58 protein-coding genes, 2 tRNA genes and 1 pseudogene (2 of these 61 cut by a window edge) are annotated in these 56,887 nt (G+C 54.3%); 33 read left to right on the top strand and 28 right to left on the bottom strand.

Annotated elements, in window-relative coordinates:
- The 3 genes in view from SE86_RS06375 to hmgA are tightly spaced (at most 1 nt apart) and all read left to right on the top strand, a layout consistent with a single transcriptional unit that may run on beyond the window.
- Window positions 1-148, top strand: the end of a protein-coding gene (locus SE86_RS06375) for a thiolase family protein (protein WP_117354761.1). It extends 998 nt beyond the left edge of the window; only the last 148 of its 1,146 coding nucleotides appear in the window; its start codon lies beyond the left edge, outside the window; the stop codon is at window positions 146-148.
- 1 nt (window position 149) lies between these two features.
- Window positions 150-569 (top strand): Zn-ribbon domain-containing OB-fold protein, encoded by a 420-nt coding sequence (locus tag SE86_RS06380; protein ID WP_117354762.1) that lies wholly within the window; start codon window positions 150-152, stop codon window positions 567-569.
- Entirely contained in the window at window positions 562-1,812 is a 1,251-nt protein-coding gene (gene hmgA / locus SE86_RS06385; RefSeq protein ID WP_174221347.1) for a hydroxymethylglutaryl-CoA reductase (NADPH), read from the top strand. The genes SE86_RS06380 and hmgA overlap by 8 nt, the downstream gene beginning before the upstream one ends.
- Here hmgA and SE86_RS06390 read toward each other — a convergent pair.
- On the bottom strand, window positions 1,809-2,681 hold the full coding sequence (locus tag SE86_RS06390; RefSeq protein WP_211096537.1) for an NAD(P)-dependent oxidoreductase: 873 nt from the start codon (window positions 2,679-2,681) through the stop codon (window positions 1,809-1,811). The two genes, hmgA and SE86_RS06390, sit on opposite strands and share 4 nt — an antisense overlap.
- Window positions 2,682-2,804: 123 nt before the next feature.
- Window positions 2,805-3,314, bottom strand: a complete 510-nt coding sequence (locus SE86_RS06395; RefSeq protein ID WP_117354764.1) for a hypothetical protein — start codon at window positions 3,312-3,314, stop codon at window positions 2,805-2,807.
- A gap of 64 nt (window positions 3,315-3,378) precedes the next feature.
- Between SE86_RS06395 and SE86_RS06400 the strand changes: the two genes are divergently transcribed.
- Together SE86_RS06400 and SE86_RS06405 are read left to right on the top strand one after the other, a co-directional pair.
- A complete protein-coding gene (locus SE86_RS06400) occupies window positions 3,379-3,765 on the top strand; it encodes a hypothetical protein (protein ID WP_148666797.1) in 387 nt (128 codons plus the stop codon).
- 38 nt (window positions 3,766-3,803) lie between these two features.
- The gene (locus tag SE86_RS06405; protein ID WP_117354766.1) at window positions 3,804-5,030 is read left to right on the top strand and encodes an acyl-CoA dehydrogenase family protein; all 1,227 of its coding nucleotides are present in this window, start codon (window positions 3,804-3,806) and stop codon (window positions 5,028-5,030) included.
- Here the strand turns inward: SE86_RS06405 and SE86_RS06410 are convergent.
- A complete protein-coding gene (locus SE86_RS06410) occupies window positions 5,027-6,184 on the bottom strand; it encodes an iron-containing alcohol dehydrogenase (RefSeq protein ID WP_117354767.1) in 1,158 nt (385 codons plus the stop codon). The genes SE86_RS06405 and SE86_RS06410 overlap by 4 nt on opposite strands.
- A gap of 66 nt (window positions 6,185-6,250) precedes the next feature.
- Here SE86_RS06410 and SE86_RS06415 point away from each other — a divergent pair.
- The 3 genes from SE86_RS06415 to SE86_RS06425 all read left to right on the top strand — a co-directional run bounded on the left by SE86_RS06415 (window position 6,251) and on the right by SE86_RS06425 (window position 7,663).
- A tRNA-Gly gene (locus SE86_RS06415) sits at window positions 6,251-6,329 on the top strand.
- Between the two features lie 81 nt (window positions 6,330-6,410).
- Window positions 6,411-6,740 carry a hypothetical protein gene (locus tag SE86_RS06420; protein ID WP_117354768.1) on the top strand — a complete coding sequence of 110 codons (330 nt, stop codon included), beginning with the start codon at window positions 6,411-6,413 and terminating at the stop codon, window positions 6,738-6,740.
- A 182-nt stretch (window positions 6,741-6,922) separates the two neighbouring features.
- Window positions 6,923-7,663 carry a geranylgeranylglyceryl/heptaprenylglyceryl phosphate synthase gene (locus SE86_RS06425; RefSeq protein WP_174221365.1) on the top strand — a complete coding sequence of 247 codons (741 nt, stop codon included), beginning with the start codon at window positions 6,923-6,925 and terminating at the stop codon, window positions 7,661-7,663.
- 446 nt (window positions 7,664-8,109) lie between these two features.
- Here SE86_RS06425 and SE86_RS06430 read toward each other — a convergent pair whose 3' ends face one another.
- Entirely contained in the window at window positions 8,110-8,394 is a 285-nt protein-coding gene (locus tag SE86_RS06430) for a MazG nucleotide pyrophosphohydrolase domain-containing protein (RefSeq protein ID WP_117354770.1), read from the bottom strand.
- 57 nt (window positions 8,395-8,451) lie between these two features.
- On the opposite strand from SE86_RS06430, the gene SE86_RS06435 reads away from it, so the two are divergent.
- Entirely contained in the window at window positions 8,452-8,637 is a 186-nt protein-coding gene (locus SE86_RS06435; protein ID WP_117355173.1) for a preprotein translocase subunit Sec61beta, read from the top strand.
- On the opposite strand, the gene SE86_RS08155 is transcribed toward SE86_RS06435, so the two are convergent.
- On the bottom strand, window positions 8,624-9,115 hold the full coding sequence (locus SE86_RS08155; RefSeq protein ID WP_148666798.1) for a hypothetical protein: 492 nt from the start codon (window positions 9,113-9,115) through the stop codon (window positions 8,624-8,626). The genes SE86_RS06435 and SE86_RS08155 overlap by 14 nt on opposite strands.
- Window positions 9,069-9,788, bottom strand: a complete 720-nt coding sequence (rpiA, locus tag SE86_RS06445; protein WP_117354772.1) for a ribose 5-phosphate isomerase A — start codon at window positions 9,786-9,788, stop codon at window positions 9,069-9,071. The genes SE86_RS08155 and rpiA overlap by 47 nt, the downstream gene beginning before the upstream one ends.
- Before the next feature lie 269 nt (window positions 9,789-10,057).
- On the opposite strand from rpiA, the gene SE86_RS06450 reads away from it, so the two are divergent.
- Together SE86_RS06450 and SE86_RS06455 are read left to right on the top strand one after the other, a co-directional pair.
- Complete coding sequence (locus tag SE86_RS06450; RefSeq protein WP_211096538.1) at window positions 10,058-11,209, top strand: AAA family ATPase; 1,152 nt, start codon at window positions 10,058-10,060, stop codon at window positions 11,207-11,209.
- 114 nt (window positions 11,210-11,323) lie between these two features.
- Window positions 11,324-12,580 carry a VWA domain-containing protein gene (locus SE86_RS06455; protein WP_211096539.1) on the top strand — a complete coding sequence of 419 codons (1,257 nt, stop codon included), beginning with the start codon at window positions 11,324-11,326 and terminating at the stop codon, window positions 12,578-12,580.
- 45 nt (window positions 12,581-12,625) lie between these two features.
- Here SE86_RS06455 and SE86_RS06460 read toward each other — a convergent pair whose 3' ends face one another.
- The gene (locus tag SE86_RS06460; protein ID WP_117354774.1) at window positions 12,626-13,486 is read right to left on the bottom strand and encodes a TatD family hydrolase; all 861 of its coding nucleotides are present in this window, start codon (window positions 13,484-13,486) and stop codon (window positions 12,626-12,628) included.
- A 109-nt stretch (window positions 13,487-13,595) separates the two neighbouring features.
- Between SE86_RS06460 and SE86_RS06465 the strand changes: the two are divergent.
- A pseudogene (locus tag SE86_RS06465) lies at window positions 13,596-13,941 on the top strand (zinc ribbon domain-containing protein); the annotation flags it as partial.
- Window positions 13,942-13,995: 54 nt separating this feature from the next.
- On the opposite strand, the gene SE86_RS06470 reads toward SE86_RS06465, so the two are convergent.
- From SE86_RS06470 to SE86_RS06490, 5 genes are all read right to left on the bottom strand, one after another.
- A complete protein-coding gene (locus tag SE86_RS06470) occupies window positions 13,996-14,916 on the bottom strand; it encodes a 3-methyl-2-oxobutanoate dehydrogenase subunit beta (protein ID WP_117354775.1) in 921 nt (306 codons plus the stop codon).
- Entirely contained in the window at window positions 14,916-16,118 is a 1,203-nt protein-coding gene (locus SE86_RS06475) for a transketolase C-terminal domain-containing protein (protein ID WP_117354776.1), read from the bottom strand. Before SE86_RS06475 ends, SE86_RS06470 begins: the two co-directional genes overlap by 1 nt.
- A complete protein-coding gene (locus SE86_RS06480) occupies window positions 16,115-16,378 on the bottom strand; it encodes a 4Fe-4S binding protein (protein ID WP_117355175.1) in 264 nt (87 codons plus the stop codon). Before SE86_RS06480 ends, SE86_RS06475 begins: the two co-directional genes overlap by 4 nt.
- A gap of 163 nt (window positions 16,379-16,541) precedes the next feature.
- Window positions 16,542-17,093: a 2-oxoacid:acceptor oxidoreductase family protein gene (locus SE86_RS06485; protein WP_117354777.1), complete on the bottom strand. Its 552-nt coding sequence runs from the start codon at window positions 17,091-17,093 to the stop codon at window positions 16,542-16,544.
- A 407-nt stretch (window positions 17,094-17,500) separates the two neighbouring features.
- Window positions 17,501-18,817, bottom strand: a complete 1,317-nt coding sequence (locus SE86_RS06490; RefSeq protein WP_117354778.1) for a tRNA(Ile)(2)-agmatinylcytidine synthase — start codon at window positions 18,815-18,817, stop codon at window positions 17,501-17,503.
- Window positions 18,818-19,062: 245 nt separating this feature from the next.
- Between SE86_RS06490 and SE86_RS06495 the strand changes: the two genes are divergently transcribed.
- From SE86_RS06495 to SE86_RS06505, 3 genes are all read left to right on the top strand, one after another.
- A complete protein-coding gene (locus tag SE86_RS06495; RefSeq protein ID WP_211096542.1) occupies window positions 19,063-20,418 on the top strand; it encodes an MFS transporter in 1,356 nt (451 codons plus the stop codon).
- Window positions 20,419-20,515: 97 nt separating this feature from the next.
- Entirely contained in the window at window positions 20,516-20,950 is a 435-nt protein-coding gene (locus SE86_RS06500) for a hypothetical protein (RefSeq protein WP_117354779.1), read from the top strand.
- A complete protein-coding gene (locus SE86_RS06505) occupies window positions 20,901-23,162 on the top strand; it encodes a DEAD/DEAH box helicase (RefSeq protein WP_117354780.1) in 2,262 nt (753 codons plus the stop codon). The genes SE86_RS06500 and SE86_RS06505 overlap by 50 nt, the downstream gene beginning before the upstream one ends.
- 1 nt (window position 23,163) lies before the next feature.
- On the opposite strand, the gene SE86_RS06510 is transcribed toward SE86_RS06505, so the two are convergent.
- Window positions 23,164-24,600 carry an MFS transporter gene (locus tag SE86_RS06510; protein ID WP_236747369.1) on the bottom strand — a complete coding sequence of 479 codons (1,437 nt, stop codon included), beginning with the start codon at window positions 24,598-24,600 and terminating at the stop codon, window positions 23,164-23,166.
- Window positions 24,601-24,711: 111 nt separating this feature from the next.
- Here SE86_RS06510 and cdd point away from each other — a divergent pair, with 111 nt between their 5' ends.
- Window positions 24,712-25,155 carry a cytidine deaminase gene (gene cdd / locus SE86_RS06515; RefSeq protein ID WP_236747370.1) on the top strand — a complete coding sequence of 148 codons (444 nt, stop codon included), beginning with the start codon at window positions 24,712-24,714 and terminating at the stop codon, window positions 25,153-25,155.
- On the opposite strand, the gene SE86_RS06520 is transcribed toward cdd, so the two are convergent.
- The 4 genes from SE86_RS06520 to SE86_RS06535 form a co-directional block, all read right to left on the bottom strand.
- Window positions 25,146-26,534 carry a dihydrolipoyl dehydrogenase gene (locus tag SE86_RS06520; RefSeq protein WP_117355179.1) on the bottom strand — a complete coding sequence of 463 codons (1,389 nt, stop codon included), beginning with the start codon at window positions 26,532-26,534 and terminating at the stop codon, window positions 25,146-25,148. The genes cdd and SE86_RS06520 overlap by 10 nt on opposite strands.
- Before the next feature lie 614 nt (window positions 26,535-27,148).
- Window positions 27,149-27,222 (bottom strand) — tRNA-Ile (locus SE86_RS06525).
- 308 nt (window positions 27,223-27,530) lie between these two features.
- Complete coding sequence (locus SE86_RS06530) at window positions 27,531-28,616, bottom strand: NAD(P)/FAD-dependent oxidoreductase (RefSeq protein WP_117354781.1); 1,086 nt, start codon at window positions 28,614-28,616, stop codon at window positions 27,531-27,533.
- A gap of 347 nt (window positions 28,617-28,963) precedes the next feature.
- Window positions 28,964-29,212: an Lrp/AsnC ligand binding domain-containing protein gene (locus SE86_RS06535; RefSeq protein WP_117354782.1), complete on the bottom strand. Its 249-nt coding sequence runs from the start codon at window positions 29,210-29,212 to the stop codon at window positions 28,964-28,966.
- A gap of 194 nt (window positions 29,213-29,406) precedes the next feature.
- Between SE86_RS06535 and prs the strand changes: the two genes are divergently transcribed.
- A complete protein-coding gene (prs, locus tag SE86_RS06540) occupies window positions 29,407-30,315 on the top strand; it encodes a ribose-phosphate diphosphokinase (RefSeq protein WP_174221367.1) in 909 nt (302 codons plus the stop codon).
- 8 nt (window positions 30,316-30,323) lie between these two features.
- Here prs and SE86_RS06545 read toward each other — a convergent pair whose 3' ends face one another.
- A complete protein-coding gene (locus tag SE86_RS06545) occupies window positions 30,324-31,019 on the bottom strand; it encodes a phosphoribosyltransferase family protein (protein WP_117354783.1) in 696 nt (231 codons plus the stop codon).
- A gap of 620 nt (window positions 31,020-31,639) precedes the next feature.
- On the opposite strand from SE86_RS06545, the gene SE86_RS06550 reads away from it, so the two are divergent.
- From SE86_RS06550 to SE86_RS06565, 4 genes are all read left to right on the top strand, one after another.
- Window positions 31,640-32,215 (top strand): DNA-directed RNA polymerase, encoded by a 576-nt coding sequence (locus tag SE86_RS06550; protein ID WP_117354784.1) that lies wholly within the window; start codon window positions 31,640-31,642, stop codon window positions 32,213-32,215.
- Window positions 32,212-32,571, top strand: coding sequence for a methionine--tRNA ligase subunit beta (gene metG, locus SE86_RS06555; protein WP_174221348.1), 360 nt, complete (start codon window positions 32,212-32,214; stop codon window positions 32,569-32,571). The genes SE86_RS06550 and metG overlap by 4 nt, the downstream gene beginning before the upstream one ends.
- A 70-nt stretch (window positions 32,572-32,641) precedes the next feature.
- Window positions 32,642-33,070: a hypothetical protein gene (locus tag SE86_RS06560; RefSeq protein ID WP_117354785.1), complete on the top strand. Its 429-nt coding sequence runs from the start codon at window positions 32,642-32,644 to the stop codon at window positions 33,068-33,070.
- The gene (locus tag SE86_RS06565) at window positions 33,045-34,670 is read left to right on the top strand and encodes a DEAD/DEAH box helicase family protein (RefSeq protein WP_117354786.1); all 1,626 of its coding nucleotides are present in this window, start codon (window positions 33,045-33,047) and stop codon (window positions 34,668-34,670) included. Before SE86_RS06560 ends, SE86_RS06565 begins: the two co-directional genes overlap by 26 nt.
- A gap of 25 nt (window positions 34,671-34,695) precedes the next feature.
- On the opposite strand, the gene sucD is transcribed toward SE86_RS06565, so the two are convergent.
- Complete coding sequence (gene sucD, locus SE86_RS06570) at window positions 34,696-35,577, bottom strand: succinate--CoA ligase subunit alpha (RefSeq protein ID WP_117354787.1); 882 nt, start codon at window positions 35,575-35,577, stop codon at window positions 34,696-34,698.
- A gap of 10 nt (window positions 35,578-35,587) precedes the next feature.
- Window positions 35,588-36,724 carry an ADP-forming succinate--CoA ligase subunit beta gene (sucC, locus tag SE86_RS06575; RefSeq protein WP_117354788.1) on the bottom strand — a complete coding sequence of 379 codons (1,137 nt, stop codon included), beginning with the start codon at window positions 36,722-36,724 and terminating at the stop codon, window positions 35,588-35,590.
- A gap of 145 nt (window positions 36,725-36,869) precedes the next feature.
- Between sucC and SE86_RS06580 the strand changes: the two genes are divergently transcribed.
- Both SE86_RS06580 and SE86_RS06585 read left to right on the top strand, forming a co-directional pair.
- Window positions 36,870-38,909, top strand: coding sequence for a glycoside hydrolase family 13 protein (locus SE86_RS06580; protein WP_117354789.1), 2,040 nt, complete (start codon window positions 36,870-36,872; stop codon window positions 38,907-38,909).
- An 81-nt stretch (window positions 38,910-38,990) separates the two neighbouring features.
- A complete protein-coding gene (locus SE86_RS06585; RefSeq protein WP_117354790.1) occupies window positions 38,991-40,568 on the top strand; it encodes a glycogen/starch/alpha-glucan phosphorylase in 1,578 nt (525 codons plus the stop codon).
- 2 nt (window positions 40,569-40,570) lie between these two features.
- On the opposite strand, the gene SE86_RS06590 is transcribed toward SE86_RS06585, so the two are convergent.
- Window positions 40,571-41,404, bottom strand: coding sequence for an ABC transporter substrate-binding protein (locus tag SE86_RS06590; RefSeq protein ID WP_117354791.1), 834 nt, complete (start codon window positions 41,402-41,404; stop codon window positions 40,571-40,573).
- 540 nt (window positions 41,405-41,944) lie between these two features.
- Between SE86_RS06590 and SE86_RS06595 the strand changes: the two genes are divergently transcribed.
- From SE86_RS06595 to SE86_RS06620, 6 genes are all read left to right on the top strand, one after another.
- Complete coding sequence (locus SE86_RS06595; RefSeq protein WP_342755378.1) at window positions 41,945-43,636, top strand: methylmalonyl-CoA mutase family protein; 1,692 nt, start codon at window positions 41,945-41,947, stop codon at window positions 43,634-43,636.
- Window positions 43,614-44,057: a cobalamin B12-binding domain-containing protein gene (locus tag SE86_RS06600; RefSeq protein WP_117354793.1), complete on the top strand. Its 444-nt coding sequence runs from the start codon at window positions 43,614-43,616 to the stop codon at window positions 44,055-44,057. The genes SE86_RS06595 and SE86_RS06600 overlap by 23 nt, the downstream gene beginning before the upstream one ends.
- A gap of 7 nt (window positions 44,058-44,064) precedes the next feature.
- Window positions 44,065-45,048: a methylmalonyl Co-A mutase-associated GTPase MeaB gene (gene meaB / locus SE86_RS06605; RefSeq protein ID WP_211096547.1), complete on the top strand. Its 984-nt coding sequence runs from the start codon at window positions 44,065-44,067 to the stop codon at window positions 45,046-45,048.
- A gap of 805 nt (window positions 45,049-45,853) precedes the next feature.
- Complete coding sequence (locus SE86_RS06610) at window positions 45,854-46,231, top strand: hypothetical protein (protein ID WP_148666799.1); 378 nt, start codon at window positions 45,854-45,856, stop codon at window positions 46,229-46,231.
- 209 nt (window positions 46,232-46,440) lie between these two features.
- On the top strand, window positions 46,441-46,689 hold the full coding sequence (locus SE86_RS06615; protein ID WP_117354795.1) for a 30S ribosomal protein S28e: 249 nt from the start codon (window positions 46,441-46,443) through the stop codon (window positions 46,687-46,689).
- A 111-nt stretch (window positions 46,690-46,800) separates the two neighbouring features.
- The gene (locus SE86_RS06620) at window positions 46,801-47,154 is read left to right on the top strand and encodes an Rpp14/Pop5 family protein (protein WP_158543149.1); all 354 of its coding nucleotides are present in this window, start codon (window positions 46,801-46,803) and stop codon (window positions 47,152-47,154) included.
- 11 nt (window positions 47,155-47,165) lie between these two features.
- Here SE86_RS06620 and SE86_RS06625 read toward each other — a convergent pair whose 3' ends face one another.
- Window positions 47,166-48,389, bottom strand: a complete 1,224-nt coding sequence (locus SE86_RS06625; RefSeq protein ID WP_117354797.1) for a redox-regulated ATPase YchF — start codon at window positions 48,387-48,389, stop codon at window positions 47,166-47,168.
- A gap of 95 nt (window positions 48,390-48,484) precedes the next feature.
- On the bottom strand, window positions 48,485-48,949 hold the full coding sequence (locus tag SE86_RS06630; protein ID WP_117354798.1) for a hypothetical protein: 465 nt from the start codon (window positions 48,947-48,949) through the stop codon (window positions 48,485-48,487).
- Between the two features lie 166 nt (window positions 48,950-49,115).
- On the opposite strand from SE86_RS06630, the gene SE86_RS06635 reads away from it, so the two are divergent.
- The 3 genes from SE86_RS06635 (at window position 49,116) to SE86_RS06650 (ending at window position 51,908) form a co-directional block, all read left to right on the top strand.
- Window positions 49,116-50,297: a glycosyltransferase family 39 protein gene (locus SE86_RS06635; protein ID WP_117354799.1), complete on the top strand. Its 1,182-nt coding sequence runs from the start codon at window positions 49,116-49,118 to the stop codon at window positions 50,295-50,297.
- A gap of 74 nt (window positions 50,298-50,371) precedes the next feature.
- Complete coding sequence (locus SE86_RS06640) at window positions 50,372-50,788, top strand: hypothetical protein (protein WP_211096548.1); 417 nt, start codon at window positions 50,372-50,374, stop codon at window positions 50,786-50,788.
- A 550-nt stretch (window positions 50,789-51,338) separates the two neighbouring features.
- Window positions 51,339-51,908, top strand: a complete 570-nt coding sequence (locus tag SE86_RS06650) for a hypothetical protein (RefSeq protein WP_117354800.1) — start codon at window positions 51,339-51,341, stop codon at window positions 51,906-51,908.
- Window positions 51,909-52,014: 106 nt separating this feature from the next.
- Here SE86_RS06650 and SE86_RS06655 read toward each other — a convergent pair whose 3' ends face one another.
- From SE86_RS06655 to SE86_RS06670, 4 genes are all read right to left on the bottom strand, one after another.
- Window positions 52,015-52,338 carry a hypothetical protein gene (locus SE86_RS06655; protein WP_148666800.1) on the bottom strand — a complete coding sequence of 108 codons (324 nt, stop codon included), beginning with the start codon at window positions 52,336-52,338 and terminating at the stop codon, window positions 52,015-52,017.
- Complete coding sequence (locus SE86_RS06660) at window positions 52,307-52,528, bottom strand: hypothetical protein (RefSeq protein ID WP_117354802.1); 222 nt, start codon at window positions 52,526-52,528, stop codon at window positions 52,307-52,309. The genes SE86_RS06655 and SE86_RS06660 overlap by 32 nt, the downstream gene beginning before the upstream one ends.
- 217 nt (window positions 52,529-52,745) lie before the next feature.
- Window positions 52,746-53,987, bottom strand: a complete 1,242-nt coding sequence (gene glmU / locus SE86_RS06665) for a bifunctional sugar-1-phosphate nucleotidylyltransferase/acetyltransferase (protein ID WP_117354803.1) — start codon at window positions 53,985-53,987, stop codon at window positions 52,746-52,748.
- A 2-nt stretch (window positions 53,988-53,989) separates the two neighbouring features.
- Entirely contained in the window at window positions 53,990-54,889 is a 900-nt protein-coding gene (locus tag SE86_RS06670; protein WP_211096549.1) for an MBL fold metallo-hydrolase, read from the bottom strand.
- 205 nt (window positions 54,890-55,094) lie between these two features.
- Here SE86_RS06670 and ndk point away from each other — a divergent pair, with 205 nt between their 5' ends.
- A complete protein-coding gene (gene ndk, locus SE86_RS06675) occupies window positions 55,095-55,517 on the top strand; it encodes a nucleoside-diphosphate kinase (RefSeq protein WP_117354805.1) in 423 nt (140 codons plus the stop codon).
- 153 nt (window positions 55,518-55,670) lie between these two features.
- Here the strand turns inward: ndk and infB are convergent, their stop codons facing one another.
- A protein-coding gene (gene infB / locus SE86_RS06680; RefSeq protein ID WP_117354806.1) for a translation initiation factor IF-2 crosses the window boundary here: on the bottom strand, window positions 55,671-56,887 show its 3' portion. The gene runs 619 nt beyond the window's last position; the window shows 1,217 of its 1,836 coding nt (coding positions 620-1,836); its start codon lies off the right edge, out of view — the gene reads right to left on this strand; it ends in the stop codon at window positions 55,671-55,673.

The following is a 56,887-nucleotide window of genomic DNA, read 5'->3' on the forward strand; positions in this document are numbered from 1 at the left end:
AGGAGTGTATCAGGCCGCCGAGGTGGCGCTCCAGGTCGCAGGCAGGTTCCCAGGTCTCCAGGTCAGAGGCGCCAAGAGAGGCCTCGCCATATCAATGAACGGCCTCGGATCTAACTCTTATGTTGCGCTTGTGGAGGGGGTGGAGTGAGATGTCAATGGACCTCTCAATTTCGAGGCACTGGAGGCTAAGGAGCCCCCTATACAGGCTGGAGGGGGCCAGGTGCAAGGCCTGCGGCCGCGTTCACTTCCCTCCTAAGAAGGCCTGCCCATACTGCGGCAGCCGCGAGGTGGAGACCGTCGAGCTGCCAAAGAGGGGAAGGCTGATATCATATACGATCGTCTACGCGGTCCCGGAGGGCGCCAGAGAGTACTCACCGGTTTACGTCGGCCTCGTAGACCTTGGAGTCACGAAGGTTGTCGCTGAGCTGACCGACGTAACTGACACCTCCAAGCTGAAGAGAGGCCTTGAGGTCGAGGCTGTGCTCAGGAGGACCAGGGTTGACGGGGAGGCAGGCCTCATATACTATGCTCTGAAGTTCAGACCATCCATGGGTGTGCCTGATGTCTAATGAAGAGCTGGGCCTGAAGGTCGAGGAGGCCCTCTCCAAGCTGGAGTCAGGGGAGCTGAGCATAAGCAAACTTGACCAGTTTTTGGGTAACCCGAACCTGGCGGCACTTGCAAGGAGGCTTTTTCTGGAGCGAAAGTACAACGTTAAGCTTACCTCCATAGCGTCAACGGTCATAGACTTCGTAGGTGTTGTAGGTCATAACATAGAGAACCCCATAGGTGCAGTCCAGGTACCACTTGGTGTTGTGGGCCCTCTCAGGGTTCAGGGGGACTACGCCAAAGGCGACTTCTACGTCCCTATTGCCACGACTGAGGGTGCGCTCGTGGCCGGCGTCAACAGGGGCGTCAAGGCCATCACGGCCAGCGGCGGCGCTAGGTCTAAGGTTATCTATGATGGGATGACTAGAGCGCCCATAATTTGGACCCCAAGTGTCTCCGAGGCGTACTCCCTAGCTGCGTGGATAAAGGGCAACATAGATAAGCTCAAGGAGGAGGTTAGGTCAGTGACGCGGCACGGCGAGCTCATTGACGTTCAGACCTACGTAGTCGGCAACATCATTTGGCCCAGGTTCGTGTTTAGGACGGGCGACGCCATGGGCATGAACATAGCCACCATAGCATCTGACAGGATCTGCAGACACATAGACGAGAACTACAAGGGGGAGCACAGGTGCGTCAGCGTCAGTGGCAACGTGTGCAGTGACAAGAAGCCAAGCCAGATAAATAAGCTCCTGGGCAGGGGAAAATACGTAGTGGCGGAGGCCATAGTTAAACGTGATGTGCTTAGGGACGTCATGAGGACCACGCCCGAGGACGTCGACTTCATAAATAAGTCGAAGAACCTCCTGGGCAACGCTGTAGCCGGCAGTCCCAGCTTCAGCGGCCACGTCGCTAACATAATAGCTGCCATCTTTATAGCCACTGGCCAGGACGTGGCACAGGTCGTTGAGAGCAGCATGGCGTTCACATGGACGGAGGTCAGGGATGAGGACCTCTACATATCAGTCACGCTTCCAAGTCTTGAGGTCGGCACCGTTGGCGGGGGCACGTGGCTTCCAACCCAGAGGGAGGCTCTTGAGTTGCTCGGCGTGGCTGGCGGCGGCAACCCGCCCGGGACCAACGCGCTTAAGTTCGCCGAGATAGTCGCCGCCACGGCGCTCGCCGGGGAGCTCAACCTGCTGGCGTCCCAGGTGACGGGTGAGCTAGCCAAGGCCCACGAGAGGCTTGGGAGGGGGCGCGGCTAGCCCTGCGACGTCCTTCTGTAAAGTTCTATCACCGCCGAGAGGTCAAGGTCCCCAAGGCCAAGGCCCTCAGCCATCCTGTAGAGGCTTGATGCCAACGACGTGAGCGGCAGCGGCACCCTAAGCTTCTGCGCCTCCCTAATCATGATCTCCGTGTCCTTCCTCATGTGTTTCAGCGCGAACTGCACGTTGTAGTCAGAGCTGAGCATCTTCGGAACCTTGAGGGAGCTGCTGGGAGACCTGGTTCCACTTATGTTAAGGAACAGGTCCATGACCTGCTCCGGTGAAAGCCCTGCCCTCTGGGCGAAGTTTATGGCCTCGGCGAGGCCGTTTATAAAGACAGCAAATATCATGTTGCCGGCCAGCTTCATGTAAAGGCCTGAGCCATTAGGGCCTACGTAGACGACCCTTCCTGCTGTGGCACTTAATATGCGCTCTATCTCGGGGTAGCGCTCGCGGGGGCCGCCCACCAGCACCGTTATCCTCTTCTGCTCAACGTCGACCGAGGTCCCCATTATAGGCGCGTCAAACATAGCTCCTCCGGCCTCTGAGACCTTGGCGGCCAGCGAGACGCTTGTAGTAGGTGATATGGTCGACATCTCAATTAACACCTTGCCCTTAATATGAGGGAGCAGGGCCTCTACGACTGAGCTGACAGCTGCGTCATCAGAAAGCACTGTGATTATATAGTCTACGCCAGCTGCTAGCTCGGCTGGCGATGAATACACCTTCACATCAGGGTGCCTTGAATGGAAGCCATCGGCCTTGGCCTTAGACCTGTTGTAAACACCTGTCAAGATCTGCGCTCTGTAGAGGTTTTCTGCTATCCTCGAGCCCATGACACCTAAACCTATCACTCCAACCTTGATCACGACGACCACTGGTTTGTAAGGCTTCCCGCATCGGTATAAGTGCTTGTGTAACATAAACTTTGGGGATAAATGCCGCCTAAACTGCTGCCGCAGCTGCGCAGTAAAAGCCTGCGTAGGGCCAGCCTAGCACTTCAATCCCTGGGAGCGCGCGCACTGTGAGAGCGTGTCTAGTAGTGCTTTCACCTTGGGCAGCAGCTTCCTGGCGGCCTGAAGCAGCAGCTGGGAGTCCTTTGATAGCTGGTCAGCTTCTAGCTGTCCGCTTATGACATTACCCCATATCCTGGCCCTGTATGAACTCTGGTCGACCTGCAGGCTGAAGCTCTTGGTGCTCACCAAGAACGCGCCTGGCTCCTTCACTACAGACAGCGCGTTCCCGCCAACCTTCCATATCTTCAAGGAGCTACCGTCCCTCATGTAGAACGCGTCGCCGCAGCCGGCGGAGCAAAGGGATGTGCCGTTGAGCTCCGTGCAGCCGCCCTTTGAAGACGCTAGGCACTCCAGGTACCTTGCTATCTGGTCAACCGTGCGGTCAAGTTCCACTACCTCGGAGATCAGCGATGACATCTGAAGCGCCACGGACCCCTTCCTTGAGCTCCTTGACACCTCTTCAAGCCTGCTCAGCGGCGTACTCATGATTGATCTCCTCGTCTGAGGGCCCTGACTCACTTTTAAAACCTACCTTGAGTGGACGAAGCGCGTGTCCCCACTAAAGTGCCGCTGCGAGGGGCTCTCAGGGCTTGACCTAGTGAGGTGCCTGGCGCCGCCACCAGGCGACTATGAGGTATCCTTAGAGGCGGGGAGGGGAAGGGAGCTCATAATAAATTCTGAGGGCGTTTACCTTAGGAGCGTCGTTAGTGACGATTACCTCCCCTTCATAAGGACTGCTGACCTTAGGGTCAGCGGCGAGGCCCTCAGAACGCTTGGCTTTGACTTAGAGTCCCTCCTCTGCGAGGCAGTTAAGGGCCTGCTAAACGCATCCCAGCACGGCTCTCAGGCCGCGTCAGAGAAGGCTGCAGAGTGCACGGACCTTGTGAACTCTGTGCTAGAGTCCTGCGCAAAGCAGCGAGTCAGCACCAACGTTTAATTTTCAGTCCCCAGGTATCTGCTGAGGTGCGTACAAGTTTGGACTTTGACCTCTCGCAGGACGAGAAGCTCTTCAAGCAGGCCGTGCACGAGTTCCTCTCAAAGGAATTAGCTCCCATATGGAGCGACATGGACTCTAAGAAAACAATACCAACGGACCTGCTTCACAGGATGGGTGAACAGGGCCTCTTCGCTATCCCTGTGCCAGAAGAGTATGGCGGCCAGGGAGGCAACTTCACGCTCGCGACGCTGGCGGTTGAGGAGGTTGCGTATAACGACCCGGCTGTTGCGACTGCCGTCTTCACGCTACTCAACAACGCGTGGCCCTATATACTTTACCTATATGGCGCTGAGGAGGCCAAGCAGAAGATACTCCCAGCGGTAGGCAAGGGCAGGGGCTTCTTTGGAATAGCTTCTACCGAGCCCACGGGCGGCAGCGACGTCGCGGGAGAGCGCACCAGCGCGACCAAGAACGGGAACATTTACAGGGTCACGGGCGAGAAGGTTTACATAAGCGGTGTCAGGGAGTCCATGGAGCAGCTTGACATAGGGTCCTGGTACCTCATAGCCCGTACCTCGCCCGAGCCAGGCCACAAGTCTCTGACAGGCTTCGCCTTCATAGGTAATGACGGCGGCAGAAGGCCAGAGGGCTTCGAGTACGGAATACTCAACACTATCGGGAGGCACGCCATATCGACAGGCACCCTCAAGTTCAACAACACTCCTGTCGAGGACAGGTACGTCGTGGGGCAGGAGGGCAGGGGCTTCTACATAGCGATGGAGGGCTTCTCCCTCGCCAGGGTGCTCGTCAGCGCAGCCAACATAGGCGCTGCTCAGTGGGCCCTTGAGACAGCTATAAGCTACTCGAGGGAACGCAGGCTCTTCGGCGACAGACCCATAGCGTCATACGAGGGCGTCAGCTTCCCAATAGCTGAGGTGGCCTCCCGCCTGGAGGCCGCAAGGCTTCTGGTCTACAAGGCCGCACAGATGGCTGACAAAATATATGTAAAGAAGGAGCCTGGGCTACGGCCGCACGACCTAGACTACTGGGCCTCGACTGCCAAGATAGAGGCTGTGGAGACTGCCATGACAGCCGCGGAGGTCCTCATGAAGACCTACGGCGCGCTGTCCTACACTGAGGAGGCAAATGTATTTAGGAACCTGCTGGGGGTGCTGTCATACTTTGTGGGAGCAGAGGGCACGCAGAATATAATGAGGTACATAGTTGCCAGGGAGCTCATAGGTAAGGACTACTTGAAGGGTTAAATCATGGAGTTCAGCAGCTCCATCAGCTTCTGTTCATCAAGGGCCAGGCCCCCGAGCCTGGTCCTCAGCCTCTCTGCTATCACAGAGTTGCTGAAGGCCCTCCTCACGGCTTCCCTAACCGTGTCCTTACCTATGCCGTAGTCCCCGAGCCTCTTGTTAAAGCCCACGGACTCAGCAAACCTCTTAAGTATGTTGCCAGCGGTCTCAGCGCTCACCGATGCCGAGGGGTCGAGGAGGCGCAGAAGCCTTGTTGAGACCTCTGGCGAGGCGGAGTGCACTATTGGCGCCAGAGCAGGCCCTATTATTGCTAGGCCGCAGCCGTGCGGCAGCGAGGGCACAAGGCCGCTCAGTATGTTCTCCAACTGGTGTATGATGTTAGTTGGGCTCAGATCTATCGCAACACCCGATATCATTGAGGCATACATAAGCCAGTACCTCGGCGTCTCATCTTTAGGGTTCGAGGCTGCCAGGGGCAAGTTCTCCGCTATCCTCCTCACGGAATCCTCCGCTAAAGTCCACACAAGGGGGGAGCTGCCGTATGTAGTGGCAGCCTCGTAGGCGTGGTAGAGCGCGTCAAAGCTGGTGCAGAGCACTTGCTCCATAGGCATAGACAGCGTGTACCTTGGATCGTCAAAGGCCGCCCTTGGATAGCAGACCTCATTGCCGAGCTTGTCCCCCCTAGTCACATCAGTCAAGTTAGCGTAGCGGTTGACCTCGGAGCCTGTCCCATGGGTTAAGTTCACAGCGTAAACCGGGAGACAGCTCTGGGCGCGCCTCCTGCCGTAAAGGTAGTCCAGCGAGGTGCCGCCGTTCACAGCTATGGCAGCTGCGACCTTAGCCACATCAATTGTGCTCCCGCCGCCTATCGCTATGACCGCCTCAGCGCCGAACTCCTTTAAGTTGCTTGCAAGCTCATCTGCAAGGGAGGAGGGCGGGTTAGAGACTATCTTGTCGAAGTGGGCAAATTCAACATTATTACCCTTGAGTATGGCTATGACGTCGTCGAGGGCTCCGCTAGCCTTGGCTGCCACCCTGCCAGTAACTACCATTACCTTCTTCAAGCCCTTTACGTAGCCCCTCAGGGACTCCTCAGAGCTAGGCCCATAGTGAATCTTGGTACAGCTATATACCCACTCAAACGGCTTCAGCGGCATCTTGCCTCACGGTTCACCGGGAGGAAAGCTAAGTTAAAAAGGGGGACCTGTAGGCTACCTAGTGGTGCGGCGGTAGTCTAGCCTGGACTAGGACGCCGGCCTGCCACGCCGGAGGTCCCGGGTTCGAGTCCCGGCCGCCGCACCACCTCTTTCTGCAAGGCTTCGCAGCAAAAGTTGTTGATAAACTATTAAGTCTCGACGTTGCCGAGGGCCTGAGGGAGGAGCCGTGGCAAGGAGAAGGAGGAAGAGAATTAAGCAAGTAAGGAAGGTCAGAAAGCCCTCCAACTACTTCCAGTGTCCGCGCTGCGGTGCTATGACCCTTACAATATCTTTCAAGAAGCTGGACTCCCCTAACGAGAAGCTGGCGATAGCTAAGTGCGGCACCTGTCACCTCTACTGCGAGCTGAAGGTACCAACCACACTTGACAAGGTTGATGTCTACAACATGATCTCGGACCTTGCATATGAAAACCGCCTTGACGAGTGCTCCCGCCCATATTCAGAGGAAGGCGAGGAGGGGGAGGAGGGCGAGGAAGGGGAGGAGCAGGAGAGCTAAGCTGCAGCTGGCTCGTACAGTGGCACCCTAAGCTCCATCCCTTATTGTGATAGGCCTTAACAGGTGCCGTTTTGAAAAGGCTTGAGCGTGCTTCCAGAAAACAATAACCTTAAAATTGTGTTAGCGCCAGACCTATGCCAGCTGACCTAAAAGAGGAAGAGAGTTTGAAAGCTGGTAAGGTCATGAGATTGCTACTTTCAGAGAAGGCTGAGAAGGGAAAGGTGCACCTGACGCTGATAGACCCTGAGAAGACCTCGCCCTCTGAGGCCGAAAGGATAGCGTCAGTGGCGGCTGATGCGGGCTCCAGCGCCATCTTGGTTGGGGGCTCCCTCGGCATCTTCGAGCCCCAGCTCTCTGAGGTCGTAAAGGCTACGAAGAGGTCTGGCCTACCAGTGATACTCTTTCCTGGAAACTTAAATGGTCTTACCCCTCACGCGGATGCCGTTCTATTCATGACCTTGATAAACAGTGACGACCCCTACTATGTTGGTGGTGTTCAGGCCCAGGCGGCCCCCATAGTTATGAGGATGGGGCTCGAGCCCATACCCACGTCCTATATAATAGTTGGCTACGGTGGGGCTGCGGGGTACATAGGGAGGGCGAGGCCTATTCCATACGATAGGAGCGACATATTGGCAGCCTACGCCTTGGCCAGCGCCATGATGGGCTCCTCCTTGATATACATAGAGGCCGGAAGTGGGGCCCCGGAGCCAGTGCCCCCAAGCTCAATAAAGCTCGTCAGGAAGGCCCTGGATTCCATAGAATTTGATGGCCTACTAATAGTGGGAGGCGGCATAAACTCGCCCAGCGTGGCCGCAGCCCTGACTGAGGCGGGCGCTGACGGCATAGTTAATGGAACGATCGCTGAAAAAGATCCCAGGTCACTCTACCACATAATTAATGCCATTCGCCCGCACAGCTAGCCGTAACACTTCAGCACAACTAACCGTTACTTCTGATTACTTCTAATCTTCAGCGCGGTTGAGGACATGCGCCTGTCAGGCCCTCTATCACGACCCTGCCGTACCCCTCTGAGCCAGCGGTGCCTTTAGGGTCAACTAGGATGACATTAAAAACGGCTTCGGGCCCGATGACGCCGTGAACTAGGATCTCCTCCCGGCGAACGCGCTTATCCTCCTGTTGCCATACTCGTCGAACCCGTAACTTGAAGTCGTAGACCTGAAGGCTAGCCGCTTCTTGCTGCTCTCCAGCGCCCTTAAAAATAGTAAAATTTATAATTTTGTTACCAATTAATACTAAAGCTGAAAGATGCCCAGTGAAGCTCCCCGCGCCTAGGTTAGGGACGCGAGCTCCCAGCCACGACGCGGGGAGAAAGAAGGGCTATGGGACCGAGCGCCGGCGGTCACTTTTAGTGACTGTCACACGACGAGGCCGAACCCTTAAGGAGCACCTCACCGTACTTAAGTCTCAGGGCCTCCTCAACATCAATGCCTACTAGGTTAGCTATGCTGAGCGCCCACGCTATGACGTCCGCCAGCTCCTCTGATACGCCTGCCTTGTCCCTCTTAAGCAGCGCCTCGCCAAGCTCGCCCACCTCCTCTACAAACCACGCAAATGTAGGGAAAAGCCCTCTCTCGCTGTCCCTCTTGAAGTACTCGTCCATCATTGCCTTCTGAACACACCTCAGCTCCACGCGCCCTCCCAGAGTTAAGCTAAAATAAGCCGGAGCGGCAATTAGGATGTGAGGCCTATGCCAGAAAAGAAGAAGAGCTCATCGAGCAGGAAGAAGAAGGAGTCAGGTCCGCTCGCCGCAGCTGGGCTGGTGGCCTTCTACGAGAACTACAAGTCAAAAGTTGAGATATCACCAACTGCTCTGATAATAACTTCAGTGGTTATAAGCGCCATTGTTATAATGGCCAGGTTCATAGTTCACTGAGACCTTTTCTTCGTTCCCTGCTGTAGAGCGCTACCCTCAGGGTCACGCTCTGGCCCAAGGTGAGTATTTCATCAACAACCTTAACCAAGACCTCTGGCGGCAGCTCCTCGGAGCGGTAGAAACCGGAGCTTCCCCTGCTCAGCCTCATCAGTGCGAGGCTGTGCGTGCACCCAAACTCTTCATCACTTGCCAGCCTTCTCTGAAACCCCTCGCAGCTGCAGTACACGGGTAGCTCCTTCACCGTACCTGGGATCCTAGGCCTTACTGGGACCAGTATATGGTCCTCCGCGCTCCCTAAATATACCCAGAGGACTAGGTTTCCAGACCTTAACCTGACAAACCTTTGAGATGAAGCCTCCTCTGTAAGGCTAGACTCCCAGGAGCTGGGGTAGCTCCTGTACTCAGCTACAGACTCGAGAGCCCTCTCAGCGTCACATAAAGTGGGCCTTGGTCTTCCTCGTAAACCTGAGGACTTCATAGTTGCAGCCCTCCTTGCCCACTACAATATAGTCTGCCATGCCCAGGAACAGCCCCGTCTCAACCACGCCAGGTATCCGCTTTAACGTTGCCTCAAGGTCCTCTGGCCTCTCTATGGGGCCGGTGTAAACGTCCACTATCATGCCTCTCAGGTCACTTATGAGGGGGCCGACTTTGCCGCTCCCCTCTCTGGCGACAGCCTTGAACCCCAGGGAGCTCAGCTCCTCAGAGACCAGCGGGTAGGCCTCAGGCACCACCTCTATGGGAAGGGGGCCCTTGGAGCCCAGCCTTCCGACAAGCTTGTCCTCGCCTACAATGAAAATATTCACCCTGCTGAAGTAGGCAAGTATCTTCTCGCCAAGCAGGGCTCCCCCTCTGCCCTTTATCATATGGCCATCGGCTGTCACCTCGTCAGCGCCATCTATGTAGAGGTCCACTGTGCGGCGCTCAGCTGGATATGACACGACGTCCACGCCCCTGCTGCTCAGCTCTAGGGAGGTTGACAGACTTGAGCTGAGGACTCTCTTGCCGCGGAGCAGCTCGGAGGCCACTGATATGAACTCCTTAACGGTGGTCCCCGTGCCCACGCCTGCTACTAGCGACCTTGAAATGAGGTCCTTAAATGTCTCCAGCGCCCCGCGCGCAGCCGCCTCTTTAGGACTGCAGTTATCCAAGGTCCTCAGGCCTCTAGTAGCAAACTGCTACAAATAACTAAAACCATTTGCCTAGGAGGTCTGATCCTCACCATAGAGGGAACCCCGCCCTTCTAGGGCAGGTAGAGCAGGAACGAAGACTTCATCTATTATATTTTATCTTTTTATATTAATTAATAGAGCGGCTCAAGGTAGTCGGCTGCCCTTCATGGACACAGGTGCCCGCTAGGGGCGCAACTTTTTGACCTCCAATCTCCACCTCAAAAAAACTGAGCTTGGGTGTTAAGTAGGTGCCCATACAAAGGCAGCCTGAGGAGCTGATGAAGCTTGCGTCTCAGTTCCTCACAGAGCTTGAAAGCCCGTTTGTAGGAAGGCATGAGGAGTCCCTCGTAATCACGCTCGCCTTAATGACAGGGGAGCACGTAGTCCTGATAGGCGAGCCAGGCACTGCGAAGAGCGCCATAGCCAGGAGGTCCGCGGACCTGCTCAGCGCCAAGTTCTTCAAGTACCTCCTCACCAAGTTTACGGAGCCTAGTGAGCTCTTCGGACCCCTTGACATAAAGGCCCTAAGGCAGGGCGTTTACAGGAGGATAACCACAGGAAAGCTACCGGAGGCTGAGATAGCCTTCCTAGATGAGATATTCAACGCCAACAGCGCAGTGCTCAACAGCATACTTAGTATAATGCAGGAGAGAGTTCTCTACGACGGCTACACTGAGATAAAGGTCCCCCTCTGGACCCTCGTGGGTGCCTCAAACAGGGTGCCCGAGGAGCCTGAGCTTGAGGCCCTCTACGACAGGTTCCTCTTCAGGCAGAACGTGAGGCCGCTGGACGAGGAGTCCTGGGACAGCCTCCTCGACGCCTCGTGGAAGCTTGAGATGGGCATAACGCAGGCAGCGAACAAGGTTATGAGTACGGACGACATAAAGGAGATTAATAACTTGATGTTCAAGGTGGACCTCAGCGCAGTGAAGAGTAAGCTGATAAGGCTCTTCATGATAATGAACGAGAAGGAGCTTCACATAAGCGACAGGAGAAAGGGCAAGATACTGAAGGCCATAGCTGCCCACGCAATACTGGAGGGCAGGCTGCAGGCAACGGAGTCAGACCTGATAGTACTCAAGTACACGGTACCTAAAGACATAGACGACTTTGACAAGGTTAACACCATACTAGTCGAGGAGCTTAAGACTAAGGAGAGGATAATGAGGGAGCTGGAGGAGATAGCGAACAACGTGAAGAACAGTGAGAAGTCAATAAAGGAGCTTGAGGCCTTCGACCCAAGGCTCCTGGACATCTACAAGAACCTCAAGGTGGCTAAGGGCAAGATACAGAGCCTCGTACAGGACGTTGAGGACGAGGAGGTGAGGAGGAAGGCCGAGGAGGTTGACGACATGATAGAGAGCCTCACCCAGGAGATCATGATTAAGCTGAACATGTGAAGTGATAGTGATGAGTGAGAGCCCCAAGGAGAAGGGCCCTGCGAGAAGGCCCTGCTGAGCGTCCACCCGGAGGTAGGGGAGATAGATGAGATAAGGCTCTACCGCGGCGAGAAGGTGCTATCCGTCGCTAAGAAAATAGCTGAGAGGGACCTGGACCAGAGGATCAACACGGCCCTGGCAGTGGACGTCTTTTACACTTACTACCTGCCCGTGCCTCTAATCCCCGAGCACAGCGAAACTGATGACAAGGAGACGGGCTTCAGGAGGTCCATAATAGCGGCTATGACTAAGAGCGAGAGCCTCTGGAAGTCCAAGGTATACACTACGGCCGACACCCTCACGAGCATCGTCGCGGCGGCGTCGTTCGTTGAGAGGCTCAACAAGCTCCTGCCGCCGCCCGAGGGCTCAGGCGGCGGCAAGTCCCAGCAGGAGCAGCAACAGGAGAACGAACAGGAAGGACCAGAGTCAGGCCCACCCAACATTCAGGAGGCCGTCCGGAAGGCCGCTGAGGCCGCTATGAGGGACTCGGAGATGGCGAAGAGAATTAAGATGACAGCTGAAAGGCTTGGAGCAGGCAGGGGGAGCGTCTTCTCCCTTGAGAGCTCAGCCGAGCTTGTGCTGAGGCTTGCAAGGGAGACAGACGTCGCCAGGATACTGGAGAAGATAGAGGGCTTTAAGCTGCCCTCCATTAAGGGAAAGAGCACCCTAAAGTACTCCAAAGGCTGGGCTGCCGGCCTTGAGTACGGCGGTGACTTAGAGAGGGTTCACTACAGCCAGCTGGCCCTCCCCAGTGACCTGTTCTACGCTGACCTTGCCAACGGCAGGCTCATCCTCTATGAGAAGGAGCTCCCCGCGTTAAGAGGACCGATATACGTGCTCCTTGACAAGAGCGGAAGCATGGTGGGCTCAAAAATTGACTGGGCAAGGGCAGTGGCTGTGGCACTCTTTAAGAAGTCCATAGATGAGGGCAGGACCTTCATAGTGAGATTCTTCGACTCTATTCCATATAACCCCACTCTGATCAAGAGCAGCTCAAAGCCTAATGACGCCCTCAGGCTCCTCTCCTACCTAGCTAGGGTCAAGGCTGGCGGCGGCACCGACATAACTAGGGCCTTATCATCAGCCGTTGACGACATAGATAAGATGAAGCTCGGCGGCAGGGATAAGCCCAGCGACATAATTCTAATAACAGATGGCGAGGACAGGCTGAGTCCTGAGATCATACAGAGGATGCTTAAGAGGGTCAACGCACGCCTACACTCAGTCATGATACAGGGCCACAACACCTTCCTTCAGCAGGTCTCATACAGGTACCTAACCGTCCGCAAGCTTGAGCGCAGGGAGGCGCTGGAGGTAGTGGACTTCGGCTGACCCATAGAGCCATTAGTCTGGAAATGCTCCCTTGACCACTAGCGCTCAGGGCGGGGTAACGCCGTACGTCCTTACTATGTTATCAACGTTTAGCCTGTACATGTCGTCCTCGGTAAGGATGGACTCAGCCAATAGCTCCCCTTCAAGGGGCCCAAGTGTCCAGGGGGCCACGAGGCTGTCGCTCAGTCCATTAAAGTCACTTTCAACCATGAAGCCCAACGCCCCCCTGGATATGGCAGCCCTCAGCGCCTCCTCCCTGCCATAGACCGTTGACGCGTAGCCTAATGATGAGGCCGTGGCCACCATGTCAGGCCTGGCGTGATGAAAAACCACCCTTGGTGACGGCTTCACGTTAAGCCTGCCTATAACCTCGTTCGTGAGCAGCACTGTGTCAGGGCCCACATCCTCTAGGTGAAGGTGCACAATGCAGCCAGAGTCCGAGGCAACCCTTATAGCCTCCTCCATTATGAGCTCTGAGACCAGGAGGTTGAGCGGCGCCGTCTTGTAGTGCTGCCTCCCAACCTCGCCGATGCCGTCGAGGAGCCCCTCGCGGCACATCTTAAACTCCTGCCTTATGACTTCGTGCCCAAGCCTAAGTATCTCCGAGGGCCTCATGCCCCCCGACGCGAGCCTATCGACGTCGCCTGGGTAGAAGCCTGCCAGACATGCCACCCTCAGGCCCCTCTCCCTGACCTCTCTGCAGGCCCGTACGTGGATGTCAAGGGACTTCATGTATGCCTCCTCTGGCGCGATCGTAATGCCGTAGTCCCATGGAGACACGCTAACCAAAGCTATAAACCAGCCGCCTGAGCCACGAAACCTATCTGCTAGCTCGCTGGCGCCCACGCCCTTGGCAGCGTTTACGTGCGAGTGCGCGTCCGCTATGGGCACCCTGCTGTAAGCCAACGTTACCTCCTAGATAACTGCCCCTAACCCAAGACATTTTATATAAAGCTTTTTGTTAGGGCCCACGACTACTTAAAGTCTAAGATATTAGTGGTCCCTAGGGCTCAGTTACCCACTCAACATTGCTCAAGACAAGGGAAATAAGTTCACTGTGGACTTGTGGTCGTACCGTAAATTAATTAACGCTATCGAATTGAAGGCGCAGGAGTACGGCATGAAGGTGTACGAAGTTGTTGAGTATAACACGTCTAAGTACTGTGCTTATCACAACGTTGAGGTCAAAAGGTACCCAAGAGGAGTGGTCAGTTGCCCTAAGGGACATAAGCTTCATTCAGATCTGAACGGTGCACTGAACAACCTGAAGAGGGCTATTGGTACTGTGGTTTCAACGGTGAGAAAAAAAGTTGTCTTTCCTGGTACTGCATAACGGAGTAGCACCCGTTAAAGGGGTGTAACACCTGAGACCTCGGGGAGCCCCCGCCCTGAAGGGCGGGGAGGAGGTCAGCTAGCTACCGCTTAAGCGCTGCGGCCCCGTACTTCTCCAGCATTTCTATCCAGCGCCACATGTCGTCTATTTCCTCCTGAAGTCCCTTGAGCTTCTCTGGGTCCTTCAGGACCGTCTGGAACCTGCCCTGGAGCTTCAGGTACTCGACCAGCGGCACCCTCTTCTGTGGGTTCCTGTACATGCCGCTGTAGGGGCTCAGGCTGAACTTACCGTTCTCGTATTCGAAGAGTGGGAAGGCCCCTGTCTGCACCGCCAGCTGAGCCATCTTAGCTGTGAGGCCTGGGTCGAACCTCCAGCCTATTGGACACGGGGCGTGTAGATGTATGTATTTGAAGCCCCTTATTGACGCCGCCTTCCTTAGCTTCTCTATAAAGTCCTGCGGGTAGCCAACTGTCGCTGTTGCCACATACGGCACGTTGTGTGCTATCATTATGAATGGTAGAGGCTTCTTCTTCTCGGTCTTTCCAGCGTAGGTGGTTGTAGTCCAGGCTCCATATGGAGTTAGGCCGCTTCTCTGTATGCCCGTGTTCATGTAGGCCTCGTTATCTACACAGATGTAAATTATGTCGTCGTTGCGTTCTGCCGCGCCGCTCATGGACTGGAAGCCTATGTCAGCGGTGCCGCCGTCGCCCGCCCAGACAACAACGTTGTAGTTCTTGCCGCTCATCTCAAAGGCTGCCTTTATGCCTGAGGCGGCACTTGCAGCCGAGGCGAAGACTATGTTAAGTATTGGGAAGTTTATCCCGCTCTTAGGCACTATGCCCTGTATGACGCTGCTGCAGCCTGCTGGTATCACAAGTACAGCGTTGTCGCCGAGGGCCATCTTAACGTACCTAAGGCCCATAGTCTCAGGGCAGCCTGGGCAGGCAGCGTTGCCAGGCATGCCAAACCTTCTCCTCGGAAGGTCAGCTAACCTTATGGGCATCAGATCCCCACCTCCTTAGCGACGTACTCATATTTTTTGGGCAGCATCCACTTCTGTGGCTCATACACCCTGCCGCTCTCCTCCACCCTGCTAACAAAGTTCATGACCTCCGAGGCGAAGTCCTCAGGTCTCACGTCAACCCCTCCGAGGCCCGCCACCACGCCCCTCATGGAGGTCCCTGTGCCGTAGAGGGTGGCCGCGGTCTCAGTGAAGAGCTGTCCGTAGCTCCCGAAGGACACGCTCCTGTCAAATACTATAACGCCTTTCTTGTTAGCTAGCCTGTCCTTTAAGTCCTCCTCAGGCCACGGCCTCACGAACCTGATTCTCGCGACGCCCGCCCTTATGCCCTTCTCCCTAAGCATGTCAACAGCCTTCTTGGCGTCCCCTGACCAGCTCCCTGTTATGACTATAGTGTAATCAGCGTCCTCGCAGCGGTAGCACTCCAGGAGGCCGCCGTAGGATCTCCCGAAGGTCTTGCCATACTCAAGGTCTACCTCTTTTATAACCTGCTTGGCAGCCTGCATGGCGGCCTGCATTGAGTACCTCATCATGAAGTAATCCTCGTCCGAGGAGATGTTACCCATAACCACATTGCTCTCAGGCGTTATCATGTAGGGCTGCCTCCTTGGTGGGAGCCACCTGTCGACGTCCTCCTGCGACGGCACGTCGACTGGGGCCACCGTGTGCGTCAATATGAAGCCATCCAGGGCCACTATCATTGGGAGGTAGACCCTCGGGTCCTCTGATATCCTGAAGGCCTGAAGCGTGAGGTCCAGGGCCTCCTGATTCTCCTGCGCGGCCGAGATCAGCCAGCCCGTGTCCCTCTGATCAATGAAGTCGCTGTGTTCAACGTGAATGTTCCATGGCGGACCAATAGCCCTAGCGGCCACAGCCATGACAACCGGTATCCTGGCGCCAGCGGCCCACCAGAGCACCTCATGCATGTAGAGGAGTCCGTGGCTTGAAGTGGCAGTAAAGGCCCTGGCGCCAGCGGCGGCGGCTCCAAAGGTCGCTGCCAGCGCGCTGTGCTCGCTCTCCACCCTTATCATCTTGGCCTCGAGCTCGCCCTTGTCCACCATCTCAGCCAGCCTTTCGACCATGGTAGTTTGAGGTGTTATTGGGTAAGCGGCGATGACCTTAACTCTGGACAGCTTCACTGCCTCTGAGACGGCGTGGTTGCCTGTTAGAGCCTTCAGCGTCAAGCGCCCTCACCCCCTGGGGCCTCTGGTACCATCTCTATTGCGTGCGTCGGGCACACGTTGGCGCAGATGCCGCACCCCTTGCAGTACTCATAGTCAACGTAAACATAATCGTCCTCCCTCCGCAATATAGTGTCCTCGGGGCAGTAGAGCCAGCAGAAGAGGCACTTGATGCACTTGTCAAGGTGCACCACAGGCCTCTCCGTCCTCCAGAGGCCTGTCTTGCCTGACGAGCCCTCGGCCGGATATGATATGGGAACCATCCAGTATGTCCTTGGCTTCTCAACTTGAGCTTCCGTAGCTAGTCCCCTCCTAATGTACCCGTTACTGAATACCAAACACGAGTGTAAATAAGCTTTTTATATACTAATCGGGGCTATTCTATTAAGCCCACTCTTGTTTGATCCCTAATTAATTACTTTTTTATTAGCAAAGTGCTGTCTCTTCGAAGGCCCTTATTGCAGCTTCCTGGTTTGCCTTGGCCAAGTGTGGAGAGCTGAAGTACTCGCCTATGGCTCTTACGACCGAGTCTATGCTCACTATGCCACTGGCCTTCGCCAGAGCCCCTACCATGGCGGTGTTAACTGTAGGCCAGCCACTGACGACTAAGTTCAAGTCCTTAGCTATCTTGGTCGCGTTGACGCAGTAAGTCTTAAACTTCGGGAATGGGTTTGTGTTAACTGGGGAGTTAATAACGACTATGCCCTCGGACTTAAGCCCATTGGTGACGTCCACGAGCTTCAACAGCTCATAGTCAAGTATAACTACTATGTCTGGCTCTACAACGTTGCTGTGGACCTCTATAGGCTTATCTGATATCCTGGCGTAGACGCGAACCGGCGCGCCCCTCCTCTCGGCGCCGAACTCAGGTATGGCCTGCGCCCACTTGCCCTCAAAGAGGGCCGCCCTCGCTAGTATTGTGGCTGCTGTGACGGCTCCCTGGCCGCCCCTGCCGTGGAACCTAAGCTCTGTATACATCTCTCGCCCTAGCTGAGCCTGCGCACTGATCTTTTTAGCCGTTGTTGTTAACGCCCTGAGAGGAGCTCCACAGGAAACAGAGGGGTCTATTTAAGGGCGTGCTTGGCCTGGCCAGGAGGCACCCCTCTGTTTCCTATGAATATGTTAGCTGGCTCTGCTGGGGCGTACCGCTGTCCCTTCGGGACGGCTAAGGTTTGGGTAACAGAAATAAGATATTTTATAGTTAATTTTCATTTAAAAAACTAATTAGTACAGAGGATCTTTATACAAACGACATAATTATCTAATAGTAAGAAACGGGGCTATCCGTGCGTCAGTAACTATGGCCTCTCCAGGCGAAGCAGAGGGGTGGGGCTCACAGCTGAGCTCCACAGGAAACGAAGGGGTGTAAACTGGGGAGTAAACAATCAGTAGGTCCTCATTACATCATCGACCTTCACTGACTGTAGCTCCCGGAGCACCGGCAGACTGGCACCTACGGGAGTCAGGTGTCTTGCTCTGCCCCCCCTGTAGTAGTAGTGCCCGGGCATCAGCTCCCTCGTCAGCGAAAGCCTGAGCCTACCCCCCTCAGGCAAGGAGAAGCCGCACCTGGGGCACCTGTAGCCCTTGCCCTTCCCGGCGCTCTCCATCCTGGACCCGCACCTGGGGCACCTAGGAGCCACTTCAACGAACTCATCAGCCAGGCTCAGGACTGACATGAGCTCGGCTGAGACCGTGGGCCTTCCCCTTGGGGAGTACGGCCTGACGCCCCCAACCACCTCTATCACATCCCCTGGCCTTAGCAGCCCGGCGGCCCTGGCCAGCGGCCCCGAGTCCTCATAGAAGGCAATATCATAGACATCACCGTCGGCTGCCCTGGCCTCAACTATGACGTGGCCCCCAGGCAGCTTCAGGGGCCTCGAGCTCACAGTGACCTTCATAGAGACGGAGCGGTAAACCAGCGGCCTTAGCGGGGACGCGTGGACCCCGGTGTGCTGGTTTGACCTGTAAAGGACCGCGAAGTGGGGCCTCTCGCAGAGCGCCTCCTCAAACTTCCACAGCTCCTCAGCGTCCGTGCCCCTGAAGCCCGCGAGCACTGGGTCAGGCCCCCCGGGCGCGGCGCTAGTCAGCTCCTTATCAAGCTCTACGTTGTTCAGAGTCCCGTGGCTGAGGCCCTCAAGCTCTATTACCTTGGGTGAGCTTACGCACCTCCTTGTGCCCCATGCCTCGGGCCTCCTGTAGAAGGTCAGCTCAAACGTGTAGGGGTCACCAGGCGCCAGGGCGGCGAGGGAGGAGGCCGCCCCTATCACCCCCCTCCCGCCGCGCCACAGGGCCCTACCTCCCTCAAGGGCCTTCGTCGCCACGTCAAAGGTGACGACATCTGAGAGCGCCTTCCTGTAGAGCCACCTGAGCCTCTCCAACTCCCAGGGCCTCCCCACGTATACTACGACGCCGGGCGACTTGCCCGGGAGGGGAGGGCGGGGCTGTGTGTACTCCAGAGCCATTGACCACGCAAGCTCGAGGAGGTCCTGGGGGTCCCCATCATAGAGTAGCCTGAGGACCGTGGCGGCGTTGCCCCTGGTTCTCCACGGTATGTTTGGGTTAAGTCTGACGAGGAGGGGATAGTCGGCCAGCCTAACCTTACCCCTGAGCTCGGAAAGGACCAGCCCCGTGAGGTGCGTGGTGCAGCCGCCGTACTGGCTGTCAGTGTCGTCTATCGCAACACTGATCAGCTGCTCAGCCACGTCGATGCACCGCAGTACTGGGGCGCCGTCGCGCCGGCGTTATACACTTTAAAGGGCGCTTTAACGCTATAGCGACCTCCAGGAGCCTTAAGAAGGCCCCTCAACAAGCCGCAACTTCTTGTAAGGGTTACCAGCGCTTTTTACAGGCTAGGTTCGTGGATTTAACTTAATCAAGTAAAAATTCAAGGAGAGAGAAACAGAGAAGTTTAAAAGGTTTATACGAGGTTGCTCACTTGGTGCCTAGCTTGAGCAGGAGCAACTGGCTGGCCTTCGCGGCGCTCTCGCTTGGCATGATCGTCTACGGGCTGGCCGAGAGCTACGGGCCCGTCTCCGTGGCAAGCAACGTTGTGCCGAGCTCGCTCAGCTGGCTGGGCTACAGCCTGCCCTACATATTCGGGGGCGTGGGTGCACTGGTCGCAGGTGTAATTGCGGACTCCCTGGGGAGGAGAAAGGCCTTTCTGCTCACTTCCATTCTAATAATAGCTGGCCTTCTGTTCTACATACCCATCTACTTCCTCGATATGAGTAGCGGTCCGTTAGGCACGGCCCTGCTCATAGCCTCTATGGCGCTCGTGGGCATGGCAGCCATAGGTCTTGAGAGCCCAGTGCTCACAGCTATAGCTGAGAGCACGGACCCCACCTCAAGGAGCAAGTGGCTTGTCCTCGCGCCCAACTTCGGTAATCTAGGCGTGGCCCTGGCCTTCGTGCCCCTCCTAATATACGGCACCTCGGCGTCCGCGCTGCAGGAGAGGTTTGCGCTGCTGCTAATGTACGTCGCCCCAGTCGCCGCATTCATAATAGCCTGGCTCAAGTTCTCAGAGACGCTGCCATGGAAGGCTGTCAGGGAGAGAGTCATTAGTACCGAGGGCGCCTGGAAGGCAGTTGATGGCGGGGCCGCTGAGCCCGTGGTGCCCACAGCGGGCACCGGCCTAAGGTTTGCCACACTCCTTGCCCTCGGAATATCCCAGGACGTCGCCTTCGTCTACATAACCTACGGTGTCACGTACGCCTTCTTCGCCTCGTCGACGTTCGCGGGCATAGGTGTCACAACGCTCGTGCCCCTAATAGGGGGCTTTGTGATGACCGCTGTAGGCATCCTGGCCGCCTTCATGATAACGCCTAAGGTTGGAAGGAGGACCTTCGCCACGCTCTCGTTTGGCCTTCAGTTCACCCTCTGGGCCCTCATCGCCACACTCATCTATATCAGTCACACAGCTTTCACCGCCCCTCTGCTCGCGGCCTTCGCGATAGCGTTCGTGTCGGTCGAGCTGACCTGGGCCGCCAGGGCCCTCCTGGAGCCGGAGCTGTTCCCGACCAACAAGAGGGGTCTCTACGTCTCAGTCATAAGGGCCGCCGTGTGGATAACAGCGGGCGCCATAACTGGCGCGCTGACCTTAACCAGCGTAGGGAGCAACTTCGCCTTTGCGGCATCTGTAATGAGCGCCGTGGCAGCGCTTGGTGTGGCGGGCGCAGTGGTGTGGCAGCGCCTGGGCTTTGAGACGGCCAACAGGAGCCTGGTGGGCCTAGACCTACACCACGTGGCGCCTGTGACTAAGGCTGGGCAGGCAGATCCTCCTGGGGGCAGGAAGGAGAACCATTAGCCGTTACCTTAACCCTTTTATTTTGCCTTCACTCCCCGACGTCCTATGTTATAAATAAGACTGTTCCGATTTTAATGTAGGGTGGTGAACGAAAGGCTTGGAGCTACCGGTCGAGCTAACCAGGAGCAGGAGCGGCCTGCACGTGAAGAGGACCGCAGTAGTCATAGTGAGCAGGCAGGGTCACAGGGTGATAACGGAACCCCAGAGGCCGGGGAGGGGCACATATAGCAGGGCCCTGCCGGGACACGTTGACGTCAACCTAGGCCAGGGCGAGTACGCCGTGGTGGCATCGCTGGTAATGGGCCCCCGCAAGAGGGTCAAGGGGCTCTTCACAGTTTACGACGGCACAGGCTTAAGACGCCTTGTGGTGAAGTATGAGAGGCTTAAGCTCAGGCTCTCCTCAGGGGACAGGGAGCTCTCGTGGGTCGTTGACGCTGCAGTGGAAGCGCTTGGCCTGAGCGACTACGTGAGGCGCAGAAACTATGGAAGGCGGGGGGAGAGGGTTAAGCGACCTCCTCAGGAAGGTCGTTGAGAGCAAAGGCGGGAGGCTAATTTACCTTTATCGTGAGGCTGAAGGTGAGCCGGAGCTTGGCCCAGGGATCTCAGGCCTCCCCCTGCCTGACAAGCTGAAGAGCGCGCTTGAGGCCGAGGGCATTCATAGGCTCTACAGGTTTCAGCAGGAGGCCATAGACGAGATAGAGGCTGGCAGGGACCTAGTAATAGTGGCGGGCACGGGGACCGGCAAGACAGAGGCCTTCCTCCTGCCCCTCGTGGCCAGGGTATTAAGGCAGAGGGGCAACAGGTTCCTTCTCGTCTACCCAACTAAGGCCCTGGCTAGGGACCAGGCCAGGAGGCTCTCGCCGCTAATAGCGAGCGTTGGCCTTCGCTATTCCGTCTTAGATGGCGACACCCCAGCGTCGGAGAGGAGGGGGATATATGAGGACCCTCCTCCCTTCATAATCACAAACCCTGACATGATACACATAGGCCTGGCGGAGTCAAAGGAGTTCCGCGAGCTAGTCTCTGAGGTTAACGCCGCAGTCTTTGATGAGATGCATGTTTACCAGGGGGTGCTGGGCTCTCATGTAAAGTGGGTCATCTACAGGCTCTCTCAGGTCGCTGACGAGGTCCAACTGATAGGGGCTGGGGCCACCATAGGGAACCCCGGGGAGCTTGGGGCCAAGCTCTTCTCAAGGGACAGCGTCAGGGTCGTCACGGGGCCTAGGAGGCGCAGAGGCGAGGCTATACACGCCTTCGTTGACTACGGCAGGTTCAGCAGGTGGTCCTTTGCGGCCTACCTCATAGCGGCGCTCGCCTCTGAGGGACTCAAGGTCCTTGGCTTCACGGACTCCCAGCAGATGGCTGAGCTCGTGGCCAGGCTGGCTAGGAAAAGTTACAACGCGAGGGTCGAGGTCCACAGGGCCGGCCTCCCCGTCGAGCATAGGAGGAGGGTGGAGCGCGAGCTTGCTGAGGGCTCCCTCAAGGCTGTCGTGGCCACCTCAACCCTTGAGCTTGGGATAGACATAGGCGACCTCGATGCTGTAGTTATGGCCTCCCTGCCCAAGAGCTTCAACAGCTACGTGCAGAGGGCCGGCAGGGCCGGCAGGAGGGGCAGGCCTGGCCTGGTGGTCACTCTACTCGGCGACGACCCCATAGAGGCCTACTACGCCTCAAGGCCTGAGGAGTTCTTCTCAAGGGAGCCTGACCCAGGCTACATAGAGCCCAACAACCCAGAGGTCGCCAAGCTGCACCTCGTGGCGCTGGCCCTCCAGAGGGGGGTTCTGAGGAGAGGCTCGCTGCCCAAGGAGCTCGAGGCCTCCGTTGCCTGGGCGGAGCAGCGCGGCCTCCTGAAGGCCAGGGGCGACCTGCTGGCGCCTGAGTGGAGGTCTGCCAGGGAGTTCATTAGCTCCGTAGGCCTCAGGTCCGCGGGACCTATGGTTAAGATAGTCCTAAACAATAAAGTTATTGGCGAGAGGGAGATGCCCATGGCCCTCTACGACCTTCACCCAGGGGCCCTCTACTATCACGCCGGCGCCCCACTGCTCTCCTCAAAGCTTGATCTTCAGTCCATGAGGGCTTACATGGTTAAGCTGTCGGAGAGCGTGAGCTTCTACACAAAGCCCCTCTACAGCATAGATATACTTGAGATGAACGTGGAGGAGTCAAGGCTTTACGGCTCCGTGAGCGCAGCCTACGGCGACGTCCACGTGAGGGTGTCGGTGACGGGCTACGTGGTCAAGGACGAGCTGAGCGGCGCGACGACGAGCGAGGTGGAGTACGAGGAACCCATAACGTGGGACTACTGGACCAAGGGGGTTGCCTTAAAGTACCCGCTGCTGGACTTCGACACGCTTGAGGCCTCCCTGAGCGCCTACCACGCCCTTGAACACGTGCTGATATCGGCCTCAAGGCCCGTGGCCGGCGCGAGTGACACTGACCTCAGCGGGGTCAGCTACCCCACGGGGCACATAGTCATATATGACTCTCACGTGGGCGGCAACGGGGCCTCTAGGCTTGTTTATGAGAGGCTAACTAAGATACAGGATGTGGCTAAAGTCATAGTCTCGTCTTGTACGTGCGAGGACGGTTGCCCCCGCTGCGTCTTCTCGCCCTACTGTGGCAACAACAACAAGTTCCTCTCAAGGCACGGTGCCCTGAGGGTCCTCAGCCAGCTTACCTCGCTTAAGTCGGAGTCCCTCGATATTGAGGAGATTAAAAGGTCCCACAGACTTAAGGCAGCTTAAACTAATGCACTGCTGGCTCCCTAACGGCCACCGGCGCCAGCTCCTCCCCGCTGGCCTCCTCTAGGGGCACCTTCTTCGTCTCAGGCAGGAAGAAGTAAGTTATTGCGAACCCTAGCAGGCCAGCGACGCTCAGTATAGCGAATATGTAAGCTAGGCCGAGCGAGGCGCCGTATGTTGCCTTTATTATTGGGAACAGGAGGGTCGTAATGGCAGCCCCTGCCTTGCCGGCGGCTGCTGAGATGCCGTGTCCCGTGGACCTGTACCTGACAGGGTAGACCTCGGCCGGCACTATAAAGGTTGTCGTGTTGGGTCCTACGTTAAGGGCTGTGAACGAGAGGCCAAAGAAGGCATAAATTAGATAGTCAGAGAGGGGCAGCAGCTTAAGGAAGTAGAACATCATGGGCAGGTAGAGGGCGACCGACATGGCAAACCCAAACAGCTGCAGCGGCTTTCTGCCAACCCTATCAATTAGCGCGGCGGCTATGAAGTAGCCCGGCACTCCAACTAGGAGGGGAACCCCGTCTCTGAGCACAGACTCAACAGCCGAGTGCCCTGGGAAGAGCTCCGAAGTTATGAGGCCTGAGAAGACGCCGGTGCCATATAGGGCCATGTCCATGAGCAACCAGGGCAGCGTGGTCCCTATCAGGAGGGGCCAGTACTCCCTGAAGAACTGTGAGGCGGACTTTCTAGAGGCCTTAACCATTGGGACCTCCGTCTCAGAGCCTGCCACGAGCCTGAGGCCCTTCCTAGCCTCGTGCACGTCGCCTTTAACAAGCAGGGAGTACCTTGGGGTTTCAGGAACCTGCCTCCTGAAGTAGATTACGAGCGCAGGCGGTATAGCGCCGACTAGGGCGACCAGCCTCCAGGCCAGGTCAGGAGGCAGGAAGGCAGCTGCTATAAGGCCTGTGACCACGGCGGTCGCTATGCCGAAGCCCTGCATTGAGAACACGAGAGCCACCGCCCTGCCCCTTGTCTCAGTTGGGGAGTACTCGCTGGCTATCGTCGAGGATGCCGGGTAGTCTCCCCCTATGCCAAGGCCCATCACGGCCCTAGTCGCGAGCAGCATAGGGAAGTTGACAGAGAAGGCGCTGGCCGCGGCCCCGGCTGCCAGGACGGCCGCCTCTATGCCGTAGACCTTCTTCCTGCCCAGGACGTCGAGAAGCCTGCCGAAGAGCAGCTGGCCAGCTATAGCTGAAAATATTGCAGAGGAGGCCAGGAGGCCCTGCTGCGCGCTGGTGAGGTGCCAGAGCGGTATGAGGAAGAGCAACAAGACGTTTATGTTGAAGAGGTCGTAGGCGTCCGTGAAGAAGCCCATGCCGGATACCAGGACGACCTTGAGGAGGCCCATGGAGAACCTGGCCCTATCAAGGTAGCCAAACGGGTTTCCATCAGACTTGTCGACACCTTTATGTCTACTTAAGCCCACTTCGCTCTTCACCAAGAGGTACGCCTCGGTTGCTCTATTTAAGCCGTTCTATATGATATAGGGAGAATTATAGAGCTCTAAGTAGTATATATAAAATATAGGGCTGTGCAGCTTAAGTTGTCAATGGAGCTAGTCCCACAGAGGGCGAGTATGGAGCCGCCTGAGGACCTGCTCAGGGAGGCCAGGGACGCCATAGGTAAGGCATATGCGCCCTACTCAGGCTACCGCGTGGCGGCGGCCGTCAGGGCGAGCTCGGGGCTTATTTACCGGGGGGTTAACGTGGAGAACGCAAGCTACGGGCTTAGCATGTGTGCTGAGAGGGTCGCCATATTTAATGCCGTGAGCAGCGGCGAGAGAAATGTTAAGGAGGTGCTAGTCTTAGTTGAGAGTGGTGAGCCGGCGCCTCCTTGTGGGGCCTGCCTGCAGGTGATAGCCGAGTTTGGCGATGACAACACGATGATCTACTCAGTGTCCAAGGAGGGAAGCAAAGTTAGGGCGTGGAGGCTCTCAGAGCTGTTACCGCATAGGTTCTCAAAAGAGTACCTGAGGCCCGCGGGTCAGAAGTAGGGCCTCATAGCATAGTTTATAGACTCAAAGGTCAGCGGGTGCGGACCCGCAATCCATGCAAGGTTCTTGGCTGTCAGGTTGTTCTCTATGGCTGCTGCAAACACGGCGCTCAGCTCAGCGGCGTCGTGGGCGTAGGCCTCGAAGCCCAGTATCCTGAGGGACTCCTTTTCAAGCAGTATCTTCATCCAGCCCTCCCTGTGGCCTACTATCTCCGACTGGGCATCATGCTTAAGGGAGTAGTTGACAACTTCGTACTGTATCCCTAGGGACTTCAGCTCGTCCTCGGTGTAGCCGACCATGGCAATCTCTGGGTAAGTAAATATCGTGTATGGCACTGAGTGGTAGTTAAACCTATAGACCTCCTTACCGGCAAGTATGTTCTTTGCCACAATGACGCTCTCCTTAACTGCGGCATGGAAGAGCATGGCCTTGCCAGTGACGTCACCAGCGGCGTACACGTTAGGCAGGGCAGTCCTAAGGCCAGGGGTCACTTGCACGCCAGTCTTGTCAACCTTAAGTCCCTGGCTCTCGAGGGCTTCCAGTCCATAGCCCCTGGTCCTGGGCCTCCTGCCAACGGCCATTAGCACCTCTTCAGCTTCAACCTCAACCTCCTTGCCGTCGGCGCTCTTGGCCTTAAGCACTTTGTATTCGCCCCTCTTCTCGATGCCCTGGGCTGGACTCCTGAGATACACGTCAACGCCGGCCTCCTTCATGCGCTGCAGCGCGGCCTCCGAGAGCTCTGGGGGCATGTTAGGCAGGAGCCTATCCATCATCTCAACAATTGAGACGTGGGCGCCCAGCCTACTCAGCATGTCAGCAACCTCGACACCTATGTAACCGCCGCCTATTACGGCAAGCGACTTAGGCAGGCGGCCCATAGTCTTCTGGTAGGCGAACAGCGCGTCACTGGTTATCGCGAGCTCCTTGCCGGGTATGGGTATTATGACGTGCTCAGCTCCAGCACCTATAACCAGCCTCTTGGTCTCGACCTCGAACGTCCCGTCCTCTGTATCTACCCTGACCTTGTTGGGCCCCAGTATGGTGGCCCATCCCTTAGCGAAGGAAAGGTTAGGCTCATGCTCCTTTATCTCCTCCATGTGATGCTCGTACCTGATCCTCTGAACCTCCTCCTTGGCCCTGACGACTTCCTGCCACACCTGCTCAGGGTCGACCTTGTTAGTGGTGGAAGTATACTCCAGAATCTTAGTCCTCACAGTCTTTGATGGTATGCAGCCCGCGTAGAGGCAGTCGCCTCCTAGGTTGCCCTTCTCGTCAACCATTAGCACCGAGAGCCCCGCCTCTGCCAGCTCAAAGGCTCCAGGATAAGAGGCACCACCGCCGCCTACGAACACCACGTCAACCTTCTCTGGAAGCTTCATGGCCACCGCCGTCAAAAGAAGAGAAATGTATGCGGTTGCTTAAAAGCCTATTTTAAGGTCTTCGGTTCACCTATTAACCAAGTACATTTCATTTATCTAAAAGCTTTTTTGGTAGGAAAAGAAACTCATGGTGTGCAGCTACATAAGGACTGAGCAATTTTCATATCAATAGAAGCAATTTTATATTTACTGTGAAAGACTTTTATTGGTAAGTGGGTGACCCCCGCCTGATGGGGCTATGCCCCAGGGGCGAGGGGATTAGGCCGTAGATGGGGGCCCCGCGCCGTTGAGCTTGACGGCCGCCCATGAGCCCACGCTGATTGCCTATGAGGCGCGAGCGAGGTGGGGTCCCTGCGCCCGATAGTGAATGAAGGCAAGATGTTGAAGTGAGAGCGTAGGGGCAAACGGCAGCTCAGAGGAAAGTCGCACATCATCTGCTCAGAGTCGCTCCACCATCCTCATCGCTGCCACTTGTCGGGTTGGGGCTTGCACCTTTTACCCTTATGCTATTCTTAAGCGGTTCAGGATTAACTTCCATTTAAAAACGACCACCTGGTAGTCAATGGTTAAGCGTGATTGAACATGGGAGCTCTCTATCAAGGTCTTAAGGGCTATGGGCCCGCGGGGGTTTGAACCCCGGACCACCCGGTTATGAGCCGGGCGCTCTACCTGGCTGAGCTACGGGCCCCTATTGCGAAATATTCTTGACTAACTTTTAAAGCTTAACTCCGCCATCTTGTCATCAATTGTACGGACTTAGAGCCTCTAGAGAAGGAAGGCTTTATGCTAGCTTTTGTGAGTAAGGCTAATTATTTTCGTAAAGTTTTAACTTTAAGTTTTATAATATTATATTATTTAGTCTCCGCAGGCAGCTATAAGTCTCACTATAGTTGCTCACGGGAAGTCGCTGGCCATGAGTTTTAACCCTCTGTCTGCGCTTGGCTGCAGTGCAACGCCCCTACTGTACAAGTTGCCTGGATAGTCTTAAGAGTCGCTTTATATGAAAGCTTTATGATCATCCTTCCCATTAAATAAAAGCGTCGCTGATCTCAGGGCCTCCGGCAGGAAGCTTATGAGGTCCCTGAGGGTTAGCTCCTGCCTCACATAGAGCTCCCATGCGCGCCTGGGCATGGATGCCAGCAGAGGTGCTGCGAGGCTCAGCCTGTAGCTTGCCCTCGTCAGAAGCCTTGAAACTATTGCTGACTCCATAATCCGTGATATACTGGTTGAATACCTCTTTAGCGCAAGCTCAAAATTGTAGTCGGAGTTAGCTATGGAGCTTGCCAGGGCCTCCGCAGAGACTATTGCGGGCCTGTTGCCCTCGCCGCTCCATGCCATTACGAGGCCTGCCGCCTCCCCAACCTTGATTATATCACCGTTAGTCAGTCTAGGGTTAGTGAAGACATTAACTGGCGCCCCCTTGACCTCAACTACGTCGAATGGTCCCTGAAGCCTCTCAGCTAGGTAGGACCTCACTAGCCCTTGAAGACTAGCCGCGTCATTAACGCCCACGAAGCCGGTGCCAGCGTTTACAAACTTGCCATCACCGTCGAACGGGAATACCCAGTAGAGGCCCCCTAGCGAGGGCCTGAAGTCGAGTATGGCCTCCTCAGGGCTCCAGGACTTGACCTTAGCTATCACTCTCAGAGCTAGGACCTCGGACGAGGTCTTCATAGAGTATGGGCCTCTAGAATCTATAGTGAGAGCCCCTCTCTCCCCGTGCCACCTCTCCCTAAGCACAGCGACGCCAGCCTCGGCTGCAGACCTTCTGAGCTCCATGATTAGCTTGGGCTTATCTATTATGGCCCACTTAGAGCCTCCTCTCATGTCAACAGTTGTCACGTACTTACCATCAACAAGTATGTGGACATCATTAACCACGGTCTTTATAGCTTCATACTCCTTTGCAAGCCTAAGGGGGACCTCCTCAAGGGTTAGCTGCTCACCGCACGGCTTAACATATGAGCTAGGAGTGGGCTCAAATGCCTTAACCTTGAAGCCGCTCTCGGCCAACCTCAGAGAAAGCAGCGAGCCTGCAAGGCCCATGCCTGCCACTATTATCTCGTCAGAGCTGATGTCCATGAGCCCTCTCTCCGTTACTCTGTGAAAGAGCCAAAAATTAAGGCGCTTTCTTTAAAAGTGGCCGTTTTAAAAGAAGGGCCCCTGCATGCATTCAGAAAACATAAATTAATTAACAATTATAGTAAGAAAAATCAGGCTGTGAGCCGTTGGATGCAGAGAGCTGCTAAGCGTTAAGTTTTTCAGCCTTGGCCCTGGGTTCTGCATCATGAGCTGAGCGCAGGTCGAAGGCAGCTTTATGTCTAGCGTCGTCAGACGCGTGGTGCAGATCAAGAAAAGCTTGCAAGATTAAAAAAGTGCTTGGGTGCAGGTGGTTCAGGAAGCTTTAAAAAGTAGGCCAAGCTTAGGCGTCAGCTCTTCTCCTTGCTTACCACTATTATGCTGGTAAGCGTGCTCTTGACTCCATCGAGCTTCCTTATTCTGTCAGTTATAAGGGTCCTTAACTTGTCCATGTTCTCAGCTTCGACGAAGGCCACTAAGTCATGTATCCCGTAAACCATGTAGACCTTCTTTACCTCGTCTACCTTAAGGAGCTCGTTAAATATATCGTTCTCTTTACCGACATCTGTATTTATCATAACTATTGCCTGGGCACCCATCTACAGTCCCCAACCACTTCTATATTTTAAGGGACTGTCAAATATAACTTTATAGCAACTTGAAGGCCTCAGTCGTCTAAGTTAAGGGAGGCCCTTAGTGAATAGACTTTCATTTAAACAATTTTGCTAGCAATAGGCTGGCAACAGCTTTAAGTCGAAGTAGCCAGAGGATATAGGGGGCGCCGCGCTTGTACGTGGTGGTTCCAGGCCCAGATGAAGTCTCTCGCTCCTTTGCTAAGTCCCTAGCAGATTCTATAAAGGGCTCTCTCTGTGAGCCTGCCTATAAGCAGTTCCCGGACGGGGAGCAGTACATGAGGCTCACGTGTGACGTGAAGGGGGCTGACGTCATCTATGTAAAGACTATGTTACCGTCGCAGGACAGCTCCCTAGTGCTAAGTGCGTTGGCAGCAGACTCTGCTAGGTCCTCAGGGGCTGAGAGGGTGACGCTGGTGGCCCCTTACATGGCCTACGCCAGGCAGGACAGGCAGTTTCTCCCAGGGGAGCCTGTGAGCATAAGGTCAGTTTTAAGGGCCCTGTGGGCGGCTGGCTTCAGCCATATGGCAACCGTTGAAATGCACAAGCCCGACAGCCTGAGGCAGTTCCCCGGGGCCTCAGTTAACGTGAGGCCCTACGTGTTTATGGCTGAGGTGCTCGGAATTCGCAGCTCGAACTATGTAGTCCTATCGCCTGACCTGGGTGCCCTTGAGAGGGCGAAGATGCTGGCCGAGCACTTGAAAGTGCCTTATGATTACATTGAGAAGGAGAGGGACAGGATAACTGGTCAGGTAACAATGAAGGTCAAACAGCTTGACGTGAGCGGCAGGGATGTAATAATAGTTGACGATATAATAAGCACCGGGGGAACTGTCTCTAAGGCAGCCGAGATATTAAGGGACCAGGGCGCGAGGAGCGTAACTGTTATCGTGGCCCATGCAGTGCTAGCCCCAGGCGCCGAGGAGAGGCTTAGGTCAGCTGGCATAAACAACGTGTTTGCGGCTAACACCACGCCGGCTCAGGGCAGTTTCGTTAGACAGGTTGACGTCGCGCCTCTGGTGGCTAGGGAGCTTGCAGGCATAATGGGCGTCAGCAACAATGAGCAGTAATGAATGACTTAGCCCCTTATTTCTATTAGCGCCTCAGAGTTCTCCGTCACCTTCCAGTCGGTTCCAACAGCAACCACGACAACAGTGCCGGCTAGACTTGCACCTGCCTTCCTGACAAGCTCCACAAGGGCCCTGAGGGTGTGTCCATGAATACTGAAGTCGTCTACTATCAGCACCTTGGAGTCCTTCGGCAGCTCCCTCTTAGTGACGTAGAAAACTGTATAGGAAGCAGGGCCTGAGAGGTACATGGTCTCAAGCACTGGCTCCTCTGAGGGCGGACGCTGCTTCCTCGCAACTACTATGGGCACATTTGCGGTAAGCCCAATGGCTGTTGCAAGGCTTATGCCGCCGGCCTCAGGCGTCATGACGCATGTGAAGGCGCCGTCGAACCTACTGACCACGTACTCTGATATTAAAGTTAGCGCCATGGGGTCCAGCGTTACGCCAGCTATATTATAGAAGCCGTTGTAGACCCTTACGGCTTTAGCTACCAGCGCAGTTATGACTTCCCTTGAGAGCAAGCTGTCCACGATTTTCCTCGCGTTGCCCTCGGAGGGAAGAGTGCTTCCATTTATATAGCGTGACAGCATCGGCAAAGGCAGACCTGTTATCTTTGAGAGGTCTGTAAGCGGAAAGAAGGCCCTGGCGGCCCTCAGCAATTTTACAGACCTGTACCTAAGCTCGTAGCTGTTTACGTCACTCACCTTAGCCCCAATGTAAGCTTCCTCCTAGAGACAATAATAAGGCTCCTTTAAACGCAACTCGTAATACGCGTCAGCAGCATTTAGATCACTGCGCTGCACAGGAGAGCTGCCACCTAAGGGTAGCCTTGAGTCTTTTTTTGTGAGACGGGGCTGAACTCTTTTCACATAAATAGAAAAATCCTTTATGGTATTACGCCCATGACAGGCTAAGCGGGTGACCCCCGCCTGATGGGGCTATGCCCCAGGGGCGAGGGGATTAGGCCGTAGATGGGGGCCCCGCGCCGTTGAGCTTGACGGCCGCCCATGAGCCCACGCTGATTGCCTATGAGGCGCGAGCGAGGTGGGGTCCCTGCGCCCGATAGTGAATGAAGGCAAGATGTTGAAGTGAGAGCGTAGGGGCAAACGGTTAAAGGACGAAGCCTTCAGGCGCAGCCCTGGTTATCTATGAAATGGTCTGCATTTCCGGGGCTTACAGCAAGAGCCCTTAATATCGTGGCATGAACCCCACTTCCAGCAACCTTGTAGTTCGAGTGATGCGCGTGGGCATCGGTGTCCTGGGCGTGGTCGGGTAACCTTAAAATGCCTGGAATTCCTCTCCAGGGACAAATGGGAAAGGGCTATTGTACGCTGAGTACACGCTGTATGAGTGGGTGGGGGTTAGGCCAGAGCTAGCTTTTAGCGGTGAAATAAAGAAGGCAGTGCTTCAGTCTCTCAGAGAAGAGCTCGAAGGACAAGTGGACGAGAGCATGGGCGTAATAATATCTGTTATAGATGCCGAGGTTGAGGGTGACGGGGTCCTACTGCCTAACGACCCGCAGATATACTTCCCAGTCAGGTATAGGGTCTTAAGCTTTGAGCCCATACTTCAGGAGGTTGACAAGGGCGTAGTAAGTGACGTCAGGGAATTTGGAGCCTTTGTGAGCTTAGGCCCCGCAGACGGCTTCATCCACAGGACCCAGCTCATGGATGAGGATGTGGACTTCGTGCAGGAGCTCAGGGCCTTCAAGGGCAGGGACAGCGGGAGAACTGTAGGCGTAAACGACGCCGTGAGGGTCAGGGTGACGCAGGTGAGCAGGGTCTCGAGGAGGATGGCGGCCGTCAGAATAGGCCTCACCATGAGGCAGCCATACCTTGGCAAGGAGGAGTGGTACGAGGCTAAGCCTCAAGCAGTAAACGAAGGGGGTGGAAAGTCTTGAGTCAGGGAGATCAGGCTCAGGGGTCTGGCCTCATAGACTACGCGGAGTTCTCAAAGATAGACCTAAGAGTAGGTAAGGTCATTTCCGCCGAGCCCGTGCCTAATAGCAGGAAGCTGATAAAGCTCACGGTAGATCTCGGCAGCGAGCAAAGGCAAATACTTGCAGGGCTCCTAAGGTGGTACAAGCCGGAGGACCTGGTCGGCAAGTATATTATAGTTGTCGCTAACCTTAAGCCTAAGCAGATGGCTGGGCTGACGAGCCAAGGCATGCTTCTGGCGGCCCCGTGCGGTGATTCTGAGAAGCCAGTAGTCCTGACAGTGGCAGAGCCCGTTCAGCCCGGCTCTAGGATTTGCTAAAGCCTTTGTTCTCTCGCAGTTAACTTAAGCAGGGGCCCGGCTGTGAAGAGGGTTTTAAGAGGTGATCCATGTGGGAGGTGAACTAGAACCCACGCCAGGAGCCGGGCCCCTCTGCATCGAGAACGTCTTCGAGACCTTAAGTAAAGATGACGTCTATGAGCTCTTTTCACAGCTCGTCTCAAGCGAGGTTAACTATGTAGATGTCCTGCTTTTCAGTGATGAGAACGAGGAGGTCTACGCTCATTGCTTCATCTCGCTCAGGTGCCTAGAAGTTATCGACATCGTAGTTAAGCTCTGTGGCGAGAGGTCCAGGCCTGAGGCGCTCGGGTGGCCAGAGGTTGACAAAGCTACTATAGAGGAGGAGTGCGTTGAGCTAAGGTCCAGGCCTGAGCCCCCACTGAAGGTTAGGAACCTTTTAAGGAGGCTTGGCTTAGGTGAGCCTGTGGAGATAAAAGGCTACAGGACAGAGAAGGATGAGTGGGTTGGAGCTACCGCCTAGGTTTAGGGTGCGCGGCTGGCTCGAGAAGGAGGACTTCCAGAGGCTGTTGGAGTTCTCGAAGTACGTGGGGCGCGAGGGCGGCCTCTCGATATTTGAGCTAAGCGACGAGAAGGCCAGAGAGTCGGGGCTGGGGCCAGCTGACATCTTAAGGGAACTCGAGGACATAAAGAGCTCCATACCCCAGCAGGACCTGGAGGCTGTTGAGGAGTACCTTAGAAGGAAGGGCTCAGTAAGGGTGGGACTCGACAGGGCCAGAGGCGAGCTCGTCATCTCAAGCGAGCTCATGTTGAAGCCGTACCTGCAGGAGTACACTCAGGGCCTGAGGTACAGCCATGAGCTGAGAAGCTACCTGGCAAAGCCTTATCTCTACGCTGACCTAATCAAACACATGGCCGAAAAGGGACTCATAGTTGACGACAAGGTGAACCTGTTCTCTAATGCTAGGTTAAGCAGGCAGATAAACTTCAGCGGCCAGCTCAGGTCCTATCAGAAGGAGGCGCTAGATGCGTGGGCTAAGAACGGCAACAGGGGCGTGATAGTCCTGCCCACAGGGGCTGGAAAGACGGTCGTAGCTATAGCGGCCATAGCTACAGCCGGCGTGAAAACCCTTATTGTGGTCTACACGAAGGAGCACGTGAAGCAGTGGAGCGACGCCATAAGGAAATTCACGGACGCCAGCGGGCTGCTGGGGGCCTACTACGGCGACGAGAAAACTTTAGCTGATATAACAATAACCACCTATCAGACCGCCTACAGATACGCCAAGGAGCTCTCGCCGAGGTTTGCCATGCTTGTGTTCGATGAGGCCCACCACCTGCCAGCTGACAAGTTCAAGGCGATAGCTGAGTACATGTTGGCACCATACCGCATGGGGCTCTCTGCGACAGCTGTCAGAGAGGACAACAAGCAGGAGGAGGTGTTCCCTCTTGTTGGGGGCGTCGTGTACCAGAAGGGAGCGGCGGAGCTAATGGAGGAGGGTTACCTGGCGCCATATGTCATCAGGAGAGTCACGGTGAAGCTGTTGCCTGAGGAGCAGAAGGCATATGACGAGCTGAGGAGGAAGTACATGAACCTAGCCATGGGCAGGACCTTCCAGGAGGTCCTGGAGGCTGCAAAGAAGGGCGAACCCAGGGCCGTCGAGGCCATGAGGGTGAGAGCCCAGATGCAGTCCATAGTGCAGGAGAGCGCCAGCAAAATTAACAAGGTGGTAGAGCTGGCAAGGCAGGAGCTGGCCAGGGGCTCCAAGATAATAATATTCACCCAGTATAAGAGGCAAGCTGAGGAGATAGCCCAGAAGCTTGGAGCGCTGTTGATTCATGGTGACATCGATAAGGACGCGAGGATAAGGGCCCTTGACACTTTCAAGAAGCTGCAGAACGGCGTCCTAGTAGTCACTACCGTGGGCGATGAGGGCCTTGATATACCCGACGCTAACGTCGGCATATTAGTCTCAGGCACAGGGTCAAGGAGGCAGTTCATTCAGAGGCTCGGGAGGCTCCTGCGGCCGATGCCGGGCAAGACGGCGGTCCTCTATGAGGTCGTGGCTAGCGGTACCAGCGAAGTTGTTCAGTCAAAGAAAAGGAGGGAGGCCGTAGAATAACCTTTGAGCGTTCAGTCTATAGGCTCTATGCCTCTTCTAGGGCTTCCTTTACAAGCTTTGGAATCTCGTAGGGGGTTATAGCAACCCTTATCCCTGCGCTCTTCATGGTGGCTACCTTGTCCTTGTACGTGCCGGTGCCAAACATTATTATGGCCCCAGCGTGGCCCATCCTCTTGCCCTCTGGCGCTGTACGGCCGGCCACAAAGGCTACTATGGGCTTCTTTATTTTGCCCTCCTTGACCATCATGGCCACCCTTTCCTCAGCGTCACCGCCTATCTCTCCGACCATGACCATCACCTTGGTCTGGGGATCCTTCTCGAACAGCTGGACGACCTCGGGGAACGTGAGGCCTGTTATCGGGTCACCGCCAACTCCTATCACGGTTGACTGACCGAGGCCGGCCTTGGTGAGGAAGTAGCTCACCTCATATGTTAGGGTGCCACTCCTCGACATAATGCCCACGGGGCCTGGGCTGAAGACACTGGCTGGCATTATTCCGACCTTCGTCTTGCCGGGAGTTATTATGCCTGGGCAGTTAGGGCCTATCACTGTGACGCCCTTCTCTTTAGCGTAGTTGACAAACGCCATGGCGTCATGTATTGGTATGTGCTCCGTTATGACGACGACAGTCTTCAAGCCGGCATCTATGGCCTCAAAAACGGCATCAGCCGCCGTCTTGGCTGGCACGAAGATTATAGATGTGTTAGCGTCAGGATGCTCCTTCACAGCATCCTGCACAGTGTCGTAGACGGGCACCCCGTAGACCGTGGTCCCTCCCTTTCCAGGTGTTACGCCTGCCACCACCTTAGTCCTGTACTCCAGCATCAGCTTCGTGTGGAACGAGCCCTCTCTGCCGGTTATGCCCTGAACGATTACCTTCGTGTTCTCGTCAACTAATATGCCCATGCGCCTCACCTCACAGGTTCTTAAGCGTCTGAAGCGCCTCCAGCGGGTCGCTATAAGGAGTTATGCCGACCTTCTTAAGAATATCCCTCCCCTGCTCCTCGTTGGTCCCGGTTAGCCTAACGACTAAGGGCTTGGCCTTGTTGCCGAGCTCCTCTAGAGCCATCACTATGCCCCTCGCTACCTCGTCGGCCCTAGTTATGCCTCCAAATATGTTTATGAAGACCTTCTTAACCTTCGGGTCGCTCATGACGAACTCCACCGCATCCTTTATGTGCTCGGCTTCAGCGCCCCCTCCTACGTCAAGGAAGTTGGCTGGCCTCATGCCGAACTCGTAGACAAGATCCATAGTAGTCATCGTGAGCCCAGCGCCGTTGCCTATGACGCCTACGTCGCCGTCCAGCTCGACGTAGGCCAGGTCCTTCTCTCTTGCGGCTATCTCCCTCTCCGTGAGCTCGCCAAGCCTCTCCTTCTCGGTGACCGCGTACTCTGAGTGTCTGAAGAGACTGTTGTCATCTATTATTATCCTGAGGTCCAGGGGTAGGACCTTATCAGGCAGCAGAGCCAGCGGGTTGCTCTCAGCGAGTTCAGCGTCATAGTCCATGAAGGCATTATAGAGGGCCTGCAGGAAGCTCTCAAAGCTTGAGAGCTGTCTGCCCGAGAGCCCGAGCTGCTTGCCAAGGGACCTAGCCTCATAGCTCTTGAGGCCCTTATATGGGTCTACATAGTACTTTATTATGGCCTCGGGGTGCTCTTTAGCCACCTCCTCAAGGTCCATGCCGCCATACTTGCTCACCAGCACTAGCGGCTTTCTCTCAGACCTATCTAGGACTATCCCAGCGTAGAGCTCCACGTCATGCTTGATGGCCTGCTCTATTAGGAGTATTGAGGGCTTTATGCCCTTGATGGGCGTCTTGAAGAGCTGCTGTGACACGGTGACGGCCTCATCAACGCTGTTAACTAGCTTTATGCCGCCCGCCTTGCCCCTACCGGCCACGAGGACCTGCGCCTTAACTGCGAGGGGAGGGACCAGGCCGGCGTCCTGTATGGCCTTTTTCACGTCGTCGCCTTCCTTAACGACGACGCCCTTTGGGGTCTCCACGCCGTACTTCCTTATGATATCCTTAGCCTCATATTCAAACAGCTTCACGGGCTCACCCGCGCAGCCTAGTTGCTGCTTTAATTAATAAGCGCTGAAGAGAGCGGCCTTTTGAGCGCTATTAATAGGACACAAGGCCACAAACTGGTTTGGTCTGTTAAAAGCCAGAGGGCCTCTATGACGCAGGCGATAGGGCGTGTACATAAGCAGAAGACCAAGACTTGGCAAGTCGCGCCTAGGCGAACCAGACCTTATCTTCAGCTACCCGTGGCCAGAAGTCGCTGAGAAGCTTCACATGTACTTGGTGTCTGAGTTCACGTCATACTTCCCTGGAAGGGTGGAGCTCCTCAGGCGCGGGGATAGGGGCGTTGCTACGGTCCCTGTAAGGGAGGGGAAATATCATTATGCCTTCGTTGACAGCCTTTACAGGGTCTACCAGGACTACGAGAACCCTGCCCGCGAGGTCGTAGATTTAGGTCTAAACATAGGGAAGATCAGCGTAAGTGTTGCAGATGCAGGGCTTTCGGAGCTGCGGGAAGCGCTCTCCGAAGGGGGCCTGCACGGTGAGCTGATACTTCACGACGAGAGGTGGCCGGGCTACTTCTCAGGCTATGGGGGCGCTACAGTTGTTAGGCTGTTCACGCTGAGGGGGGAGGTCGACGAAGTAAGTGTTATTGCAAGGGCTAACAGCTCGTGGAGAACCTTCAGGGCAGCGCGCATGATGAGGGATGAGTACAGGGATTATTATGAAGCTAGGGTGCCTGACCGCGTTACAGCGTACTACTTTGTGCTGGGGGTCGACGGCAAGAACGTGCCCTTTGGAATCGACGGCCTAGGCTCCCAGGAGCCGTGGGTGCCAGGCAGGGGCTATATAAATGACACCCCATGGTATCTCGGCACATCATATTACCTAGTGTTCCCTGACAGCTTCGCAGGGTATAGCAAAGAGTACGCCTCAGCAACGTCAAGGCCTAGGACTAGCATAGGGGGCAACCTAAGAGCGCTCGCGGAGAGGTTAGATTACATAGCGGACTTGGGGGTTGAGGCCATTTACCTTACGCCGGTTTACGTCTCAAACTCTTACCATCACTACGACGTAATAGATCAGAGGCACGTTGACGAGTCCCTGGGGGGTGACGAGGCCCTTGAGAAGCTCATAACTAAGGCTCACAGCTTAGGGTTGAGAATAATAATGGACGTAGTTGTGCATCACACTTCACCCTGCGCTAAGGAGTTTAGGGACGTCCTGGCCAGCTGGAAGAGCTCAGCGTACTGGGGCTGGTATCGGATTCTTGTCGACTCCCCAATCGAGGTAGCCCAGGACTTGGAAGCGCTTAAGAGGTACACAGAGTCAGGCTGTAAGAACTTCCCTGAGCAGTTGCGCGGCAAGAAGCCTTTCTACGAGACCTTCGCTGGACTATGGGGGATGCCCAAGCTTAATGTCAGAAGCAGTGAGGTTCTTGATAATCTCTGTGACATTATGAGAGGGCTTACCCTGAGGGGTGTTGACGGCTTTCGCATAGATGTGGCTCACGGCCTTCCTGATAGTAGTATGACAACACTGTATGAGTGCATCGCTAAGGACTCCGACGTGCCAGTTATAATGGAAATTATGGGTGAGCTCTCAAGCTTTCCTATGGGGGTTGTCGCCAACTCAGCTATGAATTATGAGGCCAGAGGACCAATAATAAGGTTCTTCAAGGGAGAGATAACCGCAGCCGAGCTCTCAGAGGCCCTCAATAGGCAGTACCTGAGGCTTCCATTGTATGTTGCAAACGCCCTTTATAACCTGCTAGGAAGCCATGATACTCCAAGAATATTAGACGTCCTAGGATCGTCAGAGCTCGTCATCAGAGCCTTCGTGCTTCTGTCACTTCTTTACGGGTCGCCCAGCATATATTATGGGGATGAGATTGGCCTCAGGGGTGGCAAAGACCCCGACAACAGGCTCCCCATGCCGTGGGATGAGGGCGCCTGGGACAAGGGCCTCAGGAGTCTGATGCGAGACCTGCTAAGCATAAGGAGGAGGGTGGCCGCGCTAAGGTACGGCTTCTTCAGGTCAGAGCCTTTAGGGGCTGACGCCATAGCTGTGGAGAGGAGCTACCAAGGCGACGAGGTCGTTGGCTACATCACCCGTGGTCCCGTTAGCATGGGTAACATAAAGTGTGGCGAGATACTGTTGGGGAGGGGGTTCAACGACAAGGTTCTCGACGGCTTTTTAATATGTAAGTCCTAGAGCCTTTTAAAGAGCGTTAAATTAGCGAAGACTCGTAGACTTTATAACTAGTCAAGGGCCACAGCTCTAGGTGCAAGCCTAGTGAAGGACGTCATAGTTTCAGTGACGCCGGAGATAGCGCTGGACGAGCTGTACGGCTATGCTGGAGGCTTGGGGGTCCTGGAGGGCGACAAGTTTTACGCTATGTCAAGGAGAGGGGCCAAGTACTACGTAATAACCCTGCTCTATAGGCACGGGTACGTCGACTACTCCTTTAGTGATGATGACACACCAATACCTAAGGAGCAGGAGCAGCCAATTAACATAGAGACCGTGCTTAGGCCTGAGAGGGAGTTTAAAGTAAAGGTTAAGGGCCACGAGATAATTGCTAGACCGTGGCTTTACGAGCGCGGCAACGCCAAGGTCGTGTTCATTGAGGCTGTGTGCCCTATCTGGGCTAGAAGGTACTGCGAGCAGGCCTACATAGAGAACAACTTTGAGGAGAACGCTTACAAGTACGTATTCCTGGCCAAGGCTGCAGCGACCTACATAAGGGACTACATAGGCCTTGACAAGGTGCGTAACATAGACCTCCAGGAAGCATACACGGTGCTCGTTATGCTGGCGCTACCGGAGTTCAAGGAGTATCGCTTCATAACTCACACGCCAGGGCCTTGGGGCCATCCCGTTTACCCCACGGCAATGTTGTCTGAGGAGTTCGGCTTTGGGTATCCAGAGCCCTACGTAGTGCTAACCAAGATAGGCATGGAGCGCGCCACCATAACTTACGCGGTTGCAGCTAAACATGAGGAGATAACTAAGAAGACGTTCCCAGGCTATGCCGAAAAGATCTCCCACATAACCAACGGCATAGACTTGGAGAGGTGGGTTCACCCCGCGCTTAAACAGCTCATAAACGCAAAGGGCCTGGAGAACTTAACAGAGGATGACTTGTGGGCTACTCATCAGCAGGCCAAGAAGGACTTCCTTAACTTTATAAAGGCGTACAAAGACGTGAACGACGAGTACCTTGAGAGACCTATAGTTGTTTGGCTCAGGAGGAACACCCGCTACAAGAGGCCCTACTTCATAGCTAGGTTCATAGAGGAAAATAACCTGAAAGATGTACTCTTTGTGATAGGGGGCAAAGCACACCCAAGGGACGTGGACGGGCTATCGTTCATGAGGGAGTTCCACAAGCTCTCTAAGAAGTACCCCAACGTGGTTCACATACACGACTATGATGTGACAAAGGCTAAGGTCCTTCAGACAGGGGGCGACGTACAGACATTTACGCCATTCAGCGGATGGGAGGCCAGTGGCACCAGCTTCATGAAGTCCCTCGCTAATGCCATACCTGTAGTGTCATCAAAGGATGGCGCCGTCGTTGAAGTAGTTCAGCATGGAGTTAATGGGTGGCTCTTTGGCGAGGACTTAAGGGAGCTAGTTAACATCTACACAGACCCCAAGGCCCAGGAGATAGACGAGAAAGATTACAGCGAGTTCTCTAAGTATCTCCTCGAGGCCATAAACATATATGGAACCGACAAGTACAGGACTATGTCGCTCTCGGCCCTAAAGACGTCGTATAAGTTCGTTGATATAAACAGGGCTCTCGACGAATTCTACTTTAAGAAGCCCGAAGAGATCAAGAAGGAGCCTGAGAGACAAAAGCAATAACCCTACTGCCTTGGGCTGAGGGCCTCCTTCACCTTATTAATGAGGTCCTTAAGCGCGGAGAAGAAGCTAGGCCCATAGTGGGCTAAGCTATCATAGTCAAGTATAGCTATGCGGCCCTCCTTTACAGCCCTCAGATTGTCTAGTCCTCTCTCAGCGAACCTCCTCCTAACCTTATCAGGAGTCGCGTTCTCGCCCAGCTTCTGCTCATAAACTATGACGTCGGGGTCGAACTTAGCTATGGCCGAGTTGTCAGGGTTCACTATGTACGGAACTCTAGCCTCTGAGAACGGATGGGAGGCGCCGAGGAGGTCAAGGGCGTCACCTATATAGCTGTGAGCGCCGACGCTGACAGGACCCCCCAGGTCGATCTCATAGTAAAGCTTAACACCGGTGAGGGCATCCTTGAGGTCCAAGACCTGCTTGACCAGGCTAAAGGCCAGTTCCCTAGCCTTCTGAAGTTCTCCTATTAGGATTCCTGTAACTATTACGTTATCTATTATGCCATAAATGCTCACAGGCAGTGGGATGGGATAGACCGTGTAGCCCTTAGTCTCAAGCTCAGCTATCCTGTCCCTCTGAGCGCCGGTAGTCACTAGGATGAGGTCTGGGTTGAGCTTCTGCAGGAGGCTGTAGTTAACGTTCAGGTAGGCGCCAACTCTGGGCTTCTTCGAAACCTCGGGTGGCTTATCACAGAAGAAGCTGACACCCACAACCCTATCTTCAGCCCCTAGCATGTAAAGGGTCTCGGTTATTGCAGGGGCAAGGCTCACTATCCTTGAGGGTCTCTCAGGGACCTCAACCTCCTTCCCGAGGATCTCAGAGAACAGCTTGACCATACGGCTTCCCTCTTTGAAGGCGTATTTTTAGCGCTATTATTGCTGTAATGGGAAGCCGTTAATGTTGTCCGTCGCTAGGCGCGTTTGTTAGGAATACCTCCGGGTCTCTGACCCCTCCCCGCCCTAGAAGGGCGAGGCTTTCGGTTGTAGCCCTGAGCTGGAAAGCTTTAGGTAGCTTGACAACAAATTGGCGCGCTAAGCCTAACGTAGCTGTTTTTGACTTTCATATATGACTAAAGGTATACCATCAGCCCAGAAGCAGTGCCGTGAGTCCCTGGAGGGGCGAGCCAGGCACTCAGGGCGTGGGGCCCCAGGTAACCCTGAGCGCCCCCAGGCCCTATGAGACCCCGAGCGGGGCGCGGGGGAACAAGGATGAGGCTATGAAGACAAGTCATGTAAATCTATTTGAGAGCTGAAGCTCTCCGGCACTCCAGGCCAATATCTTAGCGTCTTTTTCCGGGGCTTGCTATAAAATGCTCTACTTGCTGCCTATAAAAACTTCGTAAAGTGAATAATACCGGGTGTCCGCTAGTGGGTACGATATTTAACGAAGATGAGGTAAAGAAAATAGGTGAGAAAGCAGAGCGGTGGAAGGTCGTAACTTTAAAGCAGTGGGTAGAGAGGCTGCCGGAGAGGCAGGAGTCCTTTACCACGCTTAGCGATATACCTATAAAGGAGGTCTACACGCCGGCCGACATACCTAACTTTAGCTACGAGGAGAAGCTTGGCATGCCAGGCGAGTACCCCTTCACCAGGGGTATTCATGCAACTATGTATAGGGCCCGTCTCTGGACAATGAGGATGTTCAGCGGCTACGGAGGCCCTGAGGAGACTAACAAGAGACTCAAGTTTCTGATAGAGCACGGTGAGACCGGCCTGAGCCTAGCCTTTGATTACCCCACGCTAGTAGGTGTCGACCCTGACGACCCGATGGCCGAGGGAGAGGTTGGAATAGTTGGCGTTAGCGTCCCGAGCGTTGTAGACATGGACGTAGTTTTCAATGGTATAGACATGAGCAAGGTAACCACGAACATGACCATAAACCCTCCCGCCCCCGCCCTCCTAGCCTTCTACGTAGCTGTGGCTGAGAAGCAGGGAGTCCCATATACTCAGATAGGAGGGACCACCCAGAACGACCCTCTCAAGGAGTTCATGGCGCAGAAGAGCTATGTCTTCCCACCAGAGCCCGCAGTGAAGGTAGCCATGGATCTCATAGAGTGGAGCGTCAAGAACCTGCCCAAGTGGAACCCAATAAGCATAAGCGGCTACCACATAAGGGAGGCCGGCGCAACGGCTGTCCAAGAGCTGGCGTTTACCTTAGCTGACGGCATAGAATATGTGAGGCAACTGAAGAACAGGGGGCTTGACGTTGACTCCTTCGCCCCAAGGCTCAGCTTCTTCTTCGATGCACACATTAACTTCTTTGAGGAGATAGCGAAGTTCCGCGCCGCTAGAAGGATGTGGGCCAAGATAATGAGGGACTGGTTCGGCGCCAAGAACCCGAGGAGCTGGTGGCTCAGGTTTCACACGCAGACGGCCGGCGTGTCACTGACAGCGCAGCAGCCCTGGAATAACATAGTTAGGACTGCAATTGAGGCCTTAGCTGCTGTGCTCGGCGGCACCCAGAGCCTTCACACAAACAGCTTTGACGAGCCCTTCAGGGTGCCGAGCGAGTTCGCGGCCAAGATAGCGCTGAGGACGCAGCAGATAATAGCGTATGAGACCGGCGTGGCGGACACCATAGATCCCTTGGCTGGGAGCTACTATGTTGAGTGGCTGACGGATGAGGTTGAGGAGCGCGCGTGGAAGTACATTGACAAGATAGAGGGCATGGGAGGCATGCTTGAGGCCGTCAAGAAGGGCTTTCCGCAGAGGGAGATAGCGGACGCCGCCTACAAGTTCCAGAAAGACGTCGATGAAGGCAGGAGGTTTATAGTTGGCGTTAACATATTTGCGGAGAACGAGGTAGAGGACATTAGGAAGGTGCCACTGTTGGAGTTTGATCAGCAGGAGACGGAGAGGAGGCAGAAGCAGAGGATAGCGCAGGTAAGGTCAATGAGAGACCAGCAGAGGTGGGCCAGGTCCCTTGATGAGCTGAGGAGGGCCGCTGAGAAGGGTGAGAATATCATGCCTTACGTGCTTAATGCAGCTAAGGCTTACGCTACTCTTGGGGAGATCATGAATACCTTGAAGGAGGTGTATGGCGTCTATGTCGAGCCTCCAATATACTGAGGAAAGGCCGTTCAAGGTGATAGTTGCTAAGCTAGGCCTTGACGGCCATGACAGGGGGGCCAAGGTCATAGCTAGGGCCTTGAAGGACGCAGGCTTCGAGGTTGTATACACAGGCATAAGGCAGACCCCTGAGCAGGTTGCAAGAGCTGCCATTGAGGAGGACGCCGACGTTATAGGTGTAAGCATACTCAGCGGTGCTCATATACACCACGTGAGGCTCCTGATGGAGAAGCTAAGTGAAATGGGAGGCTCCGACATCCCGGTGGTAGTTGGTGGCACCATACCAATAGTTGACGTTGATGAGCTGAAGAGGCTAGGGGTCAGGGATGTTTTTCTCCCAGGCGAAAGCCTGGGCAGGATAGTAGACGTAGTTAGAAAGCTTGCGGAGGAGAAGCGCCGTGCGGAGCTCAGCGGAGGCTGAACTTAGCTTGAGTGAAAAGGTTGACTTCAAGCAACTGCTCGAGAGCGCTGCCAAAGGGAACCTTAGGAGCATAGGCAGGCTGCTCACACTAATGGAGAACCCCTACAGGCTTCCGCCAGAGGTCTTCGACGGCATAGCGCGCATGGCCGGTAAAGCGCACATTATAGGAGTCACAGGAATACCTGGGGCTGGCAAGAGCACGCTCATCTCTAAGCTGATAACGGAGTTCAGAAGGCGGGGCAACAGGGTGGCTGTGGTAGCTATAGATCCTAGCTCGCCGTTGAGCGGTGGTGCCCTCCTGGGCGACAGGCTGAGGATGCAGGAGAAGGCCGAGGACCCCGGGGTCTTCATAAGGAGCGTCTCGACTAGGGGGCTCAGGGGTGGCCTGAGCTTAGCGGCGCTTTCAATGGTGGAGGTCCTTGACGCGCTTGGGTATGACAAGGTTATAATCGAGACTGTTGGCGTGGGACAAGCTGAGACTGACATAATGAACGCCGTGCACACTGTTGTTGTTGTGACAATGCCTGGCGTTGGTGACGACATTCAGGCCCTCAAGGCGGGAGTTATGGAGATAGGCAACATATATGTGCTCAACAAGAGCGACCTGCCAGGTGCCCAGGAGGCCTTTGAGTACATATCATTTGCACTTAGCAAGGGTGAGCTTGGACAGCGCACGGGCGACTGGTCTCCCAGGCTAATAAGGGCCAGTGCAGTGATGGGGTCCGGCGTAGAGGACGTGGCCAACGTCATCGATGAGCACATAAGTTATCTCAGGTCTAACGGCCTAGCCTATGAAAAGGTGGCCGCCAGGAGGTTGACGCTTGTCAGGCTTATGGCTGAGCGTATGATAGCTGATAGCGTTGAGAGGGCTCTTCAGGTCAAGATTAATGACTTAAAGGAAAGGGTTGCTAGGGCTGAGGGCATTCTTGAGATATCTGCCGAGCTTGCTGACGCTGCCTGCAAGCTCATGAGCTCGACGAAACCTAAATAAATATATTTTATAATTATAAATTAGGTAAAACATTGCCGCCGTAAGGTAACAGGGGGTCAGGCCCGCTCGGGAGGCCCAACAAGGGCGCTACCTGTCTGAGGGCTGACAACACTTTCTCCACACAAGTTTGTTGGGAAAGTGCTCAGGGACAGACACGGGCCTGTCAGGGCCTTGGCAGGAACGCGGAGGGCTTGTCCCTCGCTGACGCCAGGCAAGGCGTTTAGGCCCTGAAGGCAAGAGGAGACGTGAGGGCTGGGGACCTCCTCCCGCCCCCGCGCCCACCTCCGCACCCCCAGCAAGGCCATGCCCGCGGCCAGCCCTCGCTTTTCTCAAATTTACGAAAAGCCAGGCAGGAGGCAGGCAGCTGGGCCGCCATGGAGGCGGTTCCTGTGAACCTCGAACCCCTCGTCTAACATTTCGTAAATTTGCGAAATTCGTTTAAGCGCCAGTCGCCTCCGCAGGCGTAAGTTCCCCCAGTCCAGAGGGCGCGGCCTCAGCCCTTACAGCCAGAGGCCTGCACATGTCTATTTCTTTTTGATATAAGAACTTTTCTATAGGGGGCTATCCTTCCCCCACCTCACGGAGGGGACTTTCGCCCCCTTAGCCCCCATAAAGTTAAACACTCCAGGTAAGCCTATAAGGCTAGTCGAAGTTTTTGTGAGTTACATCATGCATGAGAGGCTTTAGGACCATGCGCGCTTTATGGTATACTTAAAGGTAACGGGCGGGTTTCTGAGGCCATCGGGTAACACGGACTTTCATCGACGATAAGGGCCCTAAGGGAATTTTAAATTAAGGGTGGAGGATGGGGAACTTGAGTTCGGCCTATGTTCAAAGCGTTGTAGAGGAGAGGCTCTTAGCCGCGGCTAAGTTAAGGAGCGGGCTTTCAGCTAACGTATTTAGCGCGTATGACTTCAGGCAGCTGCAGACAAACCTGCTGTCCTACGTTGGCGCGGTGAAGGCACTCTTGATAACTATACCCAGGGACGTGCTCGGTGATAGTTTTAACCTCCTTTATAGGAGGGTGAGCGGGCTTGAACCTCTAATACTTAGGGCCACCGACACCACACAACTCTTGAAGTACTCTGACACCGCTGACGAGGTATTAGTTGATATAATTAATGCGCTGTTCAAGGCAGGCATTATAACAGAGCCTTCAGCCTCTTCGCTTGTTGGAAGGTGATGGTAGAGCTCTCTCAATTATGTGTAAACTTAAGAGTTGCGTCAAGACTTCATTATTCAGAACACAACCTCTATGCAATCTTTGGAGCTTGTAGCCTAGCTTGAAAAATACAGCAAGGGCTTCGTTTAGATGCTCCTTGACTAGAAGTCAAACGGTCAGCGGATAAAATATTTAAAAGCGCGAAGGCCTCATGCTGCCTTGGGGAGAACATGAGCTCAGCTGGTGGAACTCAACAAGCTGCGCCAACCGAGGAGCTCGGCTTCCCAGCAGAGGTTATACAGATAATAGGAAGGACAGGCGTGGCAGGTGAGGTAACTCAAGTAAGGGTAAGGATACTCGAGGGCAAGGATAAGGGCAGAATAATAACCAGGAACGTGATGGGTGCTGTGAGAGTGGGCGATATCATAATATTGAGGGAGACAGAAAGGGAGGCTAGGAAGCTGACGAGGAAGAGGTGAAGCCTCATAAATAATGTTGCGCTACTCTACGCCTTAGTCGCGCTTATATCTGCGGCTGTCTCTGCACTAACTTCAGCCATTCTAGTAAAAGCGGTCATCCCTAAGCGTGTAGTGATAACTAAGCCTTCGGGTAGGCCGGAGAGGAAGGCCAGAGTCAGGCGCAGGTATATAGTTTTCGAGGTTCTGACGGCGGCAGAACTCAAGGAGGACTCCGTGAGAAGAGCTCTTGAGAGTAAGTTCCAGGAGATCTTCGGCTCTGAGTCTTTAGTGCTGTCCAGCTTCAAAGTCATACATTACGACTCACGGCTCCATAGGGGTATAGTTAGGGTTAAGTCCAAGTACACAGACTATGCTATGGCTGTAATGGGGTTGGTCAGAGAGATAGATGGTGTAGGGCTACTTATGTACCCTATTGCAACGAGCGGAACTGTAAGGAGGGCCATGAGAAAGCTTCAGAAGTCTTAAGTGTCTAGCGCTTAACCCCTAGCGCCAGCTGCCACTATTTTAATTACATCATCATCCCTCAACTCATAATCGGCGCCCACCCTTTGTTTTGTCTTAGCATTGATGGCATAAAGAAACGTGTCCCCAAGCTCTGTGTGGATTGTATATGCTAGCCTCTTAGCGGTGGTGCCTCTAGGCACCAATATCACATCTGGCAGCACGCGGCCTTTCCTGTCCGTGAACTTGTTGAAGTCCTCGACAGGGTAGACAGCTATTAGGTTTAGCGCTTTGAAGAGGGCCTGGTTTATAGCCTGAACGACGCCGGTCCCTCCATAGCGTTCCATAAGCTCCCTTATCATATTAACTGCCTTCTGCGTCCTCTGATCAAGGACTCCCTTCACCTTAAACTCGGCGTCGCCAGGCAGGTACTCCACCAGGCCCTGCGTTGAGAGCCTCCTTAGTATAAGCTCGGCCAGCGCGCTGGCGGGCACGACGGGCACGTCGGAAAACGTTGACTTCAGTCGCTCTATGTTCTTAGCCGACTCGGGCACGTCGGCTTTATTGGCTACTATAACCATAGGCTTTGTCATCTTTCTAAGCGTTATAACAAGGTTTCGTAGTGCATCATCTGATATCCTTGGAAGCTCAACATCATTAACATTAAGCTTCTCTAACGCGGCCTCGACCTGAGGCCTGGTTATACCGAACCCGGAAACCCTCTGCGAAAACGCCCCCACAGGGTCCTTGAGGGCACCCACGGAGGCCAGCCTGACGAACTTGTCCCAGTCGCTCTTTATAGAGCTGTACATCCACTCATCAAGCTCAAAGGTGACGAAATTTACTTCCTCCACAGGGTCATAGGAGCCCGGCTCAGCAGGGGTCCCTTCAGACGTGGTTGAGCCGCTGGCGTCTACAATCAGCAGAAAGACGTCAGCCCTCCTCAGGTCATCAAGGAACTTGTTGCCTAGGCCCCTACCTTCATGCGCGCCCGGTATGAGGCCGGCCACGTCCATTAACTTCACAGGTATGTAGCGGTAGCCCATTATGCAGGCGCTGTTGGAGGCGTCACATCTGGGTAGGCCGAGTTCTACGTGGACGCACTTTTTCCTGGCATAGCCTATCCCTACGTTGGGCTCTATTGTGACGAACGGCCTGTTCTCTATGGGCACCTGAATGCCCGTGGCTGCGGAGAAGAACGACGACTTGCCGACGTTAGTCTTACCTACTATGCCTACGAGGGCGTTAGTAGGCTCCACGGCCCTTCATCTAAATTATATGGTTAGCCTTAGGGATCTTAAGGTTTCTAATCACGTTAGCCTGTTTACCGGTTTTTGCTAAAACTAACTTCAAGCTAACCCTCTTTCTTGGAGCTCTCAGCGGTCACGTTAAATTTTGAGAGATCGTCAATAGCTTTCTTGCACGACTCCACTACTTCTGGACAATTAGAGTACGCCTCAGACGCCTTAGAGAGTAGCATCAGTAGAGCGTCCTTAACAAGCCTTAACGCCTCAGGCGAGTCCTTTAGCTCGCTGAACGCCAGCTCAATTAGACTTCTCCACTCAGGGCTCTCTAAGTACTTTGCAAGGTTTGCAGGATTGCCCCCATAGACGCTGAAGTCATACTTTATCTCACCGTTAATTATATTCTCCTTTATGTTAAGTAGCACCGTAATAGCTTTCTGTTGTAACCTCTTCAGCTCATCGGCGTTCTTCGCCGTTATAGGCGCTTTACCGCTATCTATGTTGCTCATAGCTGTCGCTAGGACAGGGTTAGCTACGTGTCTAAGGAAGTCCAGTTTAGCCTTACACTCACTCACAGGCGCTCCCTGTTTCACTGTCAGGCAAGGGCTCTTTAAGAGCGCAGGAGTTGTTCTCTGGGGAAGGCTCTATAATTTTATTAAAAATATTTATATAAAATTATTTTTAAAGGATAGCGCAAGTTCTAAAAGCCTTCCGGCCTAGAGGACCAAAGGGCCAGGAAGCTTGGGCTTAAGTGGTTCTGAGGGGAGGCGGGATCAGCGCGCTAGGGCGCTCAGCGACCCTAAGGTTAGGGTTGCACTGTTCCTCGTAGGCCTAGCAGTTGTGGCCCTCGGGTCCTATTATGTTGCTGCTAAGGCCACATGGAACGCCTCTCACATAGGGGGAGGAGGCTATGACAACGCCTATATAAGTGATGAGATATACTATGTTGACGCGGCCAGAAGAATTCTCGTAAACGTTTTTGGATATCATGGAGAGCTGTTCCCATACAGCGGCGAGACGGCCTCTAATTATTACAACTTCGAGCATCCGCCCCTGGGGAAGTATATAATAGCTCTGTCTATGGCGCTTTTGGGTGACAAGCCGTTCAACTGGAGGGTTCCAAGTATAGTTATGGCTTCCTTAATACCGTTGATAATCTACGTTGGGCTGGCGTGGGGCAGGGACACAAGGTGGATAGTAATAGGAACGGTAGCAGGCCTTGCAGCGTCGGCGGACCATATACTTATAGTGATGGGATCAGTAGCCATGTTGGACATATACGCAGCCTTCTTCCTGTCATTGGCTATCGTGAGTGCGTTTAGAGAGCGCTTCTACCTCTCAGCGGTTTTTGAGGGGCTGGCTTGGGCTTCAAAAGAGACTGCGCTGCCCGGGGCCCTGGCCCTTCTAATTCTCATATTGGCGCGCAGCCCCAACAGGGCTGGTGTCATAAAGTTCCTAAAGGCTTTCATAATAGTTCTTGGAGTATTTATAGTGGCATATATACCACTCTTTGCACACTTCGGAGTTATGTATGTTATTCAACAGACCCTGGGAGGCTATAAATGGGACCTCGTAAGCCGTCCTCCAGGGCCGCCTGCAAGCGCCCCAAGCGGCTGGTTCTTTAACGTGAACCCCTTCGTGCTCTCGTACTCGCCGCTCCTAGAGGCCTCAATGACAGTTCCCCTAGAGCTTACAGCCCTCGGGGCCGCGATTGCTATCTTCGTCGTAGGCCTGGGCAGGGATAGGAGGCTCCTGCGGGCCGGAAGCACCTTCTTCGTATCGGAGTTCGTGGGGCTTTGGGCGGTTTACCTAGCTGGTAATCATACGCTCTACAGCTTTTACTCAGTAGTCTTTACACCAGCGATGGCTGTTACCTTAGCTGAAGTCCTGGACATATTATCAAATCAAATAAAATTATTTTAGATTTGTTCTATATATAATACGTGTTACTGCTTATAAACTCTCAGAGTCTATAATAATGTAAGAGGCGACCTACTGTGGTAAATCCTAGCGTTGTCAAAAGGGAGCCGCTAGTACAGAAGGTAAGGGCAAGGATACTAAAGGAATATGATAATATGAAGATACAGCTGATAAACGAGGGTGAGCTGCTTGTAATAACTGCCCTTGACGACTCAGACGTAGAGAGGCTTGTGCTAATTGCCCTTGACGAGGCTAAGTCCCCTGTGAGCTGGAGGGAGCTTAAGGCGATATTCCAGGGCATAGTAGGTGAGGACAGGCTGAGGAGAATTCTGGGCAGCCTTAAGGCAAGGAATGCGATAGCCGAGTTAACTCATACAAGGTACAGCCTACCCAACTACGTGCCTGAGCTTGAGATGAACAAGGTCAAGAACCCGTTAGTCTTCAGGCGCGCCAACGAGGAGCAGGAAGATGATATTCACGACAACAATAACTAAGGAAAACAGCCTATCCTAGGCCCTTATTTATGGCAGCCGTTATACGTGGAGAAACCTGAGGAGGCCTCTGAGGGCGCTTGAGCGAGCTCTGCGAGGTATGTGGGGAAGCTGAGGCTACGCATACATGTAGGCTCTGCGGCAGGAAGGTCTGTGACAAGCACTTTGACAGTAAAACAGGACTATGTGCTATCTGCTCTGGCGCGCTCTGTGAGATTTGTCATGAGAAGCTGGCAGTGACTTTTTGCCCCTCATGCGGCAGGCTCGTCTGCTATGATGACAGCGTCCAAATAGACGAGGTCAGGAGAGTCTGCAAGGAGTGTTATGCCAAAGGATTTAGGGGCCCTAACGTCCAGCTGGAGGCCCCTTACATAGGTGGGGCAATTAAACTAGCTAGGAGAACCCTGCACGTCTAGGGGCTAAAGAGGAAGCCACAGCTAGCCATTAAGGCGGCAGAGCTAATGCGATCCTTGGGAGTTAAGAAAGCTGCCAGGAGTTAAGAGATAATAGTTAAAGCCTCTCACAGCAAACAAGTCACAGGGGCCGCAAGTTAATGTCTCAGGAGAACAGGGTCTCCCTGCAGATAGATAACATGAAGCTTAACCTTGACGGAAGGGTCTATGAGAGCTCTCACATGATAGTCGTCGGGCTCAAAAGGCTCTCAGGCGAGGTTTCGTTTGGCACAGTCAAGGTTAAAGGTGAATTTGACTTATTGCCGCAGGCCAGTACGGTCGAGGACGTTGTTGAGGTCTCCGCAGGCGGAACATTTGAGTCGGACACTTATGGAGGCTCTGTGGCCATAAATGAGCTCGAGGACGGGTATTTGATAGAGTTTAATAAGCTTACAATAAAGTTTGACGTGGACGAGTCAACAGGCAAAGTCAGCGTAAAGATACCTAGGCTTGAGCCAATAAAGGCCTCAAAGCTGTTGTTTGACATTAAAGGTACCATTTCGCTGAACATGATCGTAAGCCCTTTTGTTGTGGGCGCCATGACTTTAGTTAATGATGGCAAAATTAAGATAACTGCTGGTGACGAAGTTAAGATAACTACCGAACCTGAGGAGGGCGGCGCTAATAAGTCTAAGGAGCTTCAGATTCAGAGAGCTCAAGGTAGAGCTTAGCTGTCTGTTGCTTTCAGCTCTAACTCTAGCCGGCCCTCAACGCGTTAACTACGCTTATGAGATCATATTAAATCGAACAGACATTATGGTTAGCTGTTAACGAGGCTTAGAGGGAGGACTGAGCCCTTACTAGTCCTATCTTAGAAATTATTCTGTCGGCAGCCTCCTTTTCACTGTGTGCCAATACGTAAAGCCCCCTCGGCGAATACAACGCGTCGTCGCAGCCGCTAGATGCCATGGAAGTCAACTTCACTAGTATCAGGTCACCATACCTAGGCCTTAAGAACAGCAGCCTTATCACAGACCCATTAACCTCCAGGTAGCTCTCCTCGCAGTCGTCCAGGCCCTCAGGCTTTGAGCACCTAAGGCCTCTCCTCTTAAGCTCATTAACTACCTCCTCAGCTCTCGTCATACTCGTCCTCTTCGACATCTGACTCCACCTCCTCAGCATGAGGTTTATACTCCACGCACCTGGGCATCTGTCCTCCCTCAACCGAAGAGACTTCGAGGTGATACCTTGCTATAAACGAGCACAGGGAGTCCCACGGTATTACAGCCTTCTGCCCAAGCTCCGTCTCCACAAACGCTAGGCTGCCTCTTTTAGTAACCTTAGCCCTCACGCGGTGTCCCAACTATTATGAAGAAGGGTGAACCTTAAGGGTCTTCTCGCGTCGAGACGTTCTTTGCTGTGGCCATTATTACAATGTCCAAAGCATTGTCCTAGTTATTGATAACATTTTTAGTCATTCAGGTAAAGCTTTCATCTCCGAGCTATATAGCTACGAATGAATACCGCTACTCATTTTAAAGAGGGCTAAGCAACGGCTCTGCGTGTTTCTAGCATTTAAGAACCTCCTTACTGCTTACGTCCCTCTTAACGACGCAGCCAGGGTATATTATGGCATATGATCCTATCTTAACTCCTGGCATGAGAGACACGTTTATCCCCGTCTGGGAGTGTCCTCCCATTATGGCGCCCAACTTGTTTATGCCCGTATCTATGACGGCGTCCTTGACTCTCATCTTAACCGTGGCATGATCAAACCTCAAGTTAGCTGTTATGGTTCCGGCGCCCAGGTTCACGTCCTCCCCAATGACGCTGTCTCCAACATAGTTGAAGTGCGGCGCCCTGGCTTCCTCCATGAGTACAGACGCTTTCACTTCAACTGCGTAGCCTGCCTTAGCGCCTCTAAGCAACACCGTGTCAGGCCTTATGTGTGTCGAGGGCCCGACCTTTGCGTCGTCCCCTATATATGCAGGGCCTTCAATGACTGCGTAGGGGCCTACATCAGCCCTCTCCCCTATATATGCAGGGCCTTCAACTATGGCAGTGCTGTGCACCTCACCCTTTATTATTAGCCCCCTTACCTCCTGCTGTAGCGCCCTCCTGTTGGCTAACAGGTACTCCCAGGGCCTTCCTATGTCTAGCCAGTCCTCCATGTCTATAGCGACTGTTTCAATGCTGCTGTTCCTGGCCAACATGTTTATGGCGTCAGTCACCTCAAACTCACCCCTAGGTGACGGCTTAAGGGCCTCGAGGTAGCGAGTGAAGTCATAGTCTACAGCGAGCGCTCCGGAGTACACTAGGTTGCCTGTGACCTCCTCCCTGGGCGGCTTTTCGACCACTTTCTCTACAAACCCTCCGCGGAGGATCACGACGCCGTAGTTCCAAGGCTCTGAAGCCTTAGCCGTCAGTATAGTATATGGCTTCATGGTAGATATGACGTCATAGGCCCTGTCCGTAAGAAACAGGTCACCATAGACTATTAGGTAGCGCCCTGGCCCCCCAGTCTCTAAGGCTTTCTTAATAGCGTCGCCTGTCCCAAGTTCACTGCCCTGTTCAACAGGCTTGACCTTAAGGCTAAGGTCCTTCGCGCACCTGTCCACGGCACTTATGATCTCCTCTTTCATGTAAGATACTACAACTAAAACCTCCTCTGGGTTCACGCGCGCTGACAGCTTCCTCAGGTGACGGCATACGAGAGGCTCACCAAGGATTGGAAGCAGAGGCTTAGGCCTGGTTTCAGTCAGGGGCCGAAGCCTTGTCCCCTCCCCAGCTGCCAGAATCACGAGCTTCATTCCTACGACCCTTTAGCCCTTATCATCCAGGGTGAGGAGTCTGTTTTTAACTCTGCCATGCCGAGCTGCTCCAGGGAGAAGGCATAGCCTAGCAGGCTCCTGGCCCCTATCCACTTGGCCACAGGCCCAGCCTCGGGGTAAAGCATGTCGAGGTACTCCTCTAGGGGCCTCCACTCTGGGCTCAGGGATGACCTGAGTTTAAGCAGCTTGCCTATCTTCCCCCTTATGAGCTCTGAGGCCCAGCTGGAAGCCTCATTTCTGTCTATATCAGGGCCGTGGCCAGGGTGCGCCACCCTCCATGAGTTGTCAGCCATCAGGGTCATAATCGAACTTATATAATCTGGCACGCTGAGTAGCGTGAGGCCCTCGCCAGGATTTACAGAGTCTCCAACAAAGGCATGATCGTCAACTATGTAACATACGTGGTCGTCTGAGTGCCCAGGGCATGAAATAACTTTTACTAGGCTCAGCCTCACAGGTTCACAGTCGCTTAGCTTGATAAGCCAGTCCTTTCTTGCAGAAAAGAACCTTAGGATCTCCGAGGTGTTTGAAAACGACGCTTTGGCTATGCTAAGGAGCTCTGGCGGAACTCTGCTAAAAGCCTTGACTAGCGCCCCATAGCCTTCATAGCTGGGCGCGGACTCCGATATGTACTTTATAGTCCTCTCAGAGGCGCAGACCCTGGCCTGAAGGGGCATCCTGACTATACTGAGCACGTGGTCCCAGTGCCAGTGGGTTAAGAGCACGTAGTCTACTTTCTCCTCCCTAAGTTCAAGAGGGGGGCCTGACCCTCCATCTATCAGCAGCGTGTAACCGGCTATATTAACAAGGTAGCTGTTGGCCGCCTTATCAAGCGGCCTTCCCATGGTCTCCAGCTTCCTTACCTTTATGGTCTCCTGCATTATTGCGCTCACAAATGACGCTGTTCCAGCGCATTAATACATTAATTTCTGCTCGGTATTTATGCTTCGCCTTAACAGTACTGAAAAGGTGTCAATGTAAGAAATCTAAAAGGCTGCTGTAGACCTAAAACGTCACTGATAGTCATTTCTGCGGGCACTTTGCTTTTAAATAGCAACCCTAAGAACTGCTCACTAGGGCTCAACCTTGATTGAAAGGACCCTGGTGTTGGTGAAGCCGGACGGCGTCAGGAGAGGTCTGATAGGCGAGGTCATATCGCGCTTCGAGAGGAAAGGCTTCAGAATAGTTGCTCTAAAGATGACCAGGATGTCACGTGAGAAGGCCATGGATTTCTACTCGGTTCACAAAGATAAGCCCTTCTTCAAGGACCTTGTAGAGTTCATGACAAGTGGACCTATCGTTGCAATGATATTAGAGGGAGACTCTGCTGTCTCAGTTGTGAGGGAGATTATAGGCACTACAGACGGCAGAAAGGCGTCGCCTGGCACAATAAGGGGCGACTTCGCTCTCTCAATACAGGAGAACGTTGTCCATGCAAGCGACTCGCCTGAAAGCTTTGAGAGAGAGTCAAAGGTAATCTTCAGCGACGAGGATTACATAACCTATTAATTTCTTTTATGAGATATTAACGAGCCCAGAGCGCCTTTACTTGAGCACATTCATTGATGCTGGAATAAAGAGGCGCGTTGTAGACTTCAGGACGTAGTTGTGTCACGTTAGCTTGCCTGGGTCTTAGATTGGAACGCCCGTTCATTAAGCACTTCATCCAGTGGCGCCAAGCTTGTTAAGGACAAGCGAGTACTCTTTCTGCCCGAGCTTCTTCTTCAGCTCCGCTATCTCCTTAAGCACTAAGACCTCGTCATCGCTTATGAACTTCCTAAAGTTAGTTAAGAGTTTAGTTGCGTGGTCAGCGGGCACGTCAGTATAAATGATATCCCCCTCCTCTATGTGTCTGCCAACCATGATTTTGCCCTCTATAGAGATAGCTACCTTACTGCCAGTCCTGACTATGTCTAGGCTCTTATCGTTATCCTTTATTGCAAGTATTCTTCCAACCTCCCTCCCCTTGGCGCTCAGCAGTGGGTACCCTGGGCGCAGGACGCCCCCTAGGACCTCTATGCCAACTATTGCAGGGTCGCTCCTCCTGAAGACAAAGCCGGGCAACACCATGAACTTGCCAGGCCTGACGAGTTGGTTAAGCTGTGACATTATCTCCTCTTCTTTCAGCTTCTCCCTCCACTCAGTGTACTGGTCAAGCAGGTGGTATATTATGTTGTCCTGGAATATCTTAACGCCGCTCCTCAGGGCCTCCTCTTCGGCCTCTGGCAGCACCTTCACGTTAAACGCTAGTATGACGCCCAGGCTTCTGTCGGTCTTAGCTGTGAGGCTGGCCTCTAGAACGTCGTTCTTCGTCACGTTGCCCACGTCAGCTAACCTCACGGGGATATTGAGCCTCCTCAGGGCCTCAAGCAGCGCTTCAATCGTTCCAAGGGTGTCAGCCTTCACTATTACTCCGAGGTTCTCGCCCTTGAATATGAGCTCCTTGACCTCTCCCTTTAACTTCTCGGCGATTTCTTTCGCCTCCTCATAACTGGTGGCCACGTAGAGCGACGAGCCTGCCAGGGCGTCGTCGAGACCTGCGGCGGATATCCTGATGCCTGCGGCCGCCTGTACCTCTGGCACTGAGATGAACTTGACGCCCTTTGCCCTCATGTCGCTTAGGGGCGCTGGCATCAGAAGGGATCTGACAGTAGTTATTATTGGGCCGTTCTTTCCATTAAGGACTATTATATCACCCTCCTTAATGACCCCATCGTAGATAATGGCATCTACGGCGGTGCCAAGCCCGGGTATCTCCTTCACCTCCAGCACTGAGCCCTTAGCAGGCCCCTCAGCGTATATTAGCCTCTTCTTAAGGTATTGTTGCGTGAGGCCAGCAAGGACTGCTAGGAGGTCGGGTATTCCCTCGCCCGTCTTTG

Origin of the sequence: Acidilobus sp. 7A (genome assembly GCF_003431325.1) — an archaeon.
Lineage (GTDB): Archaea > Thermoproteota > Thermoprotei_A > Sulfolobales > Acidilobaceae > Acidilobus.

What these genes read in the sequence shown, in the direction of transcription:
- SE86_RS06425 (WP_174221365.1), top strand. Translation starts at nt 6,923, where the DNA reads ATGAGATTGCTACTTTCAGAGAAGGCTGAGAAGGGAAAGGTGCACCTG.
- SE86_RS06590 (WP_117354791.1), bottom strand. Translation starts at nt 41,404, where the DNA reads ATGGTCAAGCTGTTCTCTGAGATCCTCGGGAAGGAGGTTGAGGTCCCT.
- SE86_RS06410 (WP_117354767.1), bottom strand. Translation starts at nt 6,184, where the DNA reads ATGCCGCTGAAGCCGTTTGAGTGGGTATATAGCTGTACCAAGATTCAC.
- SE86_RS06535 (WP_117354782.1), bottom strand. Translation starts at nt 29,212, where the DNA reads ATGGGTGCCCAGGCAATAGTTATGATAAATACAGATGTCGGTAAAGAG.
- sucD (WP_117354787.1), bottom strand. Translation starts at nt 35,577, where the DNA reads ATGGGCATATTAGTTGACGAGAACACGAAGGTAATCGTTCAGGGCATA.
- SE86_RS06650 (WP_117354800.1), top strand. Translation starts at nt 51,339, where the DNA reads ATGTCTCAGGAGAACAGGGTCTCCCTGCAGATAGATAACATGAAGCTT.
- SE86_RS06655 (WP_148666800.1), bottom strand. Translation starts at nt 52,338, where the DNA reads ATGTCGAAGAGGACGAGTATGACGAGAGCTGAGGAGGTAGTTAATGAG.
- SE86_RS06520 (WP_117355179.1), bottom strand. Translation starts at nt 26,534, where the DNA reads ATGAAGCTTCCAGAGAAGGTTGACGTGGTGTTCGTAGGCGGCGGTGGT.
- SE86_RS06470 (WP_117354775.1), bottom strand. Translation starts at nt 14,916, where the DNA reads ATGCCCATAAGGTTAGCTGACCTTCCGAGGAGAAGGTTTGGCATGCCT.
- SE86_RS06600 (WP_117354793.1), top strand. Translation starts at nt 43,614, where the DNA reads ATGTCGAGCCTCCAATATACTGAGGAAAGGCCGTTCAAGGTGATAGTT.
- SE86_RS06615 (WP_117354795.1), top strand. Translation starts at nt 46,441, where the DNA reads ATGAGCTCAGCTGGTGGAACTCAACAAGCTGCGCCAACCGAGGAGCTC.
- SE86_RS06485 (WP_117354777.1), bottom strand. Translation starts at nt 17,093, where the DNA reads ATGTATACAGAGCTTAGGTTCCACGGCAGGGGCGGCCAGGGAGCCGTC.
- SE86_RS08155 (WP_148666798.1), bottom strand. Translation starts at nt 9,115, where the DNA reads ATGAAGTCCTCAGGTTTACGAGGAAGACCAAGGCCCACTTTATGTGAC.
- hmgA (WP_174221347.1), top strand. Translation starts at nt 562, where the DNA reads ATGTCTAATGAAGAGCTGGGCCTGAAGGTCGAGGAGGCCCTCTCCAAG.
- SE86_RS06670 (WP_211096549.1), bottom strand. Translation starts at nt 54,889, where the DNA reads ATGCAGGAGACCATAAAGGTAAGGAAGCTGGAGACCATGGGAAGGCCG.
- SE86_RS06395 (WP_117354764.1), bottom strand. Translation starts at nt 3,314, where the DNA reads ATGAGTACGCCGCTGAGCAGGCTTGAAGAGGTGTCAAGGAGCTCAAGG.
- SE86_RS06480 (WP_117355175.1), bottom strand. Translation starts at nt 16,378, where the DNA reads ATGGTTCCCATATCATATCCGGCCGAGGGCTCGTCAGGCAAGACAGGC.
- SE86_RS06530 (WP_117354781.1), bottom strand. Translation starts at nt 28,616, where the DNA reads ATGGACATCAGCTCTGACGAGATAATAGTGGCAGGCATGGGCCTTGCA.
- SE86_RS06435 (WP_117355173.1), top strand. Translation starts at nt 8,452, where the DNA reads ATGCCAGAAAAGAAGAAGAGCTCATCGAGCAGGAAGAAGAAGGAGTCA.
- SE86_RS06505 (WP_117354780.1), top strand. Translation starts at nt 20,901, where the DNA reads ATGGAAGGCGGGGGGAGAGGGTTAAGCGACCTCCTCAGGAAGGTCGTT.
- SE86_RS06380 (WP_117354762.1), top strand. Translation starts at nt 150, where the DNA reads ATGTCAATGGACCTCTCAATTTCGAGGCACTGGAGGCTAAGGAGCCCC.
- cdd (WP_236747370.1), top strand. Translation starts at nt 24,712, where the DNA reads ATGGAGCTAGTCCCACAGAGGGCGAGTATGGAGCCGCCTGAGGACCTG.
- glmU (WP_117354803.1), bottom strand. Translation starts at nt 53,987, where the DNA reads ATGAAGCTCGTGATTCTGGCAGCTGGGGAGGGGACAAGGCTTCGGCCC.
- SE86_RS06610 (WP_148666799.1), top strand. Translation starts at nt 45,854, where the DNA reads ATGGGGAACTTGAGTTCGGCCTATGTTCAAAGCGTTGTAGAGGAGAGG.
- SE86_RS06565 (WP_117354786.1), top strand. Translation starts at nt 33,045, where the DNA reads ATGAGTGGGTTGGAGCTACCGCCTAGGTTTAGGGTGCGCGGCTGGCTC.